Genomic DNA, 57,671 nt, shown 5'->3' on the forward strand with positions numbered 1-57,671 from the left:
TGGTGGGTGTGCCCCCCCCCCCCCCCCCCCCCCCCCCCCCCCCTTCCTCCCCCCCCCCCCCCCCCCCCCCCCCCCCCGCCCCCGACGGTCACCCGGCCGCCGTGCGCGGCCCCGAACCACGCCCGGCCGCTGCCGTGGGGGCCCGCGGCCGTCTACGAGCCGTCGGAACCCCTGCCGCCGGCCAGGTCCGTGAGCGCGGCGGCGTGCTTGCCTCCCGCCTCGGCGACGATCTCGTCGACCGTCTGCGCCTCCCGGACGGTCGCGAAGGCGACTCCCCCGTCCGCGCGCCGCACGAAGCCGTGGACCGCGGGACGGGCGAGCGAGTTGTACGCGTAGTGGTGCGCGAAGTAGTACGCCCCCGTGTCCAGCGCCGCCGCGTAGTCTCCCTGCTCCAGCCGCGGCAGGGCGCGCCCGACCGCCAGCAGGTCGCCCGCGAAGCACGCCGGACCCGCCACGTCCTGCACCACGTCCGGCCCCTGCTTCGGCAGCCCCTTGCCGTCGTACGCGGCGATCCGCAGCGGCCACGCCCCCGGCGCGTACACCGTCCGCGTCGCGACCTGCACGCCCGCGTGCGTCACCGCGACCGGCCGCCCCCCGGCGCTCTTGGCGTACTCCACCCGCGCCACGACGGTGCCGTGCTCGGCCAGCAGGGACCGCCCGAACTCGGTCACCAGCCCGTACCGTCCGTCGAACAGCCCCGGCACCGCCTCGCGCAGCACGCGCGCGTAGTCCGCGTAGGTCGGTGTCGTCTCGTCGGACGCGAAGTTCACCGGCAGGCCGCCGCCGATGTCGAGCGTGTCCACCTGCCGGCGTCCGGCCCGCTCGTTGATCTCCTCGGCGAGCGCGTACGTCTCCGCGACACCCTCGGCCATCAGCGAGAGCGGGATGCCCTGGGACCCCGTGTGCGCGTGCAGCCGGGTCAGCCACGGCCTGTCCAGATACGCCCGCACCACCCACTCGCGCGCCCCCTCGTCGCGCAGCGCCACCCCGAACTTGGAGGTGGCCGTCGCCGTCGACAGGGCCTCGATGGAGCCCCCGCCGATCTGCGGGTTGACCCGGATGCCGAGCGGTGAGGCGCTCGTCCCCCCGGCCACCAGCGCGTCGATGCGCTCCAGCTCCTGCGGGTTGTCCGCGTTGACGGCGACGCCCAGCGCGAGCGCCTCCCGCAGCTCGCCCGGCGTCTTGGCCGGGGAGTCCAGCACCGTCCGCTCCGGCGGCACCCCCGCCGCCCGCGCCAGCGCCAGCTCACCCGGGCTCGCGACCTCCGCGCCGATGCCCTCCCCGTGCAGCAGCCGCACCACCGGGACCAGCGGGGACGCCTTCACCGCGAAGGCGTGCAGCACGGGCGTCCCCGGCGCCGTCACCGCCTCGAACGCCGCCCGCAGCGCCGCCGCCGACTCCCGGATCCCGGTGACGTCCAGCAGCCCGACGATCGGCGTCCCGGGTCCGAGCAGGCCCTGTTCCACGGCCGCCCGCACCGCCTCGTCCCGCCGGGCCGCCCGCTCCGTGCCGTTGCCGCCGAGGTCACCGTTGCCGCCGGGGCCACCGCCCGTGCCCGTGCCGTCGCTCACGCGATCCTCCGTCTCTCACCGTCCGTCCGTGCGCGCCCCTGCCTGTCAGCGCGCACCCCTGGCTGCCTGCCCACGCCATCAAGCCAAACACCCGGGGCGCCCCCGCGCCGGGACACGGGACGTATTGACTAGTCCTATTCACGTGGCGAGGATATGAATAACAGCAGCAACAATCCGCCGGGACCAAGCCACCAGGAGGCAGACCATGTCCGGACCCCGCCCGCCCGTCTCCCACGGCCACCCTCAACCGAGGCCCTCCGGGCCGCCCCCTGGTGGTGTCCGAGCGCCGCGCGGGACCACCCCGAGCGCCCTGGGCTGGCAGCAGGAGGCCGCCCTGCGGATGCTGCAGAACAACCTCGACCCCGAGGTCGCCGAGCACCCCGACAAGCTCGTCGTCTACGGCGGGACGGGCAAGGCGGCCCGGGACTGGCGGTCCTTCGACGCGATGGTCCGCACGCTGGAGACCCTCAAGCAGGACGAGACGATGCTCGTCCAGTCGGGCCGCCCGGTCGGCGTCATGCAGACCCACGAGTGGGCCCCGCGCGTCCTCATCGCCAACTCCAACCTCGTCGGCGACTGGGCCACCTGGGAGGAGTTCCGCCGCCTGGAAGCCCTCGGCCTGACCATGTACGGGCAGATGACGGCCGGTTCCTGGATCTACATCGGCACCCAGGGCATCCTCCAGGGCACCTACGAGACCTTCGCCGCCGTCGCCGCCAAGAAGTTCGGCGGGACCCTCGCCGGGACCATCACCCTCACCGCCGGTCTCGGCGGCATGGGCGGTGCCCAGCCCCTCGCCGTCACCATGAACGACGGCGTCGCGATCTGCGTCGACTGCGACCCCCGCGCCATCGACCGCCGCATCGAGCACCGCTACCTCGACGTGAAGGCCGACTCCCTCGACCATGCCCTCCAGCTGGCCACCGAGGCCCGGGACCGGCGCAGGCCGCTGTCCATCGGCGTCCTCGGCAACGCCGCCGAGCTGGTGCCGCAGCTGCTCGCCATGGGCGCCCCCATCGACATCGTGACCGACCAGACCTCGGCCCACGACCCGCTCGCCTACCTGCCCACCGGGATCGCCTTCGAGGACATGGCCGACGCCGCCCTCAAGGACCCGGCCGGCTTCACCACCCGCGCCCGCGAGTCCATGGCCCGGCACGTCGAGGCGATGGTCGGCTTCCAGGACGCCGGCGCCGAGGTCTTCGACTACGGCAACTCCATCCGCGGCGAGGCCCGGCTCGCCGGGTACGACCGGGCGTTCGCCTTCCCCGGCTTCGTCCCCGCCTACATCCGCCCCCTCTTCTGCGAGGGCAAGGGCCCCTTCCGCTGGGCGGCCCTGTCCGGCGAGGCCTCCGACATCGCCAAGACCGACCGGGCGATCCTCGACCTCTTCCCGGAGAACGAGTCCCTGGCCCGCTGGATCAAGCTGGCCGGCGAGCGCGTCCACTTCCAGGGCCTGCCCGCCCGCATCTGCTGGCTCGGCTACGGGGAGCGGGACAAGGCCGGCGAGCGGTTCAACGACATGGTCGCGAGCGGTGAACTGGCCGCGCCCGTCGTCATCGGCCGCGACCACCTGGACTGCGGCTCCGTCGCCTCCCCGTACCGCGAGACCGAGGCCATGCTCGACGGCTCCGACGCCATCGCCGACTGGCCGCTGCTCAACGCCATGGTCAACGTGGCCTCCGGTGCCTCCTGGGTCTCCCTCCACCACGGCGGCGGCGTCGGCATGGGCCGCTCGATCCACGCCGGGCAGGTCACGGTCGCCGACGGCACCGCGCTGGCCGGCGAGAAGATCCGCCGGGTCCTCACCAACGACCCCGGCATGGGCGTCATCCGGCACGTCGACGCCGGGTACGACATCGCCGAGTCGGTCGCCGGGGAGCGGGGCGTGCGGGTGCCGATGCGCGAGGGCGACGGGGCCGGCGCGGGTGACGGGCCCCGCGGGGGCGACGAGGTCCGCGGGAGCGACGAGGCGCGCGAGGGTGACGGCGCGTGAGCTTCCACAGCATGTGGGCGGAGCTGCTGCCGATCGGCCGCGACTCCGCCTCCGGCGGCTACCGACGCTTCGCCTGGACCGGCGCCGACGCCGACTGCCGGGCCTGGTTCCGGGAGCAGGCCGAGGCCCGCGGGCTGACCTACGAGACCGACCGCAACGGCAACCAGTGGGCCTGGTACGGCGACCCCACCGCCCGGAACGCCGTGGTCACCGGCTCCCACCTGGACTCCGTGCCCGACGGCGGCGCCTTCGACGGGCCCCTCGGGGTGGTGTCCGCCTTCGCCGCCCTGGACGAACTGCGCGCCAGGGGAGCCCACCCCACCAGGCCGCTCGGCATCGTCAACTTCGGCGACGAGGAGGGCGCCCGCTTCGGCCTCGCCTGCGTCGGCTCCCGGCTCACCGCGGGCGCCCTCACCGTCGAGCAGGCCCACCGCCTGACCGACGGGGACGGCATCACCCTCCCGCGGGCCATGGAGGCCGCCGGCCACGACCCGGACACCCTCGGCCCCGACCCCGAGCGCCTCTCCCGTATCGGCGCCTTCGTCGAACTCCACGTCGAACAGGGCCGTGCCCTCGGCCTGTCCGGCGACCGGATCGGCATCGCGTCCGCCATCTGGCCGCACGGCCGCTGGCGGTTCGACTTCCGGGGCGAGGCCAACCACGCCGGCACCACCCGGCTCGCCGACCGGCGCGACCCCATGCTGAGCTACGCCGAGACCGTCCTCGCCGCCCGCCGCGAGGCCGAACTGGCGGGCGCCGTCGCCACCTTCGGCAAGATCGCCGTCGAGCCCAACGGCGTCAACGCCGTCCCGTCCCTCGTCCGCGGCTGGCTCGACTCCCGCGCCGCCGACCAGGAGAGCCTGGACGCCGTGGTCACCGGCATCGAGAAGGCCGCCCGCGAGCACGCCGCGGCCCAGGGCGCCGAACTGGACGTGGTCCGCGAGTCCTTCACCCCCGTCGTCGAGTTCGACCACGCCCTGCGCGACGAACTGGCCCGAATCCTCGGTACCGACACGGACCTGCGGGTGCCCGTCCTCGGCACCGGCGCCGGACACGACGCCGGAATCCTCTCCGGGCGCGTCCCGACCGCCATGCTGTTCGTACGCAACCCCACCGGCGTCTCGCACTCCCCGGCCGAGTACGCCGCCGAGGACGACTGCGTGGCCGGGGTGACCGCACTCGCCGACGTACTGGAAGGGCTGGCCTGCACGTGAGGACCACCGAGCGGACCCGGACGTACTGGCTGGAACACGCCTGGCTCGGCACCCACGTCGAGCCGGGTATCGCCCTGGACGTGCGCGACGGCCGCGTCACCGCCGTCCGCACCGGCACCCCCGCCCCGCCGCCCGGAGCCGAGATCCTGCGCGGGCTGACCCTGCCCGGACTCGCCAACGCCCACAGCCACGCCTTCCACCGCGCCCTGCGCGGCACCGTCCAGGTCGGCTCCGGCACCTTCTGGACCTGGCGCGAGGTCATGTACTCCGTCGCCGACCGGCTGACCCCCGAGACGTACCACGACCTCGCCCGCGCGGTGTACGCCGAGATGGCCCTGGCCGGCATCACCGCCGTCGGCGAGTTCCACTACGTCCACCACGCCCCCGGCGGCACCCCCTACGCCGACCCCAACGCGATGGGCGAGGCGCTGATCGAGGCCGCCGCCGAAGCAGGCATCCGCATCACCCTCCTCGACACCTGCTACCTGTCCTCCGGCTTCGGCCGGGCCCCCGACGCCCACCAGCGCCGCTTCTCGGACGGGACGGCCCAGGCCTGGGCGGAACGCTCTTCACTTCTCAAGGAACGGGATCACGCGCGGATCGGTGCCGCCGTCCACTCCGTACGGGCCGTGCCCGCCGACCAGTTGGCGACCGTGGCCCACTGGGCCGAGCAGCGGCGGGCCCCGCTGCACGTGCACCTGTCCGAGCAGACCGCCGAGAACGACGCCTGCCACGCCGCCCACGGCCGCACCCCCACCCGGCTCCTCGCCGACCACGGCGTGCTCGGCCCGCGCACCACCGGCGTCCACAACACCCACCTCACCGACGAGGACATCGCCCTGCTCGGCGACAGCCGCACCGGCACCTGCATGTGCCCCACCACGGAACGGGACCTCGCCGACGGCATCGGACCGGCGGCCGCCCTCCAGCGGGCGGGCTCCCCGCTCTCCCTCGGCTCCGACAGCCACGCCGTCGTCGACCTGCTGGAGGAGGCCCGCGCCATGGAGCTGAACGAGCGCCTGCGCACCCGCACCCGCGGTCACTGGACCGCCGCCGCCCTGCTGCGCGCCGCCGGCGCCGACGGGCACGCGGCCCTCGGCTGGGACGACGTGGGCACCCTCGAGACCGGGGCCCGGGCCGACCTGACGACCCTCGCCCTCGACTCGGTCAGAACAGCGGGGCCGCTGCCCGGGCTCGGCGCCGAGACGGCCGTATTCGCCGCGACGGCAGCGGACGTGCGGCACACCGTCGTGGGCGGGCGGCACGTCGTGCGCGACGGGGCGCACACCCTCGTACCCGATGTGCCCGGGGCCCTCGCGCGGGCCGTCGCCGCCCTGCACGCGTAGCAACCGCCCGCCCCAGCACCCGCAAGGACGCCACGGACACCATGAGCAGCAGCACCGTCATCACCAACATCGCCGCACTCGTCACCAACGACCCCTCCCTCGGTGACCGCTCCCCCCTCGGACTGGTCCGGGACGCGGCCGTCGTCATCGACGGCGACCGCGTCGCGTGGACCGGTGAATCAAGCAAAGCACCCGCCACTGACAACCGGGTCGACGCCGGAGGCCGGGCCGTCCTCCCCGGCTTCGTCGACTCCCACTCCCACCTCCTCTTCGCGGGCGACCGCACCGAGGAGTTCAACGCCCGCATGTCCGGCCGCCCCTACAGCGCCGGCGGCATCCGCACCACCGTCGCCGCCACCCGCGCCGCGAGCGACGCGGAACTGGAGGCGGGCCTCGTCCGCCACCTCGACGAGGCCCTGCGCCAGGGCACCACCACCTTCGAGACCAAGTCCGGCTACGGCCTGACCACCGCCGACGAGGCCCGCGCCCTGCGCGTCGCCGCCCGCCACACCGACGAGGTCACCTTTCTCGGCGCCCACATCGTCGCCCCCGAACACGCCGACGACCCGGCGGCCTACGTCGACCTCGTCACCGGCGAGATGCTCGACGCCTGCGCTCCGCACGCCCGCTGGATCGACGTCTTCTGCGAGCAGGGCGCCTTCGACGGCGACCAGGCCCGGGCCGTCCTCACCGCGGGCCGGGCCAAGGGCCTGCACCCGCGGATCCACGCCAACCAGCTCTCCTACGGCCCGGGCGTGCAACTGGCCGTCGAACTCGACGCCGCCAGCGCCGACCACTGCACCCACCTCACCGACGCCGACGTGGACGCCCTGGCGAGCGGCCGCACGGTCGCCACCCTGCTCCCCGGTGCCGAGTTCTCCACCCGCGCCCAGTGGCCCGACGCCCGGCGCCTGCTCGACGCGGGCGCCACGGTCGCGCTCTCCACCGACTGCAACCCGGGCTCGTCCTTCACGTCCTCCGTGCCCTTCTGCATCGCGCTCGCGGTACGGGACATGGGGATGACGCCGGACGAGGCGGTCTGGTCGGCCACCGCGGGCGGCGCCGCGGCCCTCAGGCGCGACGACATCGGCCGCCTCACCCCGGGCGCGTACGCCGACCTGACCCTCCTCGACGCCCCCAGCCACGTCCACCTGGCCTACCGGCCGGGCGTGCCCCTGGTCGCGGGGGTGTGGCGCCGAGGGCTGCGTAGGGTGTGAGCGCACACGACGGCACCGGCGGGAAGCGGGGGACGGGACGGATGGTCAGGCGCTGGTGGGCCCCGTTCCTGGTGAACCTGCTGCTCGGCGTCCCGGCCGTGGTGCCGATCTGGCTCGTCTGGTACCTGCTGGCCAACTGGCCGCTGGCCGAACTCGGATGGACCGTGCGCGAGCCGACCGAGAACGACGGCATGGCGCTGTGGCTGGTGATCGTGGTCCCGGTGGTCGCGGTGTCCGGCCTGATCTGGTGGCTGGCCAACGAACCCCTGCGGCGCAGGACGGCGCTCGCCCCGCGCTCCTTCTGGCTGCTGTGCGGCCTGGTCCCGTTCCTGCCCACGGCCGCGCTGATCGCCCTCTGAAGCGGCCGGCGGCCCGCCCGGAACGGCCCGGAGCACGCCTGCGGAGCGCCCCGGACAGCCCGAAGGGGGGCGGCCCGACGTCGGACCACCCCCCTGGAGGGCAAGCGTCACCCGGCGAGGATCAGTCCTCGGCCGTGAGCCCCTTGCGCAGCCGTACGAGCGTCCGCGACAGCAGGCGCGAGACGTGCATCTGGGAGATGCCGAGTTCCTCGCCGATCTCCGACTGGGTCATGCCCGCGACGAAGCGGAGGGAGAGGATCTTCCGGTCCCTGGAGGGGAGTTCGGCGATCAGCGGCTTCAGCGACTCGACGTACTCGATGCCCTCGAGCCCGTTGTCCTCGTAGCCGATGCGGTCGGCCAGCGCGCCCTCCGCGTCGTCCTCCTCCGGCTGGGCGTCCAGCGAGGAGGCGGTGTAGGCGTTGGAGGCGGCCATGCCCTCCAGGACCTCGTCCCGGGACAGGCCGAGGTGCTCGGCCAGTTCGCCCACCGTGGGGGCGCGGTCGAGCCGCTGGGCCAGCTCGTCGCCGGCCTTGGCCAGGTCGAGCCGCAGCTCCTGCAACCGGCGCGGGACGCGCACGGACCAGGAGGTGTCGCGGAAGAAGCGCTTGATCTCGCCGATGATGGTCGGCATCGCGAACGTGGGGAACTCCACACCGCGCGACAGTTCGAAGCGGTCGATCGCCTTGATCAGGCCGATCGTGCCGACCTGGATGATGTCCTCCATCGGCTCGCTGCGCGAGCGGAAGCGGGAGGCGGCGAACTTGACCAGCGCGAGGTTCAGTTCGACGAGGGTGTTGCGTACGTACGCGAACTCGTGGGTGCCTTCCTCCAGCGACTCCAGCCGCTCGAAGAGGGTCCTGGACAGGGCCCGGGCGTCCGCCGGAGCCACCTCGTCGTATGCCGGGATGTCCGGAAGCCCGGCCAGTGCGCCGTCGTGTCCGACGGCCACGTCGTGCTGCTCGATGGGATCCAGATGTTCCGGAAGGAGTGTCGACGTCGCTTCTTGGGTACGCGATCCGTCGAGCCGGGGTGACATGATGTCCTCCATCGTTCTCGGCATACGGCTGCCGAAGCCAAATACGTGCACTGCGGTGTGCGGCGCCTCCAAAGCCGGCCGTGTCGGGTTACGTGTTCCTACTAGGCCTACCGGGTTTACCGAGCCAACCGCAAGTGTGTTCTGTGCATGTATGTCCGTTTGTGCGCGGTTGTTCGGGTGTCGGAGTGCGCGGGGAAGGCGTAGTGTTCGAGGGCGTCAGCAAGCAGTCACGACCTCGGGAGAGAGAAACGGCATGGACCGCGGGACGGTCGGCAGTGCCCAGTCGGGCCGGCTTCTGGTGGAAGTACGGGAAGAGGGCCCCAGTGCCGTCGTGACACCGGCGGGTGAGTTGGACCACCACACCGCCGATCTGTTGCGCGAGCCGCTGGAGGACTGTCTCGCCAAGGGATTCAACCGCCTTGTCGTGGATTGTTCGCGTCTGGAGTTCTGCGACTCCACAGGGCTCAACGTCCTGCTCGGCGCGCGGTTGAAGGCGGAGGCCGCGGGGGGCGGTGTGCATCTGGTGGCCATGCAGCCCGTAGTGGCTCGCGTGTTCGAGATCACGGGGGCCGAAGCGGTCTTCACCCTCCACGACACGCTCGAGGCCGCCCTGGCCGACGAGTCCGACTGAGCCCGCCCCGGCCCGGCCGACGGGTTCCGTGCGCTCCCTGGGACGGGCGTTTTCACTCCGTCCCGTGTTTCGTGGCCGATACAGGGGTGTTCGGACGGTCCGGTCGGGCAGGAGACATTCCAGACCGACTGTGTACGACTTTGAAACATGAACTGGTGAATCGGTGAGGTGAAGCGCTGATGAGCACCACCCGGCCCTACTCGCCGGGCGACCGCGGTCCGGAGCCCAGCGGCGCTTCCGGGGGCTCCGAGGGGGGCGGTGTGTCCGGGACCGGGGAGTCCGACGAAGGAGTGTCCGCGGGGCGGGCCGCCGCGATCGGGGCGTCCGCGTCCCCATCGCCCGCGCAGGCCGTGACCGCGCCCGAGAGTGCCGTCGCGCGTGCGGAGAACGGTGGGCGGCAGGTTCGCAGACTGAGCTTCGACGACCAGAGCGGGGTCGTCCCGCTCGCCCGTGACTTCACCCGCCAGGCGCTGTACGCCTGGGGCTGGTTGCCCTCGTCCACCGCGGATCAGCGGGCCGCCGCCGAGGACGTCCTCCTCGTGGTGTCCGAGCTGGTCACCAACGCCTGTCTGCACGCGGAGGGGCCCGACGAGCTGTCGATCACCTGCGAGAAGAAGGTGATCCGGCTGGAGGTCTCCGACCGCGGCACGGGACAGCCGGCGCCGCGCACCCCGCATCGCGCAGGGCGGCCCGGTGGACACGGCATGTTCATCGTGGAGCGGCTGTGCCTGGACTGGGGCGTGGTCCGCACGCCGGGAGTCGCGGGCAAGCGGGTCTGGGCGGAACTGGGAGCACCGGCGTAGGGACCGGCGCCTGCCGCCGTTCCCTCACCACGCCGCGGAGCCGCCGGGCGCTCCGCCTCGGCCTCCACCCCTCGCCGTCGGCCGTCGGCCGTCACCCGGCGGCCCGTCACCGCCCTCACCCTCGCTCCTGCGTTCCCTCGCCCGTGCCCGCCGCAGCGGCCCCCTCCCGACCTCGACCGGGACGCGGGGCCTTCGTGCGTCTGTCGACTGCGCTCGCCTACGGACGCCTACGAGCGCCTGCGGACGCCTGCGCTCGCTTACGGACGCCTACGAGCGCCTGCGCTCGCCTGCGGCCCCCGCTGGCCGCCCCAGGCTCGGGACGAATGCCAACGCCTGCCCCCGACGGCCCACGCGGGGCCTATGAGGGCCCGCCGAGGCCACGGACCCGCCCCACGCCCCCGCCAACGGCTTCGCGGGCGGTGCGGGGCGCCCCGCTGCCCGGCGCCCGTCCCCGAACACGCCGAAGGGGTCACCGCGTCCAGCCGGACGCGGTGACCCCTTCCTCGCGGGCGGGTCTCAGCGGACGTCGCCCATGAGTTCCTTGACGCGCTTGCGGTACATCCAGATCGCCAGACCGGCGACCACGGCGAGCGTGGCTTCCGCCGCCACGATGCCCGTCTTGTTCAGGTCGACGCCGGCGATGGAGAGCAGACCGGTCGTGGCGTCACCGGCGGTGACGGCCAGGAACCAGACGCCCATCATCTGCGAGGCGTACTTCACCGGCGCCATCTTCGTGGTGACCGACAGTCCGACCGGGGAGAGCATCAGCTCACCGCAGGTCTGGACGAAGTAGATCGCCACCAGCCACATCGCGGCGGCCTTGTGGCCACCGTCGGCGATGGCCAGCGGGGCCAGGAAGAGGAAGAAGGACAGGCCGACCAGGACGAGGCCGAACGAGAACTTCACGATGGTGCTCGGTTCCTTGCCGCGCCGGGCGAGCGCCAGCCACAGCGTGGCGAAGACCGGGGCGAGGGCCATGATGATGACCGGGTTCACCGACTGGAACCAGGAGACCGGGAAGTCCCAGCCGAGCACGCTGGTGTTGGTGGAGGAGTCGGCGAAGATCGCCAGGGTCGAGCCGCCCTGGTCGTAGATCATCCAGAAGACGGCCGCGGCCACGAAGAACCAGATGTACGCGGACATCTTCGACTGCTCGGCGCGGTCCAGCGACCTGTCGCGCTTGATGCGGGTCAGCACCAGCACCGGGATGATCACGCCGAGCAGGGTCAGCGGGACCAGGATCCAGTTCAGGGTGTAGTTCCCGGAGAAGCCGACGATCGCGTAGAAGACGACGGCGAGCGCGGCCCAGAACGCGGCCTTGCGCAGCGTCGAGGTCTTCTCCGCCGCCGACAGCGGCTTCGGGACCACGCTGGAGTGCGGCGCCAGGTTGCGGCTGCCGATCAGGAACTGGATCACGCCGAGGCCCATGCCGACCGCGGCGAGCGCGAAGCCCAGGTGCCAGTTGACGTTCTCGCCGATGGTGCCGATGATCAGCGGCGCCGCGAAGGCACCGAGGTTGATGCCCATGTAGAAGACGGTGAAGCCACCGTCGCGGCGCGGGTCGTCGGGGCCGTCGTAGAGCTGGCCGACCATCGTGGAGATGTTGGCCTTCAGCAGGCCCGAGCCGATGGCGACCAGGCCGAGGCCGGCGAAGAACGTGCCCGAGGAGGGCAGGGCCAGCGTCAGGTGGCCCAGCATGATGATGCCGCCGGCGACGGCGACGGTCTTGCGGGGTCCCCAGACACGGTCGCCGAACCAGCCGCCCGGCATCGTGAGCAAGTACACCAGCGAGAGGTACACCGAGTAGATCGCGGTCGCGGTGCCGGCGTTCATGCCGAGACCGCCGGGGGCCACCAGGTACAGCGGGAGCAGAGCCCTCATGCCGTAGTAGGAGAAACGCTCCCACATCTCGGTCATGAAGAGAGTGGCCAGTCCGCGGGGGTGGCCGAAGAAGGTCTTCTCGGAACCGGGGGTGCCCGGTGTGACCGAGTCCTTCGTCAGGCTGGACGCCATGGTCGATCCTTGCTGGTCGGGACGCGCTCATGAGGCGATGCGCGCCCGGTGGGGGGCGGCCGGCACCGGCGGCCTTCACCCGTCCACCCCACGCCAGAGGGATTCCGCCCCGGATCACGGAGCGACGGACGGCGACCACCGGGATCCACGCCTCTGCGCGCGTCACTGCACGCGGTGAGGCCCGGCCACAGGTCATTCCTTTCAAGGTCGGCCGTGGGGGCCGACCCGCACACAAAAGGGACCTTCAGCGTCGAACAGTCGCCAAAGGCCGATGGGTGCTACAGGCGCTGATTCACCATACGGCAGGACACCGCCCGGTATGGAAGGACTTGAGACCGGGATCACAGGTGAGAGCGGAACCATGAACGATCATTCGAAGGTCCTTTCCAGGATGACACCCCGCAGCCGCAGGTACGCGCCGGGGGTCGGCGGGGCCCTCGGCGCCGGGGCGCCCGGCTTGTCCGTAGGTAAGAGACCGCGGGTGCGATCACGCCCCGGGCGCTGCTCCGAGCGGACTACCATCAGCTCATGACCCGTGTACTGCTCGCCGAGGACGACGCGTCCATCTCGGAGCCGCTGGCCCGCGCACTGCGCCGGGAAGGGTACGAGGTCGAGGTGCGTGAGGACGGACCCACCGCACTCGACGCCGGGCTGCAGGGAGGCGTCGACCTGGTCGTGCTGGACCTGGGCCTGCCGGGCATGGACGGGCTGGAGGTCGCCCGGCGGCTGCGGTCCGAGGGCCACGCCGTGCCGATCCTGATCCTGACCGCGCGCGCCGACGAGGTGGACACCGTCGTCGGTCTGGACGCGGGCGCCGACGACTACGTCACCAAGCCCTTCCGCCTCGCCGAACTGCTCGCCCGGGTCCGCGCCCTGCTGCGGCGCGGGTCCGTCGAGCCGCCGCAGCCGCCCGCCACGCACGGCGTGCGCATCGACGTCGAGTCGCACCGGGCCTGGATGGGCGACGAGGAGCTCCAGCTCACCGCCAAGGAGTTCGACCTGCTGCGGGTGCTGGTGCGCGACGCCGGCCGGGTCGTCACCCGCGACCAGCTGATGCGCGAGGTCTGGGACACCACCTGGTGGTCCTCCACCAAGACGCTCGACATGCACATCTCCTGGCTGCGCAAGAAGCTGGGGGACGACGCGGCGAACCCGCGCTACATCGCCACCGTGCGCGGTGTGGGTTTCCGCTTCGAGAAGAACTGAGAACGAGTGGGGCCGACTGCCCGCAGGGCCTGCCCGGGTAAGAGGACATGCGCCGCCGACTGATCCAGTCCACGCTCGCCGTGGTGCTCGTCGTGATCGCCGTGTTCGGCGTCTCCCTCGTGATCGTGGAGACCCGCACGATCAGCAGCACCGCCCAGGAACGCGTCGACCTGGAGGCCGTGCGGCTGGCCAGCATCGTGGACAGCCGGCTGCTCGGCACCGGGACGGTCGACGCGGCGTTCCTGCGCGAGCAGGTCGCGGACGCCCGGTACGCCGAGATCCGCATCCCCGGCCGCACGGTCATCGAGGTGGGCAGCCGGCCGACCGGTGAGGTCATCCGAGGCAGGGCCACCGGCGAGGAGGGCGAGACGGTGCTCGTCGAGGAGCCCAGCTCCTCGGTGACCCGCGAGATCGGCCGGACGCTGCTGATCATCGGCCTGGTGGCGCTGCTCGCGGTGGTCGCGGCGGTCCTGCTGGCGATCCGGCAGGCCAACCGCCTCGCCTCCCCGCTCACCGACCTCGCCGAGACCGCCGAACGCCTCGGCTCCGGCGACCCGCGCCCCCGCCACAAGCGCTACGGCGTCCCCGAGCTGGACCGGGTCGCGGACGTGCTGGACTCATCCGCCGAGCGCATCGCCCGGATGCTCACCGCCGAGCGCCGCCTGGCCGCCGACGCCTCCCACCAGCTGCGCACCCCGCTGACCGCGCTGTCCATGCGGCTGGAGGAGATCACCCTCACCGACGAGCCGGAGACGGTGAAGGAGGAGGCGACGATCGCGTTGTCGCAGGTGGAGCGGCTGACGGACGTGGTGGACCGGCTGCTGACGAACTCCCGCGACCCGCGCAGCGGCTCGGCCGTCACCTTCGAGCTGGACGACGTCATCCAGCAGCAGATCGCCGAGTGGCGGCCCGCCTACCGCAGCGAGGGCCGGGCGATCGTCAGCTCCGGCAAGCGGCACCTGACGGCCGTCGGCACCCCGGGGGCGGTGGCGCAGGTGCTGGCCGCGCTGATCGAGAACAGCCTGATGCACGGCGGCGGCACGGTGGCCCTGCGGACCCGGGTGACCGGCAACCAGGCGGTGGTCGAGGTCACCGACGAGGGGGCCGGTGTCCCGGCCGACCTGGGGGCACGGATCTTCGAGCGGACCATCAGCGGGCGCAACTCGACGGGCATCGGCCTGGCCGTGGCCCGGGACCTGGCGGAGGCGGACGGTGGCCGGCTGGAGCTGCTCCAGGGCCGCCCCCCGGTGTTCGGCCTCTTCCTGTCCCGTACGCCGCCGTCGAAGCAGGGCTCCGGCGACGCGGACGGGACCGTGCGCTGACCGCTCCGCGTCCGCGTCCGTGTCCGCGTGCGCGCCGCGTCGGCCCGAGGCGGCCCGGACGGGTCAGCGGCGGGCGGCCGGGGTGCCGTCGGGGGTGGGCACCGCCGTGGGGTTCTCGTGCTCCAGGAAGGTCTCCGCCCGCGTCACCGGCCGCCGGGCCGGCAGCGCGCGGAAGACCCAGCTGCGGTACGACCAGAAGCGGAAGAGCGTGCCGATGCCGATGCCGAGGAACTTGAAGATGTTGCTCTGCAACGGGCTGTCCCAGCCGAAGCCGTACGTCGCCGTGTAGAGCACGCCGTTCTCGATCACCAGTCCGATCGCGCTGAAGACCAGGAACAGCGTCATCTCGCGCGTCCGGTGGCTCTTGTCGCGGTCCCGGTAGGTGAAGTAGCGGAAGCCCAGGTAGTTGAAGACGATCGCGACGATCGTGGCGACGATGCTGGCCCGCACCACCTGGAGGTCGGTCACGTGCCGCACGAAGTTGAAGACGAGCAGGTTGACCAGCACCCCCGCGCCGCCCACCGCGCCGAACTTCACGACCTCCCGGACCAGCCGGTCGATCCGCCCCCGCACCGCGCCCCGGGGTGCCGGGGGAGCAGGGGGCGTATGAGCACCCGAGGAACCATGTCCCATGGTCGTGCAGGCCCCCGTCCGTGGGTCGGCGTCAATCCGTTCATGCTAACCACCCGGACGCGCGATCTTCCTGCGGACGGACGCGGGGCGCCGGGAACGGGCGCCGGGACCGCCCGGAAACGGCCGGTAAACAGGTGGGCTCCGCGCGGCCGATACGCTAGGGGTGTGACGTTCCCCGTAGTCGGCATGGTCGGCGGTGGCCAGCTCGCTCGTATGACACACGAGTCGGGCATCCCGCTGGGCATCAGGTTCAAGCTCCTCAGTGACACCCCTCAGGACTCTGCGGCGCAGGTCGTGAACGAAGTCGTCATCGGCGACTATCGCGACCTGGACACGCTGCGCGAGTTCGCGCGCGGCTGTGACGTGATCACCTTCGATCACGAACACGTGCCGACCGAGCACCTCAAGGCCCTGGAGGCGGACGGCATCCCTGTCCGCCCCGGCCCCGAGGCGCTCGTGCACGCCCAGGACAAGGGCGTGATGCGCGCGAAGCTCGTCGCGATCGGCGTGCCCTGCCCACGGCACCGGATCGTGAGCGATCCGGCCGACGTGGGCGCCTTCGCGGGCGAGGGCGACGGGTTCCCCGTGGTCCTCAAGACGGTCCGCGGCGGGTACGACGGCAAGGGCGTGTGGGTGGTGGACTCCGTCGAGGAGGCCGCCGAGCCGTTCCGCGCGGGCGTGCCCGTGCTCGCGGAGGAGAAGGTCGACTTCGTCCGAGAGCTGGCCGCCAACGTGGTCCGCTCCCCGCACGGCCAGGCGGTGGCCTACCCCGTCGTCGAGTCCCGCCAGGTGAACGGCGTCTGCGACACGGTGATCGCCCCCGCCCCCGACCTGGACGAGGGCCTCGCCCTGCGGGCCGAGGAGATGGCGCTCAGCATCGCCAAGGAACTCGGCGTCGTCGGCCACCTCGCCGTCGAGCTGTTCCAGACCCGCGACGGCCGCATCCTCGTCAACGAGCTGGCGATGCGCCCGCACAACTCCGGCCACTGGACCATGGACGGCGCGATCACCTCGCAGTTCGCCAACCACGTCCGCGCCGTCCTCGACCTGCCGCTGGGCGACCCGCGCCCGCGCGCCCCGTGGACGGTCATGGTCAACGTCCTCGGCGGCGACTACCCCGACATGTACTCCGCGTACCTGCACTGCATGGCCCGCGACCCGCAGCTCAAGATCCACATGTACGGCAAGGACGTGAAGCCCGGCCGCAAGGTGGGCCACGTCAACACCTACGGCGACGACCTGGACGACGTGCTGGAGCGCGCCCGTCACGCTGCCGGCTACCTGAGAGGGACGATCACCGAATGAGCCAGGCCAGCCCGGTCAGCCCGGTCGTGGGCATCGTCATGGGGTCGGACTCCGACTGGCCCGTCATGGAGGCCGCCGCCAAGGCGCTCGACGAGTTCGAGGTCCCCTACGAGGTCGACGTCGTCTCCGCGCACCGCATGCCGCACGAGATGATCGCGTACGGCGAGCAGGCGGCCGGGCGCGGCCTGAAGGCGATCATCGCCGGGGCCGGTGGCGCCGCCCACCTGCCGGGCATGCTCGCCTCCGTCACCCCGCTGCCCGTCATCGGCGTGCCGGTGCCGCTGAAGTACCTGGACGGCATGGACAGCCTGCTCTCCATCGTGCAGATGCCGGCCGGCGTCCCCGTCGCCACCGTCTCGGTGGGCGGCGCGCGCAACGCCGGGCTGCTGGCCGCCCGCATGCTCGCCGCGCACGACGAGGAGTTGCAGGGCCGCATGCGCGAGTTCCAGCAGGAGCTGAACGACCAGGCCACCGAGAAGGGCAGGCGGCTGCGGAACAAGGTCGGGGGCCCGGCCGCGGGCTTCGGCTTCGGGAAGTGACGCGGATGACCTCGCTGGAGCCGGCCCGCGCACTGCTGCGCGAGTTCCCCGTCGTGGACGGCCACAACGACCTGCCCTGGGCGCTGCGCGAGCAGGTGCGCTACGACCTCGACGCCCGGGACATCGCCACCGACCAGTCCGCCCACCTGCACACCGACCTGGCCCGGCTGCGGGCCGGCGGCGTCGGCGCGCAGTACTGGTCGGTGTACGTCCGCTCGGACCTGCCCGGCGCGGTCACCGCGACGCTGGAGCAGATCGACTGCGTACGCCGGCTGATCGACCGCCACCCCGGGGAGCTGCGGGCCGCGCTGACCGCCGCCGACATGGAGGCCGCGCGGACCGAGGGCCGGATCGCGTCGCTGATGGGCGCCGAGGGCGGCCACTCCATCGACGACTCGCTCGCCACGCTCCGCGCGCTGTACGCGCTCGGCGTGCGCTACATGACGCTCACGCACAACGACAACATCGCGTGGGCCGACTCCGCGACCGACGAGCCCTCCGTCGGCGGCCTGTCGGCCTTCGGCCGCGAGGTCGTGCGGGAGATGAACCGCGAGGGCATGCTGGTCGACCTCTCGCACGTCGCCGCCACCACCATGCGGGACGCGCTGGACACCTCCACCGCGCCGGTGATCTTCTCGCACTCCTCCGCGCGGGCCGTCTGCGACCATCCGCGCAACATCCCGGACGACGTCCTGGAGCGGCTGCCGGCCAACGGCGGCATGGCGATGGTGACGTTCGTGCCGAAGTTCGTGCTCCAGGCGGCCGTGGACTGGACGGTCGCCGCCGACGAGAACATGCGCGCGCACGGATTCCACCACCTGGACAGCGGCCCCGAGGCGATGAAGGTCCACCGCGCCTTCGAGGAGCGCACCCCGCGCCCCGTCGCCACCGTGTCGACGGTCGCCGACCACCTCGACCACATGCGCGAGGTGGCCGGGGTCGACCACCTCGGCATCGGCGGCGACTACGACGGCACCCCGTTCACGCCCGACGGCCTCGGCGACGTCTCCGGCTACCCGAACCTGATCGCCGAGCTGCTCGACCGCGGCTGGTCCCGGGCCGACCTGGCCAAGCTGACCTGGAAGAACGCGGTACGGGTGCTGGGCGCGGCGGAGGACGTGGCCCGGGGGCTTCAGGCCACCCGGGGGCCGTCCAACGCGTCGCTGGAGGAGCTGGACGGCTGAGCCGTCCCCTCGGGGAGGGCGGGGTAGTCGGTGTAGCCGGTCGCCCCGCCCACGTACATGAGGTACGGGTCCCGTACCGGGTTCAGCGGTGCGCCGAGCCGCAGCCGCCGCACCAGGTCGGGGTTGGCGAGGAACGGCCGGCCCAGGGCGATGAGGTCGGCGCCCGCCTCCAGCAGCCGTGCGGAGGCGCGGTGCACGGAGTCCGCAGAGGGCGCCTTGTCCAGGACCGGGTTGGCGATCAGCACGCCGGGCCATCCGGCGCGCACGCTCCGGAACACCGGGGCGTGCGGGTCGGCGTACGCCAGGTGCAGGTACGCGAGCCCGAGGCCGCCGAGCCGCTCGGCCAGGGCCGGGTAGATCTCCTCGGTCCCGCCCTCCGTGATGCCGTTGACCGTGTTGCCGGGGGAGACCCGCAGCCCCACCCGTTCGGCGCCGATCTCGGCGGCCACGGCCTCGGTCACCTCGGCCGTGAACCGGATCCGCCCGGCGAGCGAACCGCCGTAGCCGTCGGTGCGGCGGTTGGTGTTGGCCGCCAGGAACTGGTGCAGCAGGTGGCCGTTGGCGGAGTGCACCTCGACGCCCTCGAACCCGGCGTCGAGCGCGTTGCGGGCGGCCCGTGCGAAGTCGGAGACGGTGGCGCGGACGTCCTCCTCGCTCATCTCCCTCGGGACGACCGAGGGCCGGTGCCCCTCCGGTGTGAAGATCGTCTCGGGCAGGGGGACCGGCGAGGGCGCGACCGGTGTGAGTCCGCTGGTCGCGGGGTGGCCGACCCGGCCGCCGTGCTGGAGCTGGAGGAACATCCGTCCGCCCGCCCGACTGACCGCGTCGGTCACCTGCCGCCAGCCCGCCACGTGCCGTGCGCTGTGGACGGCGGTGATGTTCGGGTACGTCTGCCCGACCGCGTTGGGCGTCGCCGCCTCCGCGATGATCAGCCCGGCGGAGGCACGCTGGGCGTAGTAGGTGGCCATCAGCGGGGTCGGCGTGCCGTCGGCCTCGGCGCGGTTGCGGGTGAGGGGGGCCATCACCAGACGGTTGGGGAGGGCGAGCGGGCCGAGGGACGCGGGGGCGAAGAGGTCGGTCGAGTTCGTCATGCCCGTACGCTAGAACCTGACACTGATGTCAGAATCAAGGTCCGGTGGGCGATGCGGGGGAAGGGACGTACACATGCGGATCGGTGAACTCGCCCGGCGCACGGGTGTCAGCGAGCGCTCGCTTCGGTACTACGGGCAGCAGGGGCTGCTCACGGCCGAGCGTACGGCCGGCGGGCACCGTGAGTACACGGAGGCCGCGGTCGACCGGGTCATCCGGATCCAGGAGCTGTACGCGGCCGGGCTGTGCAGTGACAAGATCGCTCAGCTCCTGCCCTGCATGCGGGACGGGGACGGGGGCCCGTCGGCCGCGGCCTCGCCGAAGCTGGTCGCCGACCTCACCGCCGAGCGCGCCCGCATCGACCGGATGATCGCGGACCTGCGCCGCTCCCGGGACACCCTGGACGAGGTGATCGAGGCGGCCCGGGGCTGAGCCGTGCCCGGGGTCCGTACCCCCGAACGCACCGTCCACCAGGAAGCCCTTTCCGCTCCGTGCGACGGTGACCGTAACGCACGACGACCGTACGGAGCCCGCCATGGCAGACCTCCAGGACGACCTGCACACCGGTACCGAGGCCGGCGGGCTCGACGACCTGCCCGTGCCGTTGCCGGCGGCAGTCTTCCCGCCGGAGCCCTACGCGCCCGTGTCCGACCCCGACGACGAGCCGCTGTCCCGGGCGCACGCCGTGCTGACCGCCCACCCCGTCGCCGACGGCTACAGCGGCCTGCCCCGGGCGCTCAAGCACCTGCCCTGGTACGACCTGGAGCTGGGCGAGAGCTCCGTCGACACGGACCTGCCGCGGCTGCGCGAGGGGCACGTGGGCGCGCTGTTCTGGTCGCTGCACCTGCCCGAGGCCATCGACGGCGACCGGGCGGTCGGCGCGACGCTGGAGCAGTTGGACCTGGTGAAGACGGTGGTGCGGGCGCACCCTGAGGGGCTGCGCCTGGCGTACGACGCGGGGCAGGCCATCGACGCCCGCAACTGCGGCCGGGTCGCCGTGGTGCCTGGCCCGGCCGGCGCCGCCGCCCTCGGTGACTGCCTCGGCATCCTGCGCGGCCTGCACGCCCTCGGGCTGCGCATGCTCACGCTGACCGGAGCGTCCTGGGCGGGCGAGGCCGGCCTGACCCGGTTCGGGGAGGAGGTCGTCCGGGAGATGAACCGGCTCGGCGTGATCGCCGACCTGTCCGGTGCCTCCACCGGGACCATCCGACGTACCTTCGCCGTGTCCAAGGCGCCGGCGCTGTGCACCCGCTCCGCCGCCCGGGCCCTGCGCCCGCACCCCGCGAACCTCCCCGACGACCTGCTCGTCGAGCTGGGCGCGTCCGGCGGCCTGTGCATGGTGCCGCTGACCGCCGAGCAGACCGGCCCGACCGTCCGGGACGTCGCCGACCACCTCGACCACGTCCGTTCGGTGGCCGGCCCGCAGAGCGTCGGCCTGTCCGGCACCTACGACGCCGGCACCGCCCACCCGCTGGAGCTGGGCGACGCCGCCGGCTACCCCCGGCTCATCGCCGAGCTGCTGCGGCGCGGCTGGGAGGAGTCCGACGTGGCCCTGCTGACCTGGGGGAACGTCCAGCGTGTGCTGCGGAGCGCGGCCTTCACCGCGCGGGCGGCACAGCTGCGCCGGGAGCCGTCGACGGCGACGATCGGCGAACTCGACGGCTGAGGGCCGCCTCGGCCGGAGGCGGCCCCTTCCGGCCCGGCGCCGTCGGAGGCCCCGGCGCGGTCAGAGGTGCTCGATCCGGCACAGGCAGAACGGATGCCCGGCCGGATCGGCGTACACCATGAAGTCCTTCTTCTCCCGGTCCTCCAGGTCCAGCGGCCGGGCGCCCAGGGCGAGCACCCTCTCGTGGGCCGCGTCCATCTCCTCCCAGGTCGCCCCGCCGTGGAAGTCGAGGTGGAACTGCTGGGCGTTGCGGTCCGCGCGCGGCCACTCCGGCGGGGTGAGCCCCTCGGCCCGCTGGAAGGACAGCCTGGGCCCGCCGGGCACCTGGAGCACCACCCAGTCGGGGTCCTCCTCCTCGGGGGTGCCCCCGCCGACCTCCGCGTAGAAGCGGGCCAGTTCGAGGGGTTCGGGACAGTCGACGACGACGGAACGGAAGCGTGCCACAGGTGCCACGGGGGCCTCCCGGAGTAGAAGGGGCGGGGCGGGTTCAGCAGGCGCAAAGGCAGAACGGGTGCCCGGCCGGGTCGGCGTAAACCCGGAACGACCGCGTCCGGTCCTCCGCGTCCAGCGGCTTCGCGCCCAGCTCCAGCACCGCCTTCTCCGCCGCGTCCAGGTCCTTGACGTCGAGGTCCAGGTGGAACTGCTGCTGCCCGTCGTCACCGGGCCACTTCGGCGGTACGTGGCCGGGGGAGCCCTGGAAGGCCAGGGTCCGGCCGCCCGGCAGATTCAGGTCGACCCACTCGTCGTGCTCGTCGCTGCGGTCCTCGACCGTGCCGCCGAGGACCCCGGCGTAGAAGCGGGCCAGGGCGTGAGGGTCGGGACAGTCCAGGACGACGGGGCCCAGTTCGGCGACAGCCATGACTTCCTCCTTGAGGTCCGTCGGTTACCGGCACAGTGCGGGTAACCGGTAACGGTTACTCCATGCTCCCGTAATGGAGGTAACGTCGCAAGCATGAACGAGCGTTCCGTCGCGCCGGGAGGCCTGGAGCTGGTCGAGCGGCTGGTGAACTCCGTCGACCTGGAGACCGGTGCCGACGCGCTGGACACACCGCAGGGCCGGGCGCGGCTCGGGCTCACGGAGGAGGAGGCGGCCGGGGCGCGCGAGCTGCGCGAGTCCCTGCGCGCGGTCCTGCTCGCCCACGCCGGCCACCCGCCGCACCGGGCGGTGACCCCGCTGGGCGAACTGCTGGCCGCCGCCCCGCTGGTGGTGACGGTGGACCCGGCCGACGGCGCCGCCGCCCTCGCCCCGGCCCGGGACGGCTCCCTGACCGCCCGCGTGGCCGCCGCCGTCGCCGAGGCGCTGGTCGCGGGCACCTGGACGCGGCTGAAGGCCTGCGAGGCCGCCGACTGCCACTGGGCGTACTACGACCGCAGCCCGGCCGGGCGCGGCCGCTGGTGCTCGATGCAGGTGTGCGGGGCCCGTGCCAAGATGCGCCGGTACCGCGCCAAGGGGGCGTGAGGCGACCGCACCTCACGGGCGGACGCGGCGCTTGGTGGGGCAGAATGCAACCGGCGCCGTTTCGGCCGACTGAGCCTCGGCCGAACCGGCGCCGCCTTCGTGCGGCGCGCCCTTAGGCGGTCGGACGGCCCATCGCCCGGTACGTCCAGCCGGCCTTCCGCCAGGCCTGCGGGTCCAGGGCGTTGCGCCCGTCGAGGATCACCCGGGCCGTGGCCACCTCGCCCAGCGCCTCGGGGTCCAGCTCGCGGAACTCCTGCCACTCCGTCAGGTGCAGCACCACGTCGGCGCCCCGTACCGCCTCCAGCGCGGAGTCGGCGTAGCCGAGCGTCGGGAACAGCCGCCGGGCGTTCTCCATGCCCTTGGGGTCGTAGACCGTGACCTGGGCGCCCTGGAGGTGGACCTGCCCGGCGACGTTCAGCGCGGGGGAGTCCCGTACGTCGTCCGAGTCGGGCTTGAAGGTGGCGCCGAGCACCGCGACCCGCTTGCCGAGGAAGGGGCCGCCGCCCAGCGCCTGCCGGGTCAGCTCCACCATCCGACCGCGCTGGCGCATGTTGATCGAGTCGATCTCGCGCAGGAAGGTCAGCGCCTGGTCGGCGCCCAGCTCACCGGCGCGCGCCATGAACGCCCGGATGTCCTTCGGCAGGCAGCCGCCGCCGAACCCGATGCCGGCCCGCAGGAACTTCCTGCCGATGCGGTCGTCGTACCCGATCGCCTCGGCCAGCTTGGCCACGTCGCCGTCGGCCGCCTCGCAGACCTCCGCCATCGCGTTGATGAAGGAGATCTTGGTGGCGAGGAAGGAGTTGGCGGAGGTCTTCACCAGCTCGGCGGTCGGGAAGTCGGTCACGACGAACGGCGAACCCTCCGCCACCGGCGTGGCGTACACCTCGCGCAGCAGCCGCTCGGCGCGCTCGCTGCGCACGCCGACCACGATCCGGTCGGGGTGCAGCGTGTCCTGGACGGCGAAGCCCTCCCGCAGGAACTCGGGGTTCCAGGCCAGCTCGGCCTCCTCGCCGGCCGGCGCGTGCGCGGCGAGGTAGGCCGCCAGCCGGTCGGCGGAGCCCACCGGCACGGTCGACTTGCCGACGACGAGCGCGGGGCCCGTCAGGTGCGGAGCGAGCGAGGCCAGCGCGGAGTCGACGTACGACATGTCACACGCGTACTCGCCGTGCTTCTGCGGGGTGTTCACGCACAGGAAGTGCACGTCGCCGAAGGCCGCGACCTCGGCGAAGTCGGTGGTGAAGCGCAGCCGGCCGGTGGAGCCCTCGATCCCGGCGACGTGCCGGCCCAGCAGCTCCTCCAGACCGGGCTCGTACATCGGGACCTGGCCCCGCTGGAGCATCTCGATCTTCTCGGGCACCACGTCCAGGCCCAGCACCTCGAAACCGAGCTCGGCCATGGCGGCGGCGTGGGTCGCGCCGAGGTAGCCGGTACCGATCACGGTGATCTTGAGGGCCATGGGGTGCTCCAGAGGTGTACGGCACAGGTGCGCGCCCGAGCATATCCGGGGCGCGGGGCGCACCCCTTCGGCGGCTGTCGTCTACCTCACCTATCCACGAGCGCGGGCGGGCCCTAAAATTTGGGTTACTTAACGGTAGTTAGCGTGCCCCGCATCACAGCGTTTTGGAGCGTGAGAGACCTTGGCCGGATCGGCTGACTTCGACCTGTACCGCCCGTCCGAGGAGCACGACATGCTCCGCGACGCCGTCCGCTCCCTGGCCGAGGCGAAGATCGCGCCGCACGCCGCCGCGGTGGACGAGGAGGCCCGCTTCCCGCGCGAGGCCCTCACCGCCCTCACCGCGAACGACCTCCACGCGGTGCACGTCCCCGAGGAGTACGGCGGCGCGGGCGCCGACGCGCTCGCCACGGTGATCGTCATCGAGGAGGTCGCCCGCGTCTGCGCCAGTTCCTCCCTCATCCCGGCGGTGAACAAGCTCGGCTCCCTGCCGGTGATCCTCTCCGGCTCCGAGGAGCTGAAGAAGAAGTACATGGCCCCGCTCGCCAAGGGCGAGGGCATGTTCTCCTACTGCCTCTCCGAGCCCGACGCCGGCTCCGACGCGGCCGGCATGAAGACCAAGGCCGTGCGCGACGGCGACTTCTGGGTGCTCAACGGCGTCAAGCGCTGGATCACCAACGCGGGGGAGTCGGAGTTCTACACGGTGATGGCCGTGACCGACCCCACCAAGCGCTCCAAGGGCATCTCCGCCTTCGTCGTCGAGAAGTCCGACGAGGGGGTGTCCTTCGGCGCCCCCGAGAAGAAGCTCGGCATCAAGGGCTCGCCCACTCGCGAGGTCTACCTCGACAACGTCCGCATCCCCGCCGACCGCATGATCGGCGAGGAGGGCACCGGCTTCGCCACCGCGATGAAGACGCTGGACCACACCCGCATCACCATCGCCGCCCAGGCCCTCGGCATCGCCCAGGGCGCCCTCGACTACGCCAAGGGCTACGTCAAGGAGCGCAAGCAGTTCGGCAAGCCGATCGCCGACTTCCAGGGCATCCAGTTCATGCTCGCCGACATGGCCATGAAGATCGAGGCCGCCCGCCAGCTCACCTACGCGGCCGCCGCGAAGTCCGAGCGCGGCGACAGCGATCTGACCTTCCAGGGCGCCGCCGCCAAGTGCTTCGCCTCCGACGTGGCGATGGAGGTCACCACCGACGCGGTCCAGCTCCTCGGCGGCTACGGCTACACCCGTGACTACCCGGTCGAGCGCATGATGCGCGACGCCAAGATCACGCAGATCTACGAGGGCACCAACCAGGTCCAGCGCATCGTCATGGCGCGCAACCTGCCGTAACCGGCCGGCACGCGCCCGGGTGCTCAGTCGTCGAAGCCCTCCGCCACCCGCCGCTCCCGCAGCTCCATGATCGCGCGGCGGCGGGCCAGGCGGTGGGTGCGGCGGATCTGGGCCTCCTGGTAGCGGCGCTTGTCCTTCTCGGTCTCGGGGAGCACCGGCGGGACCGTGCGGGGCTTGCCGTCCGCGTCGACCGCGGCGAAGACCAGGTAGGCCGAGCCGACCTGGGTGGCCGGGGTGGACTCGTTCCAGCGCTCGGCCAGCACCCGCACGCCCACCTCCATGGAGCTGCGGCCGGTCCAGTTGACCTGGGCCTTCACATGGACGAGGTCGCCGACGCGGACCGGTTCGAGGAACGCCATCTCGTCCATGGACGCGGTGACGGCGGGGCCGCCGGAGTGCCGTCCGGCCACGGCGCCCGCCGCGTCGTCGACGAGCTTCATGATCACTCCGCCGTGCACCGTGCCCAGGAGGTTGGTGTCGCTGTGGGTCATGATGTGGCTGAGGGTGGTGCGGGAGGCCGAGGTCGGCTTGCCCGGGATCTCCGGAGCCGCCGGCCGCTCGGCCGAGGCCTGTTCTGCCTGGTCTGTCATGGCCTCCACCTTATGCCGGGGCGACGGCCGAGCGTTTTGTGTCAGCTTCGCAACAGCGCCGACCCTATTTTCCGACGACCCTTGTATGGGCCGCGGGGCGGACCTGCACACTGGTGCGCATGAATGATTGGCCCGAGGGACGGTCCGGTGACAACCGCGGCGACCGGTACGGACGCGGCAGCGCGAGCGCGCGCCCCGAGAGCGCGCGCGTGATGCGCCAGGTCCGCCGCGGCGCGGCGCCGCCGCCCGGGCAGTCCGCCCCGCCGTACGGCGGGGTGCCGCAGCAGCCGTCGTACGTCGACGGCCAGGGCCACGGCGGACAGGACGGCTACGACAGCGGCTACAACACCGGCCAGGTCTACGGCAGCCCCGGCGGCCGGGGGCCCGGCTCCGGCGGCCCCGGTGCCGGCAGACCCGCGCCCGACTGGCGCCGCCGGATCAAGTGGACCGCGATCACGCTGGCCACCGTGGTCGTCGTGACCAGCGTCGGCACCTACTTCTGGGCCGACTCCAAGCTCAACCGCGAGGTCGACCTCTCCAAGGTCATCGAGCGTCCCGGGGCCGGCGAGGGCACGAACTACCTGATCGTCGGCTCGGACAGCCGCGAGGGCATGACCAGCGAGCAGAAGAAGGACCTGCACACCGGCTCCGCCGAGGGCAAGCGGACCGACTCGATGATGATCCTGCACACCGGGGACAACGGGTCGACGCTGATCTCCCTGCCCCGCGACTCGGACGTGGAGATCCCCTCCTTCGTCGGCTCCGAGTCCGGCAAGAAGTACGAGGGCACCGGCCGGCGCGTGAAGCTGAACGCCGCCTACGCGGAGGACGGCCCCGAGCTGCTGGTGCGCACCGTCGAGCACAACACCGGCCTGCGCCTGGACCACTACGTGGAGATCGGCTTCGCCGGCTTCGCGAACATCGTGGACTCGGTCGGCGGCGTCGAGATGGACATCCCGCAGGACATCAAGGACACGAAGTCCGGCGCCGACTTCAAGAAGGGCAAGCAGACCCTGAACGGCGAGGAGGCCCTCGCCTTCGTCCGCACCCGGTACGCGCTGGCCGGCTCCGACCTGGACCGGACGAAGAACCAGCAGAAGTTCCTGTCGGCCCTGGCGAACCAGGTGGCCACCCCCTCGACCGTCCTCAACCCGTTCAAGCTGTACCCGACCATGGGCTCCGGCCTGGACTCCCTCGTCGTCGACAAGGACATGGGCCTGTTCGACCTGGCGAGCATGTTCTGGGCGATGAAGAGCGTCAGCGGCGGCGACGGCACCTCGATGAACATGCCGGTCTCCGGCAGCGTCGGGGGCAACCTCAGGTGGGACGACGCCAAGGTGAAGCAGCTGGTCGAGCAGTTGAAGAACGACGAGAAGGTCACCGTCTCGGGCAACTGAGCCGGTGGGCGCCCGGGCGGGTCACTTCTCCCCGCACACCACCTCGTCGCCGCGCACCACGGTGCCCGACTCCTGCGGCGGGTCCGCCGGCCGCACCTTCGCCACGTCCTTGAAGCCGGCGCCCGCGATCACCTTCAGCGTCGGCCCCTGGCCCCTGACCGGCCGCAGCTCGCTGCCGGGCAGGGCGGCGGCCAGCGACTTCGCCGAGTTGTCCCAGCGGGGGTCGAAGGCGACGACGGTCCGCTCGACCGCGCGGTCGACGGCGTTCCGCGGCACCCGGGTGGTGCGGAACCCGGTCGCGGCCAGGGCGTCGTCCACCCGCCTGCCGAGGCCCGGGGTGCGCGTGCCGTTCTCCACCTGGACCCGGATCTGCTTCGGGTCCACCGGCACCCGCACCGGAGCCGGGCCCTTGGGCTTCGGCCGGGGCGCGGTCAGCGGCTCGTCCTCGCGCAGGGCGTCGAAGATCCGCCCGGACCTGGCCGGGTCCCACTTCAGGGTCGAGCCGACACCCTTGACGGCGTAGCCCATCTGACCGATCGGCACGGTGGTGAACTCCGACGAGGACGGCGAGAAGTTCCGCATCGCCCGCCCCAGCGCCAGCATCTCGTCGGTGCCGAAGCCCTCGTCGGCCCGGACCGAGCCCAGCACGGCCCGGGTGACGTCGCGGAACCTGATCGGGTTCAGCAGCAGTCCCGAGGAGGTCGCCCGGTCGATGAGGGCGGCCAGGAAGCGCTGCTGGCGCTTCATCCGGCTCAGGTCCGAGGCCCCGTCGAGGTGGCGGGCGCGGACGTACTGGAGCGCCTGCCCGCCCTTCAGCTCGTGGGTGCCCGCAGGCAGGTCAAGACCGGTGTAGCGGTCCTTGAGCGGCTGGGCGGTGCAGATCCGCACGCCGCCGAGGACGTCCACGGTCTTCATGAAACTGGTGAAGTCGACCTCCAGGTAGTGGTCGATCTTCACCCGGGTCATGTTCTCGACCGTGCGGACGGTCAGCTGCGGGCCGCCCTCGGCGTAGGCCGCGTTCAGCTTCAGCGGATGCCCCTTGTGGTGCTCACCGGTGGTGCGGTCGGTGTGGTCGGGGGTCTCGGCGTACGAGTCGCGCGGCAGGCTGACCACGCTCGCGCGCTCCCGGTCCTCCGAGATGTGCACAATCATGATCGTGTCGGTGCAGTGGCAGGGGGCGCCGCCCAGCCTGTACCGGCGCCGCTCCTCGGCGGTGATGCTGTCGCGGCCGTCGGTACCGACCAGCAGGACGTTCATGCCGTCGCCCGCCCGCGGCCGGTTCTTCATGTCCTTGAAGGCGTCCACCCGCGAGATGTCCGCGTCGAGGCCGGAGAGCACCGCGTGCCCGATCCCCGCCGACGCGAGCACCACCACCGACAGCGCGGTCACCGCCCGCACGGCCCAGCGCGGCTTCCTCCGCCGTACGGGGGGCCGGGGCGGGCGCCGGGACGGTCGCCCGCCCCGCTGCGGCGGGGGGCCGCCGCGGGGGGACGAGGCCGGGACCCGGGGGGAGCGGGGCGGCGTGGGCAAGGTGACACCTCCGCGAGGACGGGCCGTGCGGCCGGGGGTGGAATCCGTGAGCACCGTAGGCCCATACGATCTGCTGCCCGGGTCCGTGCCCCCGCGGCGCGCACCCGTGTCCCCCGTTCGCGGTAACGTGAGCACCGATGAACGCCAAGTCCGACGTGCGGCCGCCCGCCGTTTCCGTGATCATGCCCGTCCTCAATGAGGAGCGGCACCTGCGCGGTTCCGTCCGCGCCATCCTCGCCCAGGAGTACGCAGGCGAGATGGAGGTCGTGATCGCCCTCGGTCCCTCGACGGACCGTACGGACGAGATCGCCGCCGAGCTCGTCGCCGAGGATCCGCGCGTGCACACCGTGCCGAATCCCACCGGCCGTACGCCCGCCGCGCTGAACGCCGCGATCAAGGCCTCCCGCCACCCCGTCGTCGTCCGCGTGGACGGCCACGGCATGCTGTCGCCGAACTACATCGCCACCGCCGTACGGCTCCTGGAGGAGACCGGCGCGCAGAACGTGGGCGGCATCATGCACGCCGAGGGGGAGAACGCCTGGGAGGACGCCGTCGCCGCCGCGATGACGTCGAAGATCGGGGTGGGCAACGCCGCCTTCCACACGGGTGGGCAGGCGGGCCCCGCCGAGACGGTCTACCTGGGGGTCTTCCGCCGCGAGGCGCTGGAGCGGCAGGGCGGGTACAACGAGGAGTTCATCCGCGCCCAGGACTGGGAGCTGAACTTCCGCATCCGCGAGGCCGGCGGCCTGATCTGGTTCTCGCCGGAGCTGAAGGTGTCCTATCGCCCGCGGCCGTCCGTGCGCGCCCTGGCCAAGCAGTACAAGAACTACGGCCGCTGGCGGCACGTCGTCGCCCGCTACCACTCCGGCTCGATCAACCTGCGCTACCTCGCGCCGCCGACGGCCGTGTGCGCCATCGCGGCCGGTGCCGTGGTGGGCGCGGCGCTGACCCCGTGGGGCTTCGTGGTGCCCGGCGGCTACCTGGCGGCGATCGTCGCGGGCTCGGTCCCGGCGGGCAAGGGGCTGGGGCTGAAGGCGCGGGCGCAGATCCCCGTGGCCCTGGCGACCATGCACATGTGCTGGGGCTGGGGCTTCCTGACCAGCCCGCGCTCGCTGGCCAGGAAGGTCATCGCCTCGCGGCGCCCGGCGGTCCAGCCGGACGCGGACGCCGCCGAGACGCACTGACCTCCCTCAGGACCAGGTGAACGCCGGGTTCACGCGCATGCAGGCGTTCTCGTCGGCGCCGTTGAGGGCCTCGGCCGAGTCGGGGGTCGTGTCGTCCGCCTCGGGTGCCGCGTACGCCGTCCCCTCGCGCCAGTCGGCGCCCACGATCAGCGTCACGCCCGAGACGTCGGTCGAGCGCCGCACCGAACTCGCCGGGACACCCAGGGACTCGGCGACCCGCCGGGCGTCGCCCTCCAGGTCGGCGCTCGGGTAGCGGACGACCGTACGGTCCTCGCTCGGCAGGACGGAGGGGTCGGCCACCGCCTCGTCGAAGCCCCGCTCCACCAGCAGCCCCGCGACGGTGTTCGCGCGGCCGGGGGCCGTGCCGAGCCGGTCGGTGCGGGTACCGTTGCGGACCTGCACCGCGATGGCGTCGTCGGGGGCCGCGGGGTCCGCCGGAGGGGCCGTCTCCACGGCCGGCTCCTTCTTCGCCGCGTCCTTGCCGTCCAGGGCGATGTCCTCGCGCACCAGCCGGAACAACTGCTCCGCGTCCTCGGTCGGCTCCACGCGCGCGCCCACGTAGCGGTTGGGCATCGTCGTCATGGTGATGCGCTCCGGCTTCACCTTGCGCAGCTCGTTGCTGAGGTCGTACAGCTTCTTGACGGTGTCCAGGCCCGGGTCGACCGTGAGCGCCCGGGTGGCCTCCTCGGCCAGTCTGCGCAGCTTGTTCGGGCTGCTCAGGGTCGCGTTCTCGCGCAGCACCCGGACCATCGAGTTGAGGTACATGTGCTGGGCCTTCGCCCGCGCGAGGTCGCTGCCGTCCTCGAAGCCGTAGCGGGTGCGCAGCCACTGGAGGGCCTGCTCGCCCTGGACCGGGTGGGTGCCCTTCTCCAGCTTCAGGCCGGAGCCGTGGCCCTGGCCGTCGCGGGAGTGGATGTTGGCGTCCACGCACACCGGTACGCCGCCGACGGCGTCCGCCATCGACACCACGCCGGCGAAGTCGACCATCACGAAGTGGTCGATGTGGATGCCGGTGAGTTCCTGCCAGGTGGCCACCGTGCAGCCCGGACCGCCGTGACCGAGGCTCTGGTTGGTCATCACCCGGCCCTCGCTCGCCGGATACACCTTGCCGTCGTCCGGGGAGGTGCACTTGGGGACCTTCACCAGGGTGTCGCGCGGCATGCTGACGACCGACAGGTTGCTGCGGTCCGCGGACAGGTGCACCAGCATCTGCACGTCCGCCAGCGGCGTGGACCCGAACGTCTCGCGGGCGCCGCCCAGTTGCTGGTTCTCCTCGCTGTCCCGCGCGTCCGAGCCGATCACCAGGATGTTCAGCGGGGTCTGCCCGGCCGCGTTCGGCGTGGGCGCGGCGACCTTGGCGTCCCCCAGGTTGAGGGGGTCCTTGCGGATGTTGTCGTTGAGGTGCTCGTAGTACAGGTACCCGGCACCGGCCGTACCGGCCATGAGCACGGCGAGCGCCACCGCCGTCCAGCGGAGCACCCGGCGCCGTCCGCGCGTCCGGCGTCTGCCGGGCTCGGCACCGCCCTCGCCCTCGTCACCTCCCTCCTGCCGTACCGCCTCCGCACGCTCGGGAGCCTCCGAGGCCCCCTGCCGCGTGTCCTCCCCCTGCACACCGCTCCGCGTCATCTCGCGTCCTTCCCCACCCCCGCGCCACCCCGCGGGCCCGTCACCGTCCTGTCAGACGTACGACGGGCCCGTCAGGTCAACTGGCGCACTGCACTTGGTCGGCCGTCGACTTGTCCAGCTCCGGTGTCTCCACGGAGGTGGCGTCGAGCTTCACTCCTGCGCCCTTGAAGTCTTTGCCGAGGGTGAGGGTCATCGTGGGCAGTCCCTGGGCGTTGGTGACGCTCTCGCCGGGCTTCATGGCGGCGCCGGACAGGCCGAGGATCTCGGCGAGGGCGCGGGCCTGGTCGGCCTGGTCGGGGGCGTACTCGAGGGTCGTCTTGGCGAGTTCGGCGTCGGCGTTGCCCGCGTTCTCGGACTTGGTGACGCCGGCCTCGGTCTGGAGGTGGTTCAGCTCCAGCTGGGCGCTGCCGGCCGCGGCGCCGCCGTTGAGGATGCGGACGCGGATCTCGGAGGGGTCGGACTTCGCGCCCTCCAGGCGGGCGGCGACGGCGGCCTTCTCCTTCTTCTCCTTCTTCTTGACCTCGGTGAAGGAGACGTCGTTCCGGATCATGTCGAAGACCTGCGGGGCCTTCGCCTCGTTCACGACCACCGTCGCCTTGACCTTCTCGGCGGGGTTGTCGATCACCGGCACCGTGGTGAAGGTGATGTTCTTCGTCGGCACCTTCTTCAGCTCCAGGGCCATGTCCTTGAGCGTGCCCACCTTGCCGATGGCGCTGTCCACGGTCAGTGCCTTGGTCGCGGCCTCGGCCAGCTTCACCAGCTTCGTGGGGCTGGTGAGGGTGTCGCTGGAGGACATCTTCCGCATGAGCGAGCCCAGGAACTGCTGCTGCACCTTGATGCGGTCCAGGTCGCCCTCGTTGCCGAAGGCGTGGCGGGTGCGGACGAAGGCGAGAGCCTGCTCACCCTCCACCTTGGACTCGCCCGCGGGCAGCTTGAGGTGGGACTTCGGGTCGTCGACAGCCTTCTCCACACAGACGTCGACGCCGTCGACGGCGGTGGTCAGCGTCTTGACCGCGTTGAAGTCGGCCATCATGAAGTGGTTCGGCTGGATGCCGAACGCCTCCTTCACGGTGCGCATGGTGCAGCCCGCGTCCCGGCCGCCCTCGCCCAGGCTCCGGTTGAAGCGGACGCCCGCCTCCCCGGGGACGATCTCCGTGGAGCCGTCCTCCTGCTTGGTCTCGCAGTCGGGGATGTCGACGATGAGGTCGCGGGGGATGCTGAGCGCGGTCGCGTTGGAGCGGTCCTTGGCGACGTGCAGCAGGATCGTGGTGTCCGCGTGGCCGACGCTGCCCGCGTCGCCGTAGCCCTCGTTGCCCGCGCCGGTGCGCTTGTCGGTGCCGATGACGAGGATGTTGAAGGCCTCGTCCTTGCTGAAGCTGCTGCTGCCGGCGTCACCGACGTCCGTCGTCGAGACGTTGCCCTCGAGGTGCTTGAGGTAGACGTAGCCGCCCACGCCGGCCACGAGGACGACGAACGCGGTGCTGCCGCCGACCCACAGCAGGGCTTTCCTGCCCTTCGACTTCTTCGCGGGCCGGCGACCCCGCCGGCCCGGCACCGGCTCCTCGGGCGCGGGGCGCCGGCGCCGCTGGGGCGGGACCTCACGGCCCGGCGCGGACGTACGGCGTGCCGAGCCGGCCGGGCCGGCGGCGGACGAGGCGTCCTTGGCCCGGGGGGCGGCGCGACGGGGGCCCGGGACGGCCGACTGCGGTGCGGAAGGGGACAGTCGCAGTTCGTATTCGCCCGTACGCGGATTCAGTACCCACTGGTCTGCGGGATCGACGTTCTCCGCCCGCCCACGTCCTTGCGCGTCCACGGTCTCCCAGTCCTTCGTCGGGGCCACGCGGCACCTTCTGCCGGAAGGCGCACGATAAAGGGTCAACATGTGCACGACGCCAGGGCGGACCTCGCGGCGGGGGCACTGGAGCGCTCAGACTATCCGCCCGGTTCGGCGTCGAACGACACCGGTGACGGAGTCGGCGCCCCTACAAGCGGGCAATCCCTCCTATATTCACGAGGCCCCCCACCAGCTCCTACCAGCGGTAGGGCTTGTAGACGTCCATGCACTTGCTGCTGTCCGAGCCGTTGAGGGCGTCGCTGGTGTCCGGCAGGTCCCCCGCCTCGGGTGTCCTCTGTTTCGGATAGGACGTCCCGGAGCGCCAGTCCGCTCCCACGACGAGCGTGATCCCCGACACGTCCGCGGACTTGAGCACCGAGGCCGCCGGGATGCCCAGCGCCTCGGCGACGCGCAGCGCGTCGCCCTCCGTCCCGGTGGTCGGGTAGCGGACCACGGTCCTCTCCTCGGACGGCGTGACCGAGGAGTCCTTGGCCGCCTTGTCGAAGCCCTGCTCCACCAGCGCCTGGGCGATCGTGCCCGCGCGTCCGGTCACCGGGCCGAGGGTGGCCGAACGGGTCGCGTTGCGGACGAGGACGCCGATCTCGGAGTCGGGGGCGGCGGAGTCCCGCGAGGACTTCGCGCCGGAGTCCTCCGCGCCGGCGCCGGCGTCCTTGCCGCCGCTCCCACCGTCCTTGCCGTCCGCGCCGCCCTTGTCGCCCTTGGCGTCGAAGGACACGTCGTCGCGGAGCATCGCCCACATCTTGTCGGCGTCGGGGGCCGGGAGCAGGTGGTTGCGGTCCTGGGGGTCCTCGACGGTCGGCATCGTCGTCATGGTGATGCGGTCCGTCGGCACCGTCTTGAGCTGCATGCCCAGGTCGTAGAGCTTCTTGACGGTGCCGACCTCCTCGGAGACCGTCAGGGACTTCGTGGCCGCCTCGGCCAGGCCCATCAGCCGGCCGGTGTCGGTGAAGATGTTCTGCTGCTTCAGCGTGCGGATCATCGAGTTCATGTACATGTGCTGCGCCCGCGCCCGCAGCAGGTCGCTGCCCCAGGCGTGCCGGGTGCGCAGCCACTGGAGGGCCTGCTCGCCCTGCACCTTGTGCCGGCCGGCCGTCAGCTTCAGACCCGATCCGCCGGGCACGGCGGGCAGCGGGCGGTCCCACACGTTCTGGTTCACGCAGACCTCGACCCCGCCGACGGCGTCCGCCATCGACACGACGCCCGCGAAGTCGATCGTCATCCAGTGGTCGATGTAGACGCCGGTGAGGTTCTGCCAGGTGGCGAGGGTGCAGCCGGCGCCGCCGCGGCCGAGGGACTCGTTGATGATCGTGTTGGTCGCCGGGTACGCCTCGTCGGTCTCCGGGTCCGTGCACGCGGGGATGTCGACCCGGGTGTCCCGGGGGATGCTCACGACCGCGGCGCTCTTGCGGTCCGCGGCCAGGTGGATGAGCATCTGCACGTCGCCCAGCGGCGGGTTGTCGCGGTGGTTCCTGCCGCCGCCCAGCGCGACGTTCGCGTCCGAGGCCCGGCTGTCGGAACCGACCATCAGGATGTTCAGGGGCCGTTGTCCGGCCGCGTTCGCCTCGGGCCGCTGCGCCTTGGAGTCGCCGCTGCTGCGCTCGCCCTTCTCGATGTTGCCGTTCAGGTGCTCGTAGTAGAGGTAACCGGCGCCGGCCGTCCCGAGTATCAGCACCGCCAGGGTCGTCGCGGACCAGCGGAGCGCCCGGTGACGGCGTCCGCCCGCCTGCCGCCGCCCGGGCCGCCTCCCGTGACCGCTGCCGCTCGGGTCACCGCTTCCGTGCCCCGCGCCGCCCGTCCCGCCCGCGCCCGGGCCGGCCCCGGCACGCCGGGAGCGCCGGGCGGTGTCGGGACGGGTCCCCTCCCCGTGCACACTGCTCTGCGTCATGTCCCTCTTCCCACCCTAGGGCCCGCGTACGTGCCTCTGCGCGCCGCCTCTTCGCACAGTTGGACGTACGGGCCCCCTCGTTGGCTGTACGGCGGCCCCGACGGATTGCTCGTCTCCCGGAGGGGCCGGAGGGTCCGCAGGGGCCGGAGGGTCGCTTCCGCCCCGGCCGTCCCCCGGGCCCGCCGATGGACTGTCGCCCTGTCAGACGCACGCGGGACCCTTCAGGTCACTTCGCGCACGCGACCTTGTCCGCCGTGGACTTGCTGACCTCTTCGGGCGCCTTCACGGCGGTGTTGTCGAGCTTGGCCCCCGGCTCCTTGAAGTCCTTGCCGAGGGTGAGGGTCATCGTGGGCAGTCCCTGGGCGTTGGTGACGCTCTCGCCGGGCTTCATGGCGGCGCCGGACAGACCGAGGATCTCGGCGAGGGCGCGGGCCTGGTCGGCCTGGTCGGGGGCGTACTCGAGGGTGGTCTTGGCGAGTTCGGTGTCGGCGTTGCCCGCGTTCTCGGACTTGGTGACGCCGGCCTCGGTCTGGAGGTGGTTCAGCTCCAGCTGGGCGCTGCCGGCCGCGGCGCCGCCGTTGAGGATGCGGACGCGGATCTCGGAGGGGTCGGACTTCGCGCCCTCCAGGCGGGCGGCGACGGCGGCCTTCTCCTTCTTCTCCTTCTCCGACTCCTTCTTCTTGACCTCGGTGAAGGAGACGTCGTCCCTGATCATGTCGAAGACCTGCTGGGCGGGCCCCTCCTGGAGGACGACCGTCGCCTTGACCTTCTCGGCGGGGTTGTCGCGCACCGGCACCGTGGCGAAGGTCAGGTTCTTGGTGTTGAGCTTGCCCAGCTCCAGCCCGAGGTCCTTCAGCTTGCCGATGCTGTCCAGCTTCGAGTCGACGGTCAGCGCCTCGGTCGCCGCCTCCGCCAGCTTCACCATCTTCGAGGGGCTGGTGAGCGTGTCGTTGGACTTGAGCTTGCGCATCAGGGCGCTGAGGAACTGCTGCTGGATCTCGATGCGGCTCAGGTCGCCGCCGAAGCCGACGGAGTGCCGGGTGCGGACGAAGGCGAGGGCCTCCTCGCCCTCGATGGTGTGCTTGCCCGCGGGCAGCTTCAGGTGCGAGTCAGGGTCGTCGATGTCCTTGGCCAGGCAGACCTCGACCCCGCCGACCGCCGAGGTGAGGGTCTTGACCGCGTTGAAGTCCGCCACCATGAAGTTGTCGGGCGTGACCCCCGTCAGCTCGGTGACGGTGCGCATGGTGCAGCTGGGCGTGCGGCCGTCCTGGCCGAGGCTGGTGTTGAAGCGGACGCCGGGGGAGCCGGGGATGATCTTCTGTGTCCCGTCCTCCTGGGTGGTCGGACAGTCGGGGACGTCGACGATGAGATCGCGGGGGATGCTGAGCGCGGTCGCGTTGGAGCGGTCCTTGGCGACGTGCAGCAGGATCGTGGTGTCCGCGTGCCCGGCGCTGCCCGTGTCGCCGTAGCCCTCGTTGCCCGCGCCGGTGCGCTTGTCGGTGCCGATCAGCAGGATGTTGATGGCCTTGTCCTTCTGGAAGCCACCGGTGCTCGCGCCGTCGTCGGCGACGGACTGGATGTTGTCGTTCAGGTGCTCCAGGTAGAGGTAACCGGCCGTGCCGGCGGCGAGGACGACGAAGGCCATGGTGCCGCCGCTCCACAGCAGGACCTTCTTGCCCTTCGACTTCTTCGCCGGCCGCCGGCGCCCCCGCCGTCCGGACGGCGGCTCCTCGGGTGCCGTACGGCGCCTGCGGGGGCCTGGGACGTCACGGTCCGGCGCGGTCGAGGGGGCGGGCGAGGCGGCCTGCGCGCCCCGGCCGCGGGAGCCGCCGGGGGCTGCCGCCCGGCGCGATCCGCCGGGCGCGGCGGTGCGGGGCCCCGGGACCGCCGACTGCGCTGCGGAAGGGGGCGGTCGCAGTTCGTATTCGCCGGTGACCGGATTGAGTACCCACTGGTCTGCGGGGTCGATGTGCTCCGCCCGCCCACGGCCTTGCGCGTCCACGGTTGTCCGAATCCTCCGTCGGGGCCACGCGGCGCCCTCCCCTGCGGGCGCTCGGTCTGGCTGGTCCGGTGCGCGACCCGGGGGTCAACCTCGGGGCCGGGCGCACCGGAGGGCTCACATTAACCGCCCCGTTCGCGGCGAGGCGATGGCAGTGACACATTCCACGAGCCTTACAACCGGGCAATCCGGCGTATTCACTGGACAACTGTCCCCCTCGCGTGGTCCCTCTCGGGCCCCGCCGTGCGCACGCCTTGCCCGCTCTTGGACCGCGCTTTACCCGCAGATGTCCTCCGCCGCGGTGTTGCCGCTGAACGTCGGAGCCGGGGACTCGCCGAGCCGGCCGGGCTCGCGGGCGCCCCCGGCCCCGGCCGGCTCCTCCCGCTCGCCCGCCGCCCCGACCGCCACGGGTTCGTCCGTCCGCAGCCGGGTGAACAGCCGCTCCGCGTCGGGCTCCACGAGCTGGTCGCGATTGACGTCGCCCGCGTACGCCTCCCGCGGCACGGTCAGGAACTGCACCCGTTCGGTGGGGATGCCGCGCAGGCCGCGCACGAGGTCGTACAGACCGCGCAGGCTCGCCAGGTCCGGATCGGTCGTGAGGGACGAGGTGGCCGCGTCGAGCACGGGGTAGAGCTTCACCGGGTTCAGCAGGACGTCGTTGCTCTGCACCTTGTTGACGAGCGCCCCCAGGAAACGCTGCTGCCGGTCCATCCGGTCGGTGTCGCTGCCGTCGCCGAGCGACTTGCGGGCGCGCACGTAGCCGAGGGCCCGCTCCCCGTCGAGCGTCACTCGGCCCGCGGGCAGCCTCAGCCCGGCGTCCTCGTCGTCGACCGGTGCGCGCAGGCACACCTCGACGCCGTCGAGCGCGTCGACCAGCTTCTTGAAGCCCTGGAAGTCGACGACCACGTGGTGGTCGAGCCGGATGCCGGTCAGCTTCTCCACCGTACGGATCGAGCACGCCGAACCGCCCACCTCGTAGGCGGAGTTGAACTGGGCGAAGACGGGTGCGGTGCGCGAGCCGTCCGGGCGGCGGCAGCCGGGCACGTCCACCATCAGGTCGCGGGGGAGGGAGACGGCGGTGGCGCTGTCCCGGCCGGCCGCCAGGTGCAGCAGGATCGTGGTGTCCGACCGCTCGGTGCCCAAGTCGCGCCCGTAGCGCGCGTTGCCCTCACCGGACCGCGAGTCGGACCCGATCAGCAGGATGTTCCGCGCGCCCCGGACCAGCGCGGTGGGCCGTTCCTTGTCGTACCGGGCGAGTTCGGCCGCCGCCGCCTCGTCCGCCGTGATGTTGCCGTCCAGTTTGGCGTACACCGCCCACCCGGCCCCGGCCGCGCCGACGGCCAGCACGCCGACCGCGATCCCCGCGCACCCCAGCCTCCGCCTCCGACGACGCCTCAGCCCGTCCCCGGTCGCCGACGCCCCGGGCGGGGGCCCGTCGAGGGGTGTGCCCGCGTCGTCATCGCTCACGTCTCCCTCCGTCCCGCACACGTGCGCTTCTACGACCATGGCCCGGACGGAGACCGGAGGAGGAACGGGGGTGGGCCGAACGGGGGAAGGCGCCGGGCCGGTACTACGGGACCGGCGCGCGGGCCGGGAGTACGGGACGGGTCACGGGGCCGGGGGCGTGCGACCGGAGTCACGGTGTCGGGGGCGTGCGACCGCAGTCACGGTGCCGGAGGCACGCGGCCGCGGTCACCGGGCCGTGGCGGTGACCCGCTCCGCCTCGATCCGCTGGTCCAGGGCGTCCGCCCCCGCCTGATCGAGGTGCCGGCACAGCACCACCGAGCCGCCACTGGCCAACGGCCCGTACAGGCCCGCGCTCAGCCCCTCCCAGGTGTCGTACGGCAACCCCGACAGGATCCGCGCCCCGGGCCCCGTGAGACCCAGCCCCGACGCCTCCGCCCGGGCCCGCTCCACGAGTTCCGCTCCGCTGAACTCCCGTCCGGCCACGATCAGCGCGGGCGCCTCCGGGTCGACCGGCGCGTACGGCACGAAGCGGTCGCCCTGCCCCGGCACCTCCACGGCGTAGTCGGCGAAGCCCTCGGGGGCGCCCGGCACGAACCGGCCCCCGAGCGGTCGCAGCGCCAGCGCCATCCGCGCGCCCGAGCACGCCCGCGCCGCCTCCAGCGCCTGCGGCTCCGGCCCGCTCACCACCACGTCGGCAGCGGCCGGGTCGCCCGCCACGTCGGCGACGACACCCACCGACGCGCACGCCAGCAGCCACACCGCCGTCTGCCAGTGCGCGGGCAGCAGCAGCGCGACCCGGTCGCCGGGTTCGACGGAGAGTTCGTCCTGGAGCAGGTTGGCGGTCTTGGCCACCCAATTGGCGAAGGTGGCCACGGACAGTTCGACGCGTTCGCCGGTGGCGTCGTCGTAGAAGGTCACCAGGGGGCGTCCGGGGTCCGCGGCGAGCGCGGAACTCAGCAGGTCGGCAGGGGTGCGGTCGGTCGAGTTCACCCGGGCAAGCGTACGCGGGCGGCCGGGCGCGCACCGGGCGTACGGCGTACCGCACGGCCACCGGTTCGGACGAAAACGGCCTGGGGGCCGTCAGGTCACGGATGGACAGATTTGTCCGTGGATATCCACGATCAGGGGCATGCGTGGATTCCTTGCTTCCTCGATCGGTGTCACGTGCGCGGCGGCCCTGGCCCTCCCGCTCGCCCCGCCCGCGGCGGCCTCCTCCGCGGCCCGGCCCACGAACGGTGCCGCGGTGCCCGCCGAGGCGCCCGTCCCCGGCAGCACCCAGTCGCTGCCCCTCACCCCAACCGCTCGCGACCGCGCCCCCGGTGCGGCCGAACAGGGCGTCCCCCGCCGGGACGTTCGGCACTTCTCGCTGGTCGGTGTCGTCTGGGACGACCCGGCCACGGAACTGCACGGACAGGTCCAGGTCCGTACCCGCGCCACCGCGACCGGCACCTGGTCGGGCTGGCAGGAACTGGAGACCCACAACGCCGACCACGCCGCCGACCCGGGCAGCGCCGAGAGCACCTCGGGCCGGGTCCGCGGCGCCACCGCCCCGCTGTGGGTGGGCGAGTCCGACGGCGTGGAGGTGCGGGTACGGGCGGAGAGCACCTCGGAGCACCCGGGCGCCGCGATCACGACCACCGACGCCCCGGCCGGCGCCCCGGCGACCGGCGCCGTGGGCGACTCAGACCGGGCCGCCGACCCCGCCAGGACGGCCGGAGCCGCCGGCCCGGCCCCGCTCGCCGCCTCCCCGCTCCCCACCGGCATGCGCCTCGAACTCGTCGACCCCGGCGCGGGCGCCGGTCCCGCGGCGGCCCCTGAAGCGGAGGACGGCCCCCGCACCGCCGCCTCGACCGCGGAGTCCGCCGAGGCGGTCGCCGCCTCCGCCGTCAACGCGGGGCTCGCCCCGCTGGGCGCCACCGAGATCCCGGCCCTGAGCCGCGCCCGGACCGAGGCCGCGTTCCTCTCCGCGGCGGGCGCCGGCGCACTGACGGCGGAGCAGCGGGCCAAGCCGTACATCGGCCCCCGCCCGAGCATCACCACGCGCCGCGGCTGGGGCGCGAACGAGGGGCTGCGGGAGAAGAAGTTCGTGTACACGAAGAAGGTCAAGGCGGCCTTCGTGCACCACTCGGCCACCGGCAACAACTACACCTGCAAGCAGGCGCCGTCAGTCATCCGCAGTATCTACCGCTACCACGTCAACAGCATGGGCTGGCGCGACGTCGGCTACAACTTCCTCGTCGACAAGTGCGGAAAGATCTACGAGGGACGGGCCGGTGGCGTGTCCAAGGCGGTACTGGGTGCCCACACCATGGGGTTCAACTCCAACACCATGGGCATCGCCGTCCTCGGCACCTACGGCTCCAAGAAGCCCTCGGCGGCCGCCGTGAAGGCGATCGCCAAGCTCACCGCCTGGAAGCTCGGTCTCTACGGCATGAATCCGCGCGGGAAGACGTCCCTGAAGTCCGGTGGCGGGAATCTCTACCGAAAAGGTAAGAACGTACGACTGAACGTCATCTCCGGTCACCGCGACGGCTTCGCCACGAGCTGTCCGGGCAAGAAGCTCTACGCCAAACTCGGCACGAGCCGCTCGACGGCGGCGAAGTACCAGGGCCGCTGAGGGCGGAACACCGCACGACCACCGAAGGCGCCATGGAACGGTCTGCATACACTGGCCGGCCGAAAGAGACAGTTCGGCCGGTCCCGGCAGGAAGCAGAGACGACAGGTGACAGAAGCGATCCTCCTGGTCGGCGGCAAGGGCACGCGGCTGCGGCCGCTCACGGTGCACACCCCGAAGCCCATGGTCAGGGCGGCGGGAGTGCCGTTCCTCACGCATCAGCTGGCGCGGGCCAAGGCGGCGGGCGTCGAGCACATCGTCCTCGCGACGAGCTACCTCGCCGAGGTCTTCGAACCGTACTTCGGCGACGGCTCGGCCCTGGGCCTGCACATCGAGTACGTCACGGAGGAGGAGCCGCTCGGCACGGGCGGCGCGATCCGCAACGTGGCCTCCCGGCTCCACTCGGGCCCGGACGACCCCGTCCTGATCTTCAACGGCGACATCCTGACGGGCCTGGACATCGGCGCGCTGGTCCGCACCCACGAGACGACGGGCGCGGACGTCTCCCTGCACCTGACGAAGGTGACCGACCCGAGGGCGTACGGCCTGGTCCCCACGGACGACACGGGCCGGGTGCTCGCCTTCCTGGAGAAGCCGCAGACCCCCGAGGAGATCGTCACCGACCAGATCAACGCGGGGGCGTACGTCTTCCGCCGCTCGGTCATCGACACGATCCCGGCGGGCCGCCCGGTGTCCGTCGAACGCGAGACCTTCCCCGGCCTCCTGGCCACCGGAGCGCACCTCCAGGGCCTGGTCGACTCCACGTACTGGCTCGATCTGGGCACCCCGGCGGCCTTCGTGCGCGGCTCGGCGGACCTGGTCCTCGGCCGCGCCCCGTCCCCGGCGATACCGGGCCGGTGCGGCGACCGTCTCGTCCTGCCCACGGCACGCGTCGCGCCCGACGCCAAGCTGGCCGGCGGCACGGTGGTCGGCGAGGGTGCCTTCGTCGCGGAGGGGGCCCGGGTCTTCGGCAGCACGATCCTGCCGGGCGCGGTCATCGAGCCGGGCGCCGTCATCACCGACTCGCTGATCGGCAGCCGGGCCCGCGTCGGCACCCGCTCCGTCCTGACGGACACGGTCATCGGCGACGGCGCGGTCGTCGGCGCCGACAACGAACTCCGCTCGGGCGCCCGCATCTGGTGCGACGCCCACATCCCCCCGGCGGCCCTGCGCTTCTCCCCGGACGCCTGACCCCACCCGCCGCGGCTGCGGTCAGTGGTGCCGCCGGCGCGGCACGGGTGGGCGCTGGGGGTACCCCTCCGGGGGAGGCACCCGGCAACGCCGGCCACCGCACCCACCCGGCCGCCCCCGCTCACGCGGACCCGGGCGTCACCGGTTCCCGAGCCCGCCTCGGCGGCGGACCCGCCGCCCTCTCAGAACCGCTCGATCCCCCGCGGAGCCATCCGCGGGGCCCGCCTCGGCGGCACCCGTCCGCTCAGCAGCACCAGCCGGGCCGCCCGATGCCGCTGCCCGGCATACGGCTCCAGCAGCCGCAGCATGACGGAGTCGTCCGCGTCCCGGTCCCCGCCCAGCGCGAACCCCACGATCCCCGGCAGATGCAGGTCCCCGACCGTCACCGCGTCCGCCGCCCCGTGACTGCGCTGCACCGTCTCCGCCGACGTCCACGGCCCGATCCCCGGCACCAGTTCCAGCCGCGCCCGCGCCGCCTCCGGTTCCATCCCGGTCGCCTCCTCCAACCGCGCGGCGACCCGCACCGCCCGCAGGATCGTCGACGCCCGCTTGTCGTCCACCCCCGCCAGGTGCCACTCCCAGGACGGGATCAGCGCCCACGTCCGCGCCGCCGGCATGACACACATTCCGCCGGGCGCGGGGCCCGGCGCCGGCTCCCCGAACCTCCGCACGAGCAGCCGCCACGCCTGGTACGCCTCCAGCGTCGTGACCTTCTGCTCCAGGACCGACGGGATCAGCGACTCCAGCACCAGCCCGGTCCGCGTCAGCCGCAGCCCCGGCCGCCGGTGCGCCGTGAGCGCCAGCAGCCGGTGCCGGGGCACGAACGCGGACGGATCGTCGTCGGCGCCCAGCATCCGCGGCAGCCACTCCAGCAGCCACTCCGCCCCCGGCCCCCAGGCCTCGCCCCGCACCTCGCCGCCGCGCGCGGTGACCCGCAGCGTGCCCGGCCCGGCGGGAGTGCGGCTGGCTCGCCACACCGATCCGTCCGGCGTCGTGCGGAACGTCGGATCGCCCGGCCCGCGTCGCAGCGGGCCGAGCGCCAGACCCAGCTCCAGCGGCCCGTCCGGCACCCACACCCTCGTCCTGCCCGGCGCGACGGGCTGCCGGGGCACCCCGTTCGCGGGCGCGGGTACGACGGCCTCGCCACCGCGCACGGTGGCGCGCGTGGGCCGGGGGGCGAAGCGTCCTGCCACGGGTGAGGTCCTCGATACGGGAGACGGCGCTGAAGAAGGGGACCCTACGAGGGTAGAGGCTCGCCCGGACCGCTCACCGCACCTCGATGAAGGCCTCCGCGGTCCGCTCCGGTCGCGCCTTCGGCTCCTCGGCCGGATGACCGACCGCCACCGCGCCCATCGGGTCCCAGTCGCCCGGCAGCCCCAGCACCTCGCGCACGACGTCCCGGCAGAACATCGTCGAGGAGACCCACGCGGAGCCCAGCCGCTCCGCCGCCAGCGCGACGAGCAGGTTCTGCACACCGGCGCCGGTGGCCACCACGAACATCTCCCGCTCGGCGCCGTCCCGCCGGGCGTCCCCGTAGGTGTGCGCTCCGTCCGTCACCAGGCAGGGGACGACGAGGTACGGCGCGCCGCGCAGCACGTCCCCGCGCCGGATGCGCTTGGCGATCGACTCCTCGCTCTTGCCGTCCCGCCGCAGGTCCGCGATCCACGCGTCCCGCATCGCGTCCAGCAGCCGGACCCGCGACTCCGGCGACTCCAGCAGCACGAACCGCCACGGCGTCGTGTGGTGCGGTGCCGGCGCCGTCACCGCGGCCGCCACCGCCCGGCGCACGGAACCGGGATCGACCGGCTCGTCCGTGAAGGTTCGCACCGTACGGCGCTGGGTGACCGCCTGCCGTACCGCCTCCGACGTGCCGAGCCGGAACATGTCGTCGCGCGCGCCGCGCACCATCGCCCGCGCGCCCTGGCCGTCGTCCCCGGTGACCACCAGGGGCAGCCCGCGCACGACGGCGACGGGCAGCCCCGCGGCCTTGCCCTTGACCAGGTCGCCCGCGGCGGCCAGCTCGTCGGCGGTGGCGACGACGGTGGCCCCGAGCGCGTTGCCGTGCGCGTCCGTGCCGCCGCGGAGGTCGTCGAGGACCCGCACCCCGGCGGCGCCGATCGCGACGTCCGTGAGCCCGGCCCGCCAGGGCCGCCCGAACGTGTCGGTGACGACGACGCCGACGTCCACGCCCAGCACGTCGCGCAGACCGGCGCGGATGCCGCGCGCGGACGCGTCCGGGTCCTCGGGGAGCAGCAGCACCGTCCCGGCGGGCGTGTTGGACGCGTCGACCCCGGCCGCCGCCATGACCAGGCCCTGCCGGTTCTCGACGATGCGCAGGGCGCCGCGCCGGGCCACCACCCGTACGGTCTCCGCGTCGATCGCGGCCTCCCGGTCGGCTGCCCGGACGATCCTGCCCTCGGCCTTGGAGACGATCTTCGAGGTGACGAGCAGCACGTCCCCGTCGGTCAGTCCGGGCTCGGCCGCCGCGATCAACTTGGCCAGGTCGTCGCCCGGCTGCACCTCCGGCAGACCGGGGACCGCCCACACCCGGTAGCCCTCCCGGTCGGCGGGGGAGTCACCGGGTCCACCGGCTCGCAGGACGCCGCTCACGCCTCCCGCACCTCCTCCGCCAGCGTCAGCGCCTCCCGGGCCATCCGCTCCGTCGCGTCGAGGTCGGTCATCATCAGCGGGACGGCGCGGCAGAGGATGCCGGCCGCCTTCACGCGTGTGACGGACTCCGCGTCGACCGTGTCGACCAGCCAGCCGTCGAGCAGCCCCGAGCCGTAGTGCTCGGCGACCGCGGCCGCCGTGGACTCCACGCCGACCGCCGCGAGCACCTTGTCGGCCATCCCGCGCACGGGCGCGTCCCCGACGATCGGGGACAGGCCGATCACCGGCACCCCGGCCTCGGCGATCGCCTCCCGGATGCCGGGCACGGCGAGGATCGTGCCGATGGAGACGACCGGGTTGGACGGCGGGAAGAGGATCACGTCCGCCTCCGCGATGGCCTCCAGGACGCCGGGCGCGGGCTTCGCCCGGTCGGCGCCGACCGGGACGACCGCCTCGGCCGGGACCGAGGCGCGCAGCCGCACCCAGTACTCCTGGAAATGGACCGCCTTGCGCTCCCCGTCCAGCTCGACGGCGACATGGGTCTCCACCCGGTCGTCGCTCATCGGGATGAGCCGCACCCCGGGCTTCCAGCGGTCGCAGAGCGCCTGCGTCACCTCGCTGAGCGGGAAGCCCGCGGTGATCATCTGGGTCCGCACGATGTGCGTGGCGAAGTCCCGGTCGCCGAGCCCGAACCACTCGGGGCCGACGCCGTACGCCGCGAGCTCCTCCTTCAGGTGGAAGGTCTCGTCGGCCCGCCCCCAGCCCTGCTCCTCGTCGATGCCGCCGCCGAGCGTGTACATCACCGTGTCGAGGTCCGGGCAGACCTTCAGCCCGAAGAGGTGGATGTCGTCCCCGGTGTTGCCGATGACCGTGATGTCCGCGTCCGGCGCGGCCTGCCTCAGACCACGCAGGAACCGGGCACCACCGATGCCGCCTGCCAGAACCACAATGCGCATGGCCCCAGTCTTGCAGGCGGGTACGACACCGCGTCAGGCAGTCGTCACGGCACCGGCGTCCGCGTCCCGCGGCACGGCGGCCGAGCACTGGGGGGCGTGCATCGGCATCTCCGTCAGCCCGGGGTAGTACACGTGCAGACTGACCGCCGGCTCCAGCGCGTCGTTGCCCACGTCGTGCACGTACCCCGGCGCGAAGACCCGCTGCGCCCCCGTCTCCAGCGTGCGCGTGCCGCGCAGGGTGCGCTCGGTCAGCGTGCCGTCCAGGACGGTCAGCACACCGGAGGACAGGCCGTGGTCGTGGCGCCCGCTGCCCTGCCCCGGCACCCAGGACAGCAGCCACACCTCGTAGCCGGGGCCGGTGCGCAGCCGGTGGTACCAGCGGGTCGTCGCGTCGTACCGGACCAGGTGCTCCCAGGCGGAGCGGTCGGCGGCGAGGGAACGGGCCAGGCCGGCGAACTCGGCGACCGTCGAGGGGTGCTCGCGCGGCGCCTGGAGGAGGTGGGGGACTTCGAGGATGTCGCCGGCGATCTGGAGGTCGCTGTCGCTGTTCATGGGTCGGTGGTTCCTCGGCAGGAGAGTGCGGGGGAGACGGCGAAGAACGGCCCTGGTGGGGCGAGGGGGGCGGACGGCCGGGTCGCGTGGACCCGAGGACGGCCGGAGCGCGGTGGGCTCAACAACCGGAAAGGCGACAACAGCTACAGCGAGCGCGCGCGGCACCGTGGGACCCGGCGGTGCGGGTCGAGGTGAGCGGCAAGTTCGCGAGCATGCCCACAAGGACAGCGGTTCACACCGGCACTGTCAACTCGATGACCGTTATGTGGGACATGCTTCACCTCATCCGGTTCATCTGAAAGGTGAAAGGTTTGCTCAGGCGGCTTCGGGGACACATGGCGCACAAGCCGGGCGCACAACCCCCGTTGCGACTCCGTGATCCGACTGTGATCAGGTTCGCTTCGGCGTGTGTATCGGAACGGGATCGAACACCGGAGCGTCCTTCCTGGCGCAGGCTCTGCGCGGGGGCGGTGCCCCTGTGAGCCCTATTGGTATGTCAAGGTTTAAGGCGATTTGAACACTTTCCGCATGGCCTTGGTTCCGCAGAGTGAATAAGGGACCCAATAGCAGATCTCGGCTTGACTCGCCCGTAGCAGCACACTTGTAATTTCACTCGTGTCGTTCAGCCGGAATCGATAACGGCTGGATCACGGGGACGCGAAAGACAGACGAGGGGCGCACATGACCGAGCTGGTGCAGCAACTGCTGGTCGACGACGCGGACGAGGAACTCGGCTGGCAGGAGCGCGCACTGTGCGCCCAGACCGACCCCGAGTCCTTCTTCCCCGAGAAGGGCGGCTCCACCCGGGAGGCCAAGAAGGTCTGCCTCGCCTGCGAGGTCCGCTCCGAGTGCCTCGAGTACGCCCTCGCCAACGACGAGCGCTTCGGCATCTGGGGCGGCCTGTCCGAGCGGGAACGCCGCCGGCTGAAGAAGGCCGCCGTCTGACCCGCCGTCCGACGGACGGTACGGCGGACGGTGCGGCGGACACGTACGGGTACGGGCACACGTACATGTACGGGCACACGCGCACAGCGGTGGAGAAAGCGGTAACGGCCCGTCGCGGGTGGGTTGTCCACAGGCGGCGGGCCGTGGTCCTGCCCAGCCGATAGTGTGGGCGCTCGTCCGAGACGCCCCGCCACCCCCACAGGCACGGGCGTCCACCGCAGTCCACCGAACCGGGGCCCGTACCTCGATGTCCGTGCACAGCCACACGGCAGCCCAGCAAGACCTCGCTGCCACACCTGAGTTCCCGCGTCACGTGGTGACCGCGGTCCTCGTCGCCCACGACGGAGCCCGCTGGCTGCCCGACGCGCTCGCCGGGCTGCTCGGCCAGGAGCGCCCCGTCCAGTACGCGGTCGCCGCCGACACCGGCAGCGCCGACGACTCCGCCCGGCTGGTCACCGAGGCCCTCGGCGACGACCGGGTACTCCACCTCGCCCGTCGCACCGGCTTCGGCCAGGCCGTCGAGGAGGCCGCCCGCACCGCCCCCGTCCTCACCCCGGACGACCTGGCGTACCTGCGGCGGCCCAGCGGCTGGGACCCCGTCACCCGCACCTGGCGCGACGACGCCTACGACCTGCCGGAGCTTCCCCACGGAGAGCCGGTGCAGTGGCTGTGGCTGCTGCACGACGACTGCGCCCCCGAACCCGACGCCCTCGCCCAGCTGCTGCGCGTCGTGGACACCGAGTACGAACTCGGCCGCGACGACGTCGCCGTCGTGGGCCCCAAGCTCCGCGGCTGGTACGACCGCAGGCAACTGCTGGAGGTCGGCGTCTCCATCGCCAACTCCGGCCGCCGCTGGACCGGTCTGGACCGCCGTGAGCAGGACCAGGGCCAGCACGACCACGTCCGGACCGTCCTGTCCGTCTCCACCGCCGGCATGCTGATCCGGCGCGACGTCTTCGAGCGGCTCGGCGGATTCGACCGCCGGCTGCCCCTGATGCGCGACGACGTCGACCTGTGCTGGCGCGCGCACGCCGCCGGACTCCGCGTCCTCGTCGCCCCCGAGGCGGTCGTCCGCCACGCCGAGGCGGCCTCCCGCGAGCGCCGCGCGGTCGACTGCGCCGGCCGCACCACCGCCTCCCCGCACAAGGTCGACAAGGCCGGCGCCGTCCACACCCTCCTGGTCAACGTCCGCACGGCCGTGCTGCCCTGGGTGCTGCTGCGCATCGTCGTCGGCACCGTGCTGCGCACCCTCGCCTATCTCGTCGGCAAGGTCCCCGGACAGGCACTCGACGAGATCCGGGGCCTGCTGAGCGTCCTGCTGCGCCCCGAGCGGATCGTCGCCGGACGCAGGGAACGCGGCCGCCCGCAGGTGGAGAAGGACGAACTGCGCGCCCTCTTCCCGCCGCCCGGCGCGACCGTCCGGGTCACCGTCGAACAGGTCGCGGGCAACCTCGTCGGCAGCTCCGACGCCGAGACGGCCACCGGCGCCGGACGCCACGGCGGCGGCATCGAGTCCGGACCCGGCGGCGACGACGCCGACTTCCTGGAGATCGAGCAGTTCGCCCGCCTCAAGCGCATCGCCCGCAAGCCGGGCCCGCTGCTCTTCCTGGTGCTGCTGCTCGCCTCCCTGGTCGCCTGCCGCGCCCTGTTCGGCGGCGGCGCGCTGGCGGGCGGCGCCCTGCTGCCCGCCCCGGCCGACGCCGGCGAGCTGTGGTCGCGCTACACCGACGCCTGGCACACGGTGGGCACCGGCGGCACCGCCTCCGCACCGCCCTACCTCGCGCTCGTCGCCGCGCTCGCCTCCCTGCTGCTGGGCTCCACCGGCCTCGCCGTCACCCTGCTGCTGGTCTGCTCGGTGCCCCTGGCCGGCGTCACCGCGTACTTCGCCTCCCGCCCGCTCGTCACCTCCCGGCTGCTGCGCGCGTGGGCGGCCGTCGCCTACGCCTTCCTGCCCGCCGCCACCGGCGCCCTCGCCGGCGGCCGCCTCGGCACCGCCGTCCTCGCCGTGCTGCTGCCGCTCATCGCGCGCGCGGGCGTCGCGGCGGCCGGCCTCTCCCACTCCACGGGCGCCCGCGGCAGCTGGCGGGCCACCTGGGCGTACGCGCTGCTGCTGACGATCACCACCGCCTTCACGCCCGTCGTGTGGCCCGTCGCGCTGCTCCTCGGCATCGGCGTGCTGGTACTGCGCCGCAGCGACATCACGGCGTACGGGCCGCGCTTCCTCGTCCAGCTCGGCACCCCGCTGCTGCTCCTCGCCCCCTGGTCGCTGTCGCTGCTCCCGTTCGGCTTCCTCGACGAGGCCGGCCTGGAGTACGGCGCCTCGGCCGCCTCCGCCCTAGACCTGCTCGGCGCGAGCCCCGGCGGCCCCGGTACGGTCGGCGGGCTGGTCCTCATCGGCATCGTGCTCGCCGCGCTGGCCGCCCTGCTCCGCTCGGAGCGACAACTGGGCATCCGCGCGGCCTGGGCCGTCGCCCTGGTCGCCCTGGTCTTCGCGGTGCTCTCCAACCGCTCCGTCTGGGCCGGCCCCGCCACCCTCGTCTACGGCATCGCCCTGCTCTCCGCGGCGGCCCTCGGCGCCGACGGGGCACGCTCGCGCGTGGCCGAGCAGAGCTTCGGCTGGCGCCAGCCGGTCGCCGCCCTGATCGCCCTCGCCTCGGCCGTCGGACCACTGATCGCCGCCACCGGCTGGATGATCGGCGGCGCCGACGGACCCCTGGAGCGGCGCGACCCCGTCCAGGTGCCCGCGTTCGTCGCCGAGGAGAGCCGCACCCACGACCAGGCCCGCACCCTCGTCCTCGACAGCGACTCCGCCACCCACGTGAGCTACACGCTGGTGCGCGGCTCCGGCGCACGCCTGGGCGACGGCGAACTGTCCGCCGGGGACGGCGGGAACGAGGGACTCGACAAGGTCGTCGCCAACCTCGTCGCCGGTTCCGGCGCCGACCAGGCCGACCAGCTCGGCGGCTACGCCGTGCGCTACGTCCTCGTGCACAAGGGCGCGCCCCGCGAGGTCACCCGCGTCCTGGACGCCACGCCCGGCCTCAACCGGCTCAGCCAGCAGGACGGCAGCGGCCTGTGGCGCGTGGACCAGGAGGTCGCGCGCGCGACGATCGTCACCGGCGAGGGGGCGGACGCCCAGGCGCCGCGCCCCGTGGCCGCCGGTCCCGTCGAGATCCGCACCGAGATCCCGTCCGGTGCCGACGGACGCGTGCTGCGCCTCGCCGACACCGCCGCCGAGGGCTGGACGGCGACCCTGGACGGCACACCGCTCACCCGCACCACCGTCGACGGCTGGGCACAGGGCTTCGAACTCCCCGCCGCCGGCGGGAAGCTGGCCGTCACCTACGACGCCCCGTTCACCCACACCGTCTGGCTCTGGGCCCAGGGCCTGCTCGCCGTGGTCCTGGTCGTCCTCGCCCTGCCCGGCAGGCGCCGCGACGTCGACGACGACCTGCCCGAGGAGCAACTCGTCGCGGCCGAGGCCGTCGAGGGCGAGGGCCGCCGCGCCCGGCGACTGCGGGCGCAGGCCGAGGCGGAGGCCGAAACCGGCGCGGACACCGGGCCGATGGCCGGGCAGGACGCCTCCACGGAGGGCGCCCCGCCCCCCGGAGCACCACCCGCGGCGGTCCCGCAGCAGCCGGCGTACGGCACGTGGGACACCCCTGAGTACACCGACGCCGCCCACGGCTCCTACGACCCGTACGGCGGCGACCAGTACCGGAGCGCGCCCTCCTACGACCCGGCCGCGTACGCGCAGCAGCAGCCGTACCAGGGTGACCCGTACCAGGCGGACGCCTACCAGGGTGCCCAGGGCGGTCAGGGCGGTCAGGGCGGTCAGTACGACGCGGGGCCGTACGACCCGTACGCCTACGGCGATCCGGCCGACCCGTCCCAGGAGGCCGGGCCGTACGACCCCGCCTACGGTCAGGCGTACGGCCAGGGCGGGTACCCCACGCCCTACGACCCCTCGCAGGCCCACGACCCGCACGGCACCGGCCGTGAGCGTCCCGACGGGAGCCAGCAGTGAAGCGCACCACCCTGTCCCTGATCGCCGGCACGGCGGCCCTCGCGGCCGTCACCGGGTTCGCGGCGGTGTCCACCCCGGACTCCACCGGCGCGGACACCGCCGAGCCCGCCGCCCGGCTCCCCGTGGAGCGCACCACGCTGTCCTGCCCGGCGCCCAGCACCTCGGACCTCGCCGAGACGGCGTACACCTCCTTCACGCCCGTCACCAAGGGCGCCGACGAGAAGGGCGAGGCCGCCCTCACGGCGGCGGCCGCGGGCGCGGCGTCCGGCGAGGCGGAGGGCGGGGAGGCCGAGGACGGGGAGAAGCCCGGGAAGCCCGTCGTGCAGCCCGGGGCGCCCGGGGTGCCGGTCACCGGGAAGGACTCCGGGGCCGAGACGCCCGCGCTCGTCGGGACCGCGACGGGGAGCCACGCCCCCGGCTGGACGGTGCAGCAGACCACGGAGGTCGCCGCCGGCACCGGCCGGGGACTCCAGGGCGTCAACTGCGCCGCACCGGACACGGAGTTCTGGTTCCCGGGAGCGGCCACGACCGCCGACCGCACCGACTACGTGCACCTGACCAACCCCGACGACTCCGCGGCCGTCGTCGACATCGAGCTGTACGGCAGGGACGGCGCTCTGAAGACCACGGTGGCGGACGGCGTCACCGTGGCACCGCACGCCAGTGAGGCACTGCTGCTGTCCACGCTCACCGACGTCAAGGAGCCCGACGTCACCGTGCACGTCACGGTGCGCAGCGGACGGGTCGGTGCCGCGGTGCAGGCCCTGTCCGACAAGACCGGCGGCGACTGGCTGACCGCGGCCGCGGACCCGTCCGGCGAGCTGGTCCTGCCGGGCATCCCCGACGACGCCACCGCCGTACGCCTGGTGCTGTTCACGCCCGGTGGCACCGACGCCGACCTGAAGGTGCGGCTGACCTCGCCGACCGGGCCGATCACGCCCGCCGGGAACGAGACGGTGCACGTGAAGTCCGGCATGACGACGGCCATCGACCTCGGAGAGGTCACGCGCGGCGAGGCCGGGTCGCTGATGCTGACGCCGACGGGCCGGTCGGTGCCGGTCGTGGCCGCGGTCCGGGTCGTGCGGGGCGAGGGCGCGGAGCAGGAGTCCGCGTTCATCCCCGCCGCCCACCCGGTCGGGGCGCGCGCGACGTCGGCGGACAACCGCGCCAAGAGCACGACGTTGTCCCTGACCGCTCCCGGCCAGGCGGCGAAGGTCAAGGTCACGGCGTCGGCGGGCACCGAGGGCGGCACGACGGCGACCAAGACGTACACGATCAAGGGCGGCACCACCCAGGACGTCGAGGCTCCGGTCCCGGCGGGCCTGGAGGGCACCTACGCGCTGACCGTCGAGACGGTCTCGGGCGGCCCGGTGTACGGGTCCCGCACGCTGACCGGGCAGGACGAGGACGTCGCGTCCTTCACCGTGCAGAGCCTCCCCGACGACCGGGGGACGGTCGCCGTACCGAACGCGGACGAGGACCTGGCGGTGCTCCAGAGGTAGCGGGCCGCGCGAGCGGCGGGCCCGTGACTCCCATGGGGCCGCGCCCGCCCGCTCAGTCCTCCCCGTACCGCGGGTCCACCGTCTCCGGCGTCAGCCCCAGCAGCTCCGCGACCTGCTCGACGACCACCTCGTGCACGAGCGCCGCCCGCTCGTCCCGCCCCTTCGTCCGGATCTCGACCGGCCGCCGGTACACGACCACCCGCCCCCGGCGCCCCTCCCGCGCGGGCTCCGCGGTCCCGAGGGGCACCGCCTCGTCGTTCCACGCCTGGTCGGCGGCGCCGTCCAGCCGCGGCACCTCCAGGACCAGGAAGTCGATGTCGGCGAGCTGCGGCCAGCGCCGCTCCAGGCGCTCCACGGAGTCCTGCACCAGGTCCGCGAAGACCTCGCCGCGGCTCGCGGCAAGCGGTACCTGCGGGGGTGCGATCGGGCCCCGCATGCCCCGGCCGTGGCGGTCACGACGGCGGGGTCCTGGGCGGCCGGTCTCACGGGGCGTCACGGGGTTGTCCATCACCGCTGAAGGGTAGTCCCCGCCGGGTCCGCGCGCCGGACCGCACACGCGTACCGGCCCGCGCCGCGGTGCGTGGCAGGACGTGTCGCCCGATGACCGTTCCAGCCAAGGTTGGGCTCGATTCCGTATCTCTCCGCGACCGGTGACCTCAAGGCATATGTCGCTGTTCGTCGCGGTTCGCGACCGCCCCCGCAGCGGCCGGACATCCGGCGAACACCCGACAAACCACCGTCCGTGCAGGTCACAGCGGTGCGCCCGGAGGGTCGTGTGGGGCGTTTCACACCACGACACGGGGGTGTGACCTGGTGGGGAGTCGTCGCGGCCCGCTCAAGAGTGCGGTACCGTCCAACATCGTGAGCCCTGTACGTCGCTGTTCGCGCACCGCCTGCGGCCGTCCCGCCGTCGCGACGCTGACGTACGTCTACGCCGACTCGACCGCGGTCCTCGGCCCGCTCGCCACCTACGCCGAACCCCACTGCTACGACCTGTGCGCCGAGCACTCCGAGCGCCTCACCGCCCCGCGCGGCTGGGAGGTCGTCCGCCTGCTCGACGGCTCGGCCCCGGCCCGCCCCAGCGGTGACGACCTGGAAGCGCTCGCCAACGCGGTGCGCGAGGCGGCCCGCCCCCAGGAGCGGACGGCCGAGGCCGGCGGCGGTCCGCGGACGGCCGATCCGATGGAGGTCGCGCGCCGCGGCCACCTGCGCGTCCTGCGCTCGCCGGACAACTGAGCCGCCCGTCCTCCACCTTCGGCCACCTCGGCACCTCCGGCCGCTCCGCCACCTTCGGCCACCCCCGTGTCTTCGCCCACCCCGAACCCACCCGTTGCCACACACCCATTGACGTCACCTTGTCGCGGACACGACCATTCCGGATGTCACGAGAAACCGCTTTCACATGGCGGAATCCGGGGAGGCGCCCGTGTACGTCCAGGAACTGGAACCCGTCGCCGGTTCCCTCGCCCTGTCCGCCCTGGTGGCGGCCCTGCCCCTGGTGATCGTCCTCGTCCTGCTGGGCGGCGTCCGCATGAAGGCCCACCTGGCGGGCTTCACCGGCCTCCTGGCGGCCGTGCTCGTCGCCTGGCTGGCGTACGGCATGCCGCTGGACCAGACGGCCTCCAGCGCCGCCCAGGGAGCCGCGTTCGGGATCTTCCCCATCCTGTGGATCGTCGTGAACGCCCTCTGGGTCTACCGGATGACCGTCCGCACCCGGCACTTCGACATCCTGCGCCGCTCCTTCGGACGGCTGTCCGACGACCCCCGCATCCAGGCCCTGGTCGTCGCTTTCTGCTTCGGCGCCCTGCTGGAGGCACTCGCCGGGTTCGGCGCGCCCGTAGCGATCTGCTCGGTCATGCTCGTGGCGCTCGGCTTCGACCCCGTGCGCGCGGCGGTCGTGGCGCTGGTCGCGAACACCGCGCCGGTCGCCTTCGGCGCGATGGGCACCCCGGTGGTGACGCTGGCCCAGGTCACCGGCCTGCCCCTGGACGACGTCGCCTCCGTGGTGGGCCGTCAGACCCCCCTGCTGGCCCTCGTCGTCCCCCTGCTGCTGGTCGCCCTGGTCGACGGGCGCCGCGGCCTGCGGGAGACCTGGGTACCCGCGACGGCCTGCGGAGTCGCCTTCGCCGTCGCCCAGTTCGTCGCCTCCAACCACTTCTCCGCCCAGCTCGCCGACATCGCCGCCGCCCTCCTCGGCGCCGGGGCCCTGGTCGCGGTGCCACAGGCCCGCCGGCCCGCCGCCGAGCCGGTCCGCGCGGCCGTGCTGACCGGCGCGAGGAGCGACGAACTGGACGAGGACGACCCGCGCCGGGAGGTCCTGCGCGCCTACGCGCCCTACGCCCTGATCGTCGCCGTCTTCTCCGTCGCGCAGATCCCGGCGGTCAAGGACTGGCTGGCGCGGGCGACCCAGACGTACGACTGGCCCTTCCTGGACGTGGCCGACCCCGCGGGGAACCCGGTCGGCGGCAACGTCTTCTCCTGGCCGGTCGTCTCCACCGGCGGCACCCTCGTCCTGCTCGCCGGCCTGGCCAGTGCCGTCGTCCTCGGCGTGCACGCGCGCGTGGCGGTCGAGGAGTGGCTCGCGACCGTGCACGAGCTGCGGTTCGCCATCCTCACCGTCACCTCCGTGCTGGCCCTCGCCTACGTCATGAACCTCTCCGGGCAGGCCGCCACCATCGGCCACTTCGTCGCGGCGGCCGGTGCCGGGCTGGCCTTCCTCTCCCCGGTGCTCGGCTGGTTCGGTGTCGCCGTCTCGGGCTCCGACACCTCCGCCAACGCGCTCTTCGGCGCCCTCCAGGTGACCGCCGCCCGGGAGTCGGGTCTGTCACCCGAACTGCTCGCCGCCGCCAACAGTTCGGGCGGCGTCCTCGGCAAGATGATCTCCCCGCAGAACCTCACCATCGCCTGCGCGGCCGTCGGACTGGCCGGCCGCGAGGGCGACCTGCTGCGCAAGGTACTGCCCTGGAGCCTCGGCCTGCTCCTGGTCATGTGCCTGATCGTGGTCGGGCAGTCCACACCGGTCCTGGGCTGGATGCTGCCCTGACCCGCCCTGACCTTCGGGAACCGCCCGGCGCCCGCTCCGTGGTTACGGGTAGTTTGTGGGCTCCGACAGGACTTGAGGAAAGGCTGGCCGTGGCTGCTGATCTGTCGCAGATCGTGAAGGCGTACGACGTGCGCGGTGTCGTCCCCGACCAGTGGGACGAGACGCTGGCCGAGCTGTTCGGCGCCGCCTTCGTCGAGCTGACCGACGCGCGCGCCCTCGTGGTCGGCCACGACATGCGGCCGTCCTCCCCGGGCCTGTCCGGTGCCTTCGCGCGCGGGGCCGCCGCCCGGGGCGCCGACGTCACCCTGATCGGCCTGTGCTCCACCGACCAGCTGTACTACGCCTCCGGCGCGCTGGACCTGCCGGGCGCCATGTTCACCGCCTCGCACAACCCGGCCCGGTACAACGGCATCAAGCTCTGCCGCGCGGGCGCCGCCCCCGTCGGCCAGGACACCGGCCTCGCCGAGATCCGCGCCCTGGTCGAGGGCTGGAGCACCTCCGGCGCCCCGGAGCCGGCACCGCGCCCGGGCACCGTCACCCGGCGCGACACGCTCGCCGACTACGCCGCCCACCTCCGTTCCCTGGTCGACCTGACCGCCATCCGCCCGCTGAAGGTCGTCGTCGACGCGGGCAACGGCATGGGCGGCCACACCGTCCCCTCGGTCTTCGCCGGCCTGCCCCTCGACCTGGTGCCGATGTACTTCGAGCTGGACGGCACCTTCCCCAACCACGAGGCCAACCCGCTCGACCCGGCCAACCTCGTCGACCTGCAGAAGCGCGTCCGCGAGGAAGGCGCCGACCTCGGTCTCGCCTTCGACGGCGACGCCGACCGCTGCTTCGTCGTCGACCAGGACGGCGACCCGGTCTCCCCCTCCGCGGTCACCGCCCTCGTCGCCGCCCGGGAGCTGGCCCGCAACGGCGGCAAGGGCACCGTCATCCACAACCTGATCACCTCCTGGTCCGTCCCGGAGGTCGTGGCGGAACACGGCGGCACACCGGAACGCACGCGCGTGGGCCACTCCTTCATCAAGGCCGAGATGGCCAGGACCGGCGCCATCTTCGGCGGCGAGCACTCCGCGCACTACTACTTCCGCGACTTCTGGAACGCCGACACCGGCATGCTGGCCGCCCTCCACGTCCTCGCCGCCCTCGGAGGCCAGCCGGGCCCCCTGTCCGACCTGGTCGCCCAGTACGACCGCTACGCGGGCTCCGGTGAGATCAACTCCACCGTCGACGACCAGACGGCCCGCCTCGACGCGATCCGCGCCGCCTACGAGGGCCGCGACGACGTCACCCTCGACGAACTGGACGGC

General features: G+C 73.0%; 47 protein-coding genes (1 of these 47 only partly in view). 26 read left to right on the forward strand and 21 right to left on the reverse strand.

Translation table 11 applies throughout. The features are described 5' to 3' along the window. Positions 1-152 precede the first annotated feature (152 nt). A complete protein-coding gene (locus tag AC07FV_RS31065; protein ID WP_479090852.1) occupies positions 153-1,571 on the reverse strand; it encodes a type III PLP-dependent enzyme domain-containing protein in 1,419 nt (472 codons plus the stop codon). A 205-nt stretch (positions 1,572-1,776) separates the two neighbouring features. Between AC07FV_RS31065 and hutU the strand changes: the two genes are divergently transcribed. From hutU to AC07FV_RS31090, 5 genes are read left to right on the forward strand one after another with little or no spacing between them, the layout of a single operon-like run. Continuing rightward, positions 1,777-3,567, forward strand: coding sequence for a urocanate hydratase (gene hutU / locus AC07FV_RS31070; protein WP_479090853.1), 1,791 nt, complete (start codon positions 1,777-1,779; stop codon positions 3,565-3,567). After that, positions 3,564-4,781, forward strand: coding sequence for an allantoate amidohydrolase (locus tag AC07FV_RS31075; protein WP_479090855.1), 1,218 nt, complete (start codon positions 3,564-3,566; stop codon positions 4,779-4,781). The genes hutU and AC07FV_RS31075 overlap by 4 nt, the downstream gene beginning before the upstream one ends. Then, positions 4,778-6,127: a formimidoylglutamate deiminase gene (locus AC07FV_RS31080; protein WP_479090856.1), complete on the forward strand. Its 1,350-nt coding sequence runs from the start codon at positions 4,778-4,780 to the stop codon at positions 6,125-6,127. Before AC07FV_RS31075 ends, AC07FV_RS31080 begins: the two co-directional genes overlap by 4 nt. 41 nt (positions 6,128-6,168) lie before the next feature. After that, positions 6,169-7,344 (forward strand): imidazolonepropionase, encoded by a 1,176-nt coding sequence (gene hutI, locus AC07FV_RS31085; protein ID WP_479090857.1) that lies wholly within the window; start codon positions 6,169-6,171, stop codon positions 7,342-7,344. Between the two features lie 41 nt (positions 7,345-7,385). Then, positions 7,386-7,703 (forward strand): hypothetical protein, encoded by a 318-nt coding sequence (locus AC07FV_RS31090; RefSeq protein WP_479090916.1) that lies wholly within the window; start codon positions 7,386-7,388, stop codon positions 7,701-7,703. Positions 7,704-7,824: 121 nt separating this feature from the next. Here the strand turns inward: AC07FV_RS31090 and AC07FV_RS31095 are convergent, their stop codons facing one another. Continuing rightward, positions 7,825-8,751, reverse strand: a complete 927-nt coding sequence (locus tag AC07FV_RS31095; RefSeq protein WP_479090858.1) for an RNA polymerase sigma factor SigF — start codon at positions 8,749-8,751, stop codon at positions 7,825-7,827. A 241-nt stretch (positions 8,752-8,992) separates the two neighbouring features. On the opposite strand from AC07FV_RS31095, the gene AC07FV_RS31100 reads away from it, so the two are divergent. Together AC07FV_RS31100 and AC07FV_RS31105 are read left to right on the forward strand one after the other, a co-directional pair. Further along, positions 8,993-9,370: an STAS domain-containing protein gene (locus AC07FV_RS31100; RefSeq protein WP_055417279.1), complete on the forward strand. Its 378-nt coding sequence runs from the start codon at positions 8,993-8,995 to the stop codon at positions 9,368-9,370. Between the two features lie 179 nt (positions 9,371-9,549). After that, the gene (locus AC07FV_RS31105) at positions 9,550-10,173 is read left to right on the forward strand and encodes an ATP-binding protein (RefSeq protein WP_479090860.1); all 624 of its coding nucleotides are present in this window, start codon (positions 9,550-9,552) and stop codon (positions 10,171-10,173) included. Between the two features lie 516 nt (positions 10,174-10,689). Here AC07FV_RS31105 and AC07FV_RS31110 read toward each other — a convergent pair. Next, positions 10,690-12,186, reverse strand: coding sequence for an MFS transporter (locus tag AC07FV_RS31110; RefSeq protein ID WP_391971114.1), 1,497 nt, complete (start codon positions 12,184-12,186; stop codon positions 10,690-10,692). Positions 12,187-12,714: 528 nt separating this feature from the next. Here AC07FV_RS31110 and AC07FV_RS31115 point away from each other — a divergent pair. Continuing rightward, positions 12,715-13,392, forward strand: a complete 678-nt coding sequence (locus AC07FV_RS31115) for a response regulator transcription factor (RefSeq protein WP_479090862.1) — start codon at positions 12,715-12,717, stop codon at positions 13,390-13,392. A 47-nt stretch (positions 13,393-13,439) separates the two neighbouring features. Further along, positions 13,440-14,714: an ATP-binding protein gene (locus tag AC07FV_RS31120; RefSeq protein ID WP_383647842.1), complete on the forward strand. Its 1,275-nt coding sequence runs from the start codon at positions 13,440-13,442 to the stop codon at positions 14,712-14,714. 63 nt (positions 14,715-14,777) lie between these two features. Here the strand turns inward: AC07FV_RS31120 and AC07FV_RS31125 are convergent, their stop codons facing one another. Beyond that, positions 14,778-15,347 carry a GtrA family protein gene (locus AC07FV_RS31125; protein ID WP_479090864.1) on the reverse strand — a complete coding sequence of 190 codons (570 nt, stop codon included), beginning with the start codon at positions 15,345-15,347 and terminating at the stop codon, positions 14,778-14,780. Between the two features lie 165 nt (positions 15,348-15,512). On the opposite strand from AC07FV_RS31125, the gene AC07FV_RS31130 reads away from it, so the two are divergent. Genes AC07FV_RS31130 through AC07FV_RS31140 form a run of 3 tightly spaced genes read left to right on the forward strand, consistent with a single transcriptional unit; the run spans position 15,513 to position 18,375 of the window. Then, positions 15,513-16,652: a 5-(carboxyamino)imidazole ribonucleotide synthase gene (locus tag AC07FV_RS31130; protein WP_384698548.1), complete on the forward strand. Its 1,140-nt coding sequence runs from the start codon at positions 15,513-15,515 to the stop codon at positions 16,650-16,652. Next, the gene (gene purE / locus AC07FV_RS31135; protein WP_356608798.1) at positions 16,649-17,191 is read left to right on the forward strand and encodes a 5-(carboxyamino)imidazole ribonucleotide mutase; all 543 of its coding nucleotides are present in this window, start codon (positions 16,649-16,651) and stop codon (positions 17,189-17,191) included. The genes AC07FV_RS31130 and purE overlap by 4 nt, the downstream gene beginning before the upstream one ends. A gap of 5 nt (positions 17,192-17,196) precedes the next feature. Continuing rightward, a complete protein-coding gene (locus AC07FV_RS31140) occupies positions 17,197-18,375 on the forward strand; it encodes a dipeptidase (protein WP_479090866.1) in 1,179 nt (392 codons plus the stop codon). Here the strand turns inward: AC07FV_RS31140 and AC07FV_RS31145 are convergent. Further along, complete coding sequence (locus AC07FV_RS31145; RefSeq protein ID WP_479090868.1) at positions 18,324-19,466, reverse strand: alkene reductase; 1,143 nt, start codon at positions 19,464-19,466, stop codon at positions 18,324-18,326. The genes AC07FV_RS31140 and AC07FV_RS31145 overlap by 52 nt on opposite strands. A 73-nt stretch (positions 19,467-19,539) precedes the next feature. On the opposite strand from AC07FV_RS31145, the gene AC07FV_RS31150 reads away from it, so the two are divergent. Together AC07FV_RS31150 and AC07FV_RS31155 are read left to right on the forward strand one after the other, a co-directional pair. Further along, positions 19,540-19,896: a MerR family transcriptional regulator gene (locus tag AC07FV_RS31150; RefSeq protein WP_479090870.1), complete on the forward strand. Its 357-nt coding sequence runs from the start codon at positions 19,540-19,542 to the stop codon at positions 19,894-19,896. Between the two features lie 103 nt (positions 19,897-19,999). Beyond that, positions 20,000-21,130 carry a dipeptidase gene (locus tag AC07FV_RS31155; RefSeq protein WP_479090871.1) on the forward strand — a complete coding sequence of 377 codons (1,131 nt, stop codon included), beginning with the start codon at positions 20,000-20,002 and terminating at the stop codon, positions 21,128-21,130. A 60-nt stretch (positions 21,131-21,190) separates the two neighbouring features. On the opposite strand, the gene AC07FV_RS31160 is transcribed toward AC07FV_RS31155, so the two are convergent. Further along, complete coding sequence (locus tag AC07FV_RS31160) at positions 21,191-21,583, reverse strand: VOC family protein (protein WP_356608788.1); 393 nt, start codon at positions 21,581-21,583, stop codon at positions 21,191-21,193. Between the two features lie 34 nt (positions 21,584-21,617). Beyond that, a complete protein-coding gene (locus AC07FV_RS31165) occupies positions 21,618-21,989 on the reverse strand; it encodes a VOC family protein (RefSeq protein WP_479090872.1) in 372 nt (123 codons plus the stop codon). Between the two features lie 93 nt (positions 21,990-22,082). Here AC07FV_RS31165 and AC07FV_RS31170 point away from each other — a divergent pair, with 93 nt between their 5' ends. Next, entirely contained in the window at positions 22,083-22,589 is a 507-nt protein-coding gene (locus AC07FV_RS31170; protein WP_479090873.1) for a CGNR zinc finger domain-containing protein, read from the forward strand. 112 nt (positions 22,590-22,701) lie between these two features. On the opposite strand, the gene AC07FV_RS31175 is transcribed toward AC07FV_RS31170, so the two are convergent. Beyond that, complete coding sequence (locus AC07FV_RS31175) at positions 22,702-24,045, reverse strand: UDP-glucose dehydrogenase family protein (protein WP_479090874.1); 1,344 nt, start codon at positions 24,043-24,045, stop codon at positions 22,702-22,704. 181 nt (positions 24,046-24,226) lie between these two features. Here AC07FV_RS31175 and AC07FV_RS31180 point away from each other — a divergent pair, with 181 nt between their 5' ends. Further along, on the forward strand, positions 24,227-25,384 hold the full coding sequence (locus tag AC07FV_RS31180; protein WP_479090875.1) for an acyl-CoA dehydrogenase: 1,158 nt from the start codon (positions 24,227-24,229) through the stop codon (positions 25,382-25,384). Positions 25,385-25,407: 23 nt separating this feature from the next. On the opposite strand, the gene AC07FV_RS31185 is transcribed toward AC07FV_RS31180, so the two are convergent. After that, positions 25,408-25,974, reverse strand: coding sequence for an acyl-CoA thioesterase (locus AC07FV_RS31185; protein WP_356608778.1), 567 nt, complete (start codon positions 25,972-25,974; stop codon positions 25,408-25,410). Between the two features lie 119 nt (positions 25,975-26,093). Between AC07FV_RS31185 and AC07FV_RS31190 the strand changes: the two genes are divergently transcribed. Next, positions 26,094-27,371, forward strand: a complete 1,278-nt coding sequence (locus tag AC07FV_RS31190; protein ID WP_479090876.1) for an LCP family protein — start codon at positions 26,094-26,096, stop codon at positions 27,369-27,371. A gap of 21 nt (positions 27,372-27,392) precedes the next feature. On the opposite strand, the gene AC07FV_RS31195 is transcribed toward AC07FV_RS31190, so the two are convergent. After that, the gene (locus AC07FV_RS31195; protein WP_479090877.1) at positions 27,393-28,901 is read right to left on the reverse strand and encodes an LCP family protein; all 1,509 of its coding nucleotides are present in this window, start codon (positions 28,899-28,901) and stop codon (positions 27,393-27,395) included. 137 nt (positions 28,902-29,038) lie between these two features. Between AC07FV_RS31195 and AC07FV_RS31200 the strand changes: the two genes are divergently transcribed. Further along, complete coding sequence (locus tag AC07FV_RS31200; RefSeq protein ID WP_479090878.1) at positions 29,039-30,085, forward strand: glycosyltransferase family 2 protein; 1,047 nt, start codon at positions 29,039-29,041, stop codon at positions 30,083-30,085. Positions 30,086-30,091: 6 nt separating this feature from the next. On the opposite strand, the gene AC07FV_RS31205 is transcribed toward AC07FV_RS31200, so the two are convergent. The 6 genes from AC07FV_RS31205 to AC07FV_RS31230 form a co-directional block, all read right to left on the reverse strand. Continuing rightward, entirely contained in the window at positions 30,092-31,711 is a 1,620-nt protein-coding gene (locus tag AC07FV_RS31205) for an LCP family protein (protein WP_479090880.1), read from the reverse strand. A 76-nt stretch (positions 31,712-31,787) separates the two neighbouring features. Continuing rightward, positions 31,788-33,524, reverse strand: a complete 1,737-nt coding sequence (locus AC07FV_RS31210) for an LCP family protein (protein WP_479090917.1) — start codon at positions 33,522-33,524, stop codon at positions 31,788-31,790. A gap of 217 nt (positions 33,525-33,741) precedes the next feature. Then, positions 33,742-35,451: an LCP family protein gene (locus AC07FV_RS31215; RefSeq protein WP_479090882.1), complete on the reverse strand. Its 1,710-nt coding sequence runs from the start codon at positions 35,449-35,451 to the stop codon at positions 33,742-33,744. 226 nt (positions 35,452-35,677) lie between these two features. Continuing rightward, on the reverse strand, positions 35,678-37,453 hold the full coding sequence (locus AC07FV_RS31220; RefSeq protein WP_479090883.1) for an LCP family glycopolymer transferase: 1,776 nt from the start codon (positions 37,451-37,453) through the stop codon (positions 35,678-35,680). Positions 37,454-37,726: 273 nt separating this feature from the next. Further along, positions 37,727-38,956 carry an LCP family protein gene (locus tag AC07FV_RS31225; protein WP_479090885.1) on the reverse strand — a complete coding sequence of 410 codons (1,230 nt, stop codon included), beginning with the start codon at positions 38,954-38,956 and terminating at the stop codon, positions 37,727-37,729. A gap of 186 nt (positions 38,957-39,142) precedes the next feature. Beyond that, positions 39,143-39,907 (reverse strand): TIGR03089 family protein, encoded by a 765-nt coding sequence (locus AC07FV_RS31230; protein WP_479090886.1) that lies wholly within the window; start codon positions 39,905-39,907, stop codon positions 39,143-39,145. 139 nt (positions 39,908-40,046) lie between these two features. On the opposite strand from AC07FV_RS31230, the gene AC07FV_RS31235 reads away from it, so the two are divergent. Beyond that, positions 40,047-41,534, forward strand: a complete 1,488-nt coding sequence (locus AC07FV_RS31235; protein ID WP_479090888.1) for a peptidoglycan recognition protein family protein — start codon at positions 40,047-40,049, stop codon at positions 41,532-41,534. Positions 41,535-41,640: 106 nt separating this feature from the next. After that, on the forward strand, positions 41,641-42,723 hold the full coding sequence (gene manB, locus AC07FV_RS31240) for a mannose-1-phosphate guanylyltransferase (protein ID WP_479090889.1): 1,083 nt from the start codon (positions 41,641-41,643) through the stop codon (positions 42,721-42,723). A 182-nt stretch (positions 42,724-42,905) separates the two neighbouring features. Here the strand turns inward: manB and AC07FV_RS31245 are convergent, their stop codons facing one another. The 4 genes from AC07FV_RS31245 to AC07FV_RS31260 all read right to left on the reverse strand — a co-directional run bounded on the left by AC07FV_RS31245 (position 42,906) and on the right by AC07FV_RS31260 (position 46,841). Beyond that, positions 42,906-43,916 (reverse strand): DNA-3-methyladenine glycosylase family protein, encoded by a 1,011-nt coding sequence (locus tag AC07FV_RS31245; protein WP_479090891.1) that lies wholly within the window; start codon positions 43,914-43,916, stop codon positions 42,906-42,908. Positions 43,917-43,989: 73 nt separating this feature from the next. Then, entirely contained in the window at positions 43,990-45,333 is a 1,344-nt protein-coding gene (locus tag AC07FV_RS31250) for a coenzyme F420-0:L-glutamate ligase (RefSeq protein ID WP_479090892.1), read from the reverse strand. Continuing rightward, entirely contained in the window at positions 45,330-46,289 is a 960-nt protein-coding gene (cofD, locus tag AC07FV_RS31255; RefSeq protein ID WP_383647901.1) for a 2-phospho-L-lactate transferase, read from the reverse strand. Before cofD ends, AC07FV_RS31250 begins: the two co-directional genes overlap by 4 nt. Before the next feature lie 33 nt (positions 46,290-46,322). Continuing rightward, entirely contained in the window at positions 46,323-46,841 is a 519-nt protein-coding gene (locus AC07FV_RS31260) for a cysteine dioxygenase (protein WP_479090894.1), read from the reverse strand. A gap of 681 nt (positions 46,842-47,522) precedes the next feature. Between AC07FV_RS31260 and AC07FV_RS31265 the strand changes: the two genes are divergently transcribed. The 3 genes from AC07FV_RS31265 (at position 47,523) to AC07FV_RS31275 (ending at position 53,315) form a co-directional block, all read left to right on the forward strand. Beyond that, positions 47,523-47,786, forward strand: a complete 264-nt coding sequence (locus AC07FV_RS31265; protein WP_003975777.1) for a WhiB family transcriptional regulator — start codon at positions 47,523-47,525, stop codon at positions 47,784-47,786. Between the two features lie 247 nt (positions 47,787-48,033). Next, entirely contained in the window at positions 48,034-51,813 is a 3,780-nt protein-coding gene (locus AC07FV_RS31270) for a glycosyltransferase family 2 protein (RefSeq protein ID WP_479090895.1), read from the forward strand. Then, the gene (locus tag AC07FV_RS31275) at positions 51,810-53,315 is read left to right on the forward strand and encodes a DUF5719 family protein (protein WP_479090897.1); all 1,506 of its coding nucleotides are present in this window, start codon (positions 51,810-51,812) and stop codon (positions 53,313-53,315) included. The genes AC07FV_RS31270 and AC07FV_RS31275 overlap by 4 nt, the downstream gene beginning before the upstream one ends. 52 nt (positions 53,316-53,367) lie before the next feature. Here AC07FV_RS31275 and AC07FV_RS31280 read toward each other — a convergent pair whose 3' ends face one another. Further along, positions 53,368-53,823 (reverse strand): metallopeptidase family protein, encoded by a 456-nt coding sequence (locus AC07FV_RS31280; protein WP_479090918.1) that lies wholly within the window; start codon positions 53,821-53,823, stop codon positions 53,368-53,370. Positions 53,824-54,128: 305 nt separating this feature from the next. Between AC07FV_RS31280 and AC07FV_RS31285 the strand changes: the two genes are divergently transcribed. From AC07FV_RS31285 to AC07FV_RS31295, 3 genes are all read left to right on the forward strand, one after another. Next, positions 54,129-54,551 carry a DUF3499 domain-containing protein gene (locus tag AC07FV_RS31285; protein ID WP_383647907.1) on the forward strand — a complete coding sequence of 141 codons (423 nt, stop codon included), beginning with the start codon at positions 54,129-54,131 and terminating at the stop codon, positions 54,549-54,551. A 190-nt stretch (positions 54,552-54,741) separates the two neighbouring features. Continuing rightward, positions 54,742-56,358, forward strand: a complete 1,617-nt coding sequence (locus AC07FV_RS31290; RefSeq protein WP_479090919.1) for an L-lactate permease — start codon at positions 54,742-54,744, stop codon at positions 56,356-56,358. Between the two features lie 89 nt (positions 56,359-56,447). Continuing rightward, positions 56,448-57,671, forward strand: the 5' portion of a protein-coding gene (locus tag AC07FV_RS31295) for a phosphomannomutase/phosphoglucomutase (RefSeq protein WP_479090899.1). 141 nt of this gene lie beyond the right edge of the window; only the first 1,224 of its 1,365 coding nucleotides appear in the window; the start codon lies at positions 56,448-56,450; the stop codon falls past the right edge of the window.

The organism is Streptomyces sp. NPDC045956 (genome assembly GCF_056430705.1).

Excerpts from the sequence above, each read along its gene's own strand:
- hutU (WP_479090853.1), top strand. The coding sequence starts at position 1,777 with ATGTCCGGACCCCGCCCGCCCGTCTCCCACGGCCACCCTCAACCGAGG.
- hutI (WP_479090857.1), top strand. The coding sequence starts at position 6,169 with ATGAGCAGCAGCACCGTCATCACCAACATCGCCGCACTCGTCACCAAC.
- AC07FV_RS31090 (WP_479090916.1), top strand. The coding sequence starts at position 7,386 with ATGGTCAGGCGCTGGTGGGCCCCGTTCCTGGTGAACCTGCTGCTCGGC.
- AC07FV_RS31095 (WP_479090858.1), bottom strand. The coding sequence starts at position 8,751 with ATGGAGGACATCATGTCACCCCGGCTCGACGGATCGCGTACCCAAGAA.
- AC07FV_RS31100 (WP_055417279.1), top strand. The coding sequence starts at position 8,993 with ATGGACCGCGGGACGGTCGGCAGTGCCCAGTCGGGCCGGCTTCTGGTG.
- AC07FV_RS31105 (WP_479090860.1), top strand. The coding sequence starts at position 9,550 with ATGAGCACCACCCGGCCCTACTCGCCGGGCGACCGCGGTCCGGAGCCC.
- AC07FV_RS31110 (WP_391971114.1), bottom strand. The coding sequence starts at position 12,186 with ATGGCGTCCAGCCTGACGAAGGACTCGGTCACACCGGGCACCCCCGGT.
- AC07FV_RS31115 (WP_479090862.1), top strand. The coding sequence starts at position 12,715 with ATGACCCGTGTACTGCTCGCCGAGGACGACGCGTCCATCTCGGAGCCG.
- AC07FV_RS31120 (WP_383647842.1), top strand. The coding sequence starts at position 13,440 with ATGCGCCGCCGACTGATCCAGTCCACGCTCGCCGTGGTGCTCGTCGTG.
- AC07FV_RS31125 (WP_479090864.1), bottom strand. The coding sequence starts at position 15,347 with ATGGGACATGGTTCCTCGGGTGCTCATACGCCCCCTGCTCCCCCGGCA.
- purE (WP_356608798.1), top strand. The coding sequence starts at position 16,649 with ATGAGCCAGGCCAGCCCGGTCAGCCCGGTCGTGGGCATCGTCATGGGG.
- AC07FV_RS31140 (WP_479090866.1), top strand. The coding sequence starts at position 17,197 with ATGACCTCGCTGGAGCCGGCCCGCGCACTGCTGCGCGAGTTCCCCGTC.
- AC07FV_RS31145 (WP_479090868.1), bottom strand. The coding sequence starts at position 19,466 with ATGACGAACTCGACCGACCTCTTCGCCCCCGCGTCCCTCGGCCCGCTC.
- AC07FV_RS31150 (WP_479090870.1), top strand. The coding sequence starts at position 19,540 with ATGCGGATCGGTGAACTCGCCCGGCGCACGGGTGTCAGCGAGCGCTCG.
- AC07FV_RS31155 (WP_479090871.1), top strand. The coding sequence starts at position 20,000 with ATGGCAGACCTCCAGGACGACCTGCACACCGGTACCGAGGCCGGCGGG.
- AC07FV_RS31165 (WP_479090872.1), bottom strand. The coding sequence starts at position 21,989 with ATGGCTGTCGCCGAACTGGGCCCCGTCGTCCTGGACTGTCCCGACCCT.
- AC07FV_RS31170 (WP_479090873.1), top strand. The coding sequence starts at position 22,083 with ATGAACGAGCGTTCCGTCGCGCCGGGAGGCCTGGAGCTGGTCGAGCGG.
- AC07FV_RS31175 (WP_479090874.1), bottom strand. The coding sequence starts at position 24,045 with ATGGCCCTCAAGATCACCGTGATCGGTACCGGCTACCTCGGCGCGACC.
- AC07FV_RS31185 (WP_356608778.1), bottom strand. The coding sequence starts at position 25,974 with ATGACAGACCAGGCAGAACAGGCCTCGGCCGAGCGGCCGGCGGCTCCG.
- AC07FV_RS31190 (WP_479090876.1), top strand. The coding sequence starts at position 26,094 with ATGAATGATTGGCCCGAGGGACGGTCCGGTGACAACCGCGGCGACCGG.
- AC07FV_RS31200 (WP_479090878.1), top strand. The coding sequence starts at position 29,039 with ATGAACGCCAAGTCCGACGTGCGGCCGCCCGCCGTTTCCGTGATCATG.
- AC07FV_RS31205 (WP_479090880.1), bottom strand. The coding sequence starts at position 31,711 with ATGACGCGGAGCGGTGTGCAGGGGGAGGACACGCGGCAGGGGGCCTCG.
- AC07FV_RS31215 (WP_479090882.1), bottom strand. The coding sequence starts at position 35,451 with ATGACGCAGAGCAGTGTGCACGGGGAGGGGACCCGTCCCGACACCGCC.
- AC07FV_RS31225 (WP_479090885.1), bottom strand. The coding sequence starts at position 38,956 with ATGGTCGTAGAAGCGCACGTGTGCGGGACGGAGGGAGACGTGAGCGAT.
- AC07FV_RS31235 (WP_479090888.1), top strand. The coding sequence starts at position 40,047 with ATGCGTGGATTCCTTGCTTCCTCGATCGGTGTCACGTGCGCGGCGGCC.
- cofD (WP_383647901.1), bottom strand. The coding sequence starts at position 46,289 with ATGCGCATTGTGGTTCTGGCAGGCGGCATCGGTGGTGCCCGGTTCCTG.
- AC07FV_RS31260 (WP_479090894.1), bottom strand. The coding sequence starts at position 46,841 with ATGAACAGCGACAGCGACCTCCAGATCGCCGGCGACATCCTCGAAGTC.
- AC07FV_RS31265 (WP_003975777.1), top strand. The coding sequence starts at position 47,523 with ATGACCGAGCTGGTGCAGCAACTGCTGGTCGACGACGCGGACGAGGAA.
- AC07FV_RS31270 (WP_479090895.1), top strand. The coding sequence starts at position 48,034 with ATGTCCGTGCACAGCCACACGGCAGCCCAGCAAGACCTCGCTGCCACA.
- AC07FV_RS31280 (WP_479090918.1), bottom strand. The coding sequence starts at position 53,823 with ATGGACAACCCCGTGACGCCCCGTGAGACCGGCCGCCCAGGACCCCGC.